Consider the following 54,600-nt stretch of genomic DNA (forward strand, 5'->3'; position numbering starts at 1 on the left):
CGGAACCGAGCACTTCAGCGCCGCTCGCTCGCCCAGCCATCGTCACGCGACCGACGATGCACTAACTTCGAACCTGGGCCACCGCATGGGGGCAGGCCACGCCGAGCGGCAAGGGATAGCCGAGCATCACCAGGAACAACCGCCCGCGGCGCCGTCGACCCCGCCTCCGTGGCGCGAGGTCACAACGGACGAGTATCACCCGCGAATCCACGAGGACAGTCTCGGCGGCTCTGCCTACATCGCCGCCGGCCGCGTGGTGCACCAGATGCTGCAGGATCAGCTCGACGGGAAGTACCGCCTCAGGCTTGTTCTCCGCGAGTCCGTCGACCTCGCTGGCCGGGACAAGAAGCGTCAGAACCCCTACTGGCTATGGGCCTACGATCGCGGCGTGAGCACGATCCTGAGCGCGGCCGAGGTCGTGATCGAGATGCGATCCGGCCAGCGCCACACCGTCCGAATGGTACGCAATCCCGAGGATGCCAAAGACCCCGGCAGTGGATGGGCGGACGGCGTGCAGGGTGGGATCGCGCCGGGGCCTTGGCTGAGACGGCCAGTTCCGATCCGGTGACTGCTCAGTCGCGCTCTTCGTCGGCGGCAAAATCAGTTCGGCGACAGCCAACGCGGCGCAAGCGGGACTGCTACCGCTCAGCTACACCATCACGAAGGTGAGGAGTAATTTAATGGCCAAAAGCAAATTGCTGCGAATGGACAATATCGGCGTCGTGGTGGAATCCCTCGATGAAGCCATTTCCTTTTTTACCGAGCTTGGGCTGACGTTTGAGGGGCGAGCCCTGGTTGAAGGAGAATGGGCCGGACGCATCACTGGGCTGGGTAACCAGCGCGTCGAGATCGCAATGATGGTCACTCCCGACGGCCACAGCCGGCTCGAGCTCTCGCGTTTCCTCGCCCCACCTGTTGTCGCCGATCACCGAAACGCACCAGTGAACGCGCTCGGTTACCTGCGCGCTATGTTCACAGTGAGCGACATCGACGAAACACTCGCAAGACTCCGCAAGCACGGTGCGCAGCTTGTCGGCGAAGTAGTCCAGTACGAGGATTCGTATCGGCTCTGCTATATCCGCGGCCCAGAAGGACTTCTCATCGGACTGGCAGAACCACTCGGGCTTGTCGGTGATGTTTAGGCGATCAGCTGCCGATCCGTCCAGCCGAGCCGGTGCGCCTCGGCGCCGAACTGGTCGAGGAAGGCCAGCGCGTTCGACCGCATCGCCGCCCACTTCGCCGGCAGGAGATACCGGCACGGCGAGGCGTGCTCGGACAGGCGCTCGATCTGGTCGCGCCAGGAGGCGACGGCGGGCGGAAGGTCGGCGGCGGGGTTGGCTGACATGCCGGTGCGGGTACCGGCAGCGCCTTAACAATCCGCTTGGGTACCACCTACCCTGCAGCCGAGAAGAAAGGGAGCTCCAGGGTCTCGTTACGCTTCGGGAAGGCTTGATTGAGAGCGAGCATGAAGCTGTCCCAATCAGCGCTGGCGCGTTGAAGCGCCATAATTGCGAACAGATGCTGCGACAACATCGGATGGCCAACGTCGTCTGTCAGCCACTGATGATGCTTCGATTTGCGGCGCCCCCTTTCATCTTTCGGATTGTGGGCCTCAAGTTCTTCTAGGACCCCGGGTGCCAAACGCTCGTACACGATGTCTTTCGTGTAGTGCGCCACAACGCTGAAGCGGTTTTTGCCCATGCCGGGCCAATTCCAGCCGCGCAACCGATAGATCTGTTTATAAAATTCATCCGGGAAGCGCTTTACCCAAGCCGCCAATTCCTTGCGGATGATCTGTTCAAGATAAGCCTGCAGAGCATCCCGGGGCCTCAGATCCTGGTACCCGGTAGCCTCATCAACTAGTGCAATGATGCCGAGGCGTGAGAACGCTCGAACAAGGATCTCACACTGCTGGGCAACGATGAGCTGCGGGGGCGTAAGGACGTTTCCAGCCTGCCGAGCATCCAAGTAGATTTCACAGACTGCCGGCAAGATTTCGGCTTTGTATCCTTCGCCACGGCCGCCGCGATTTGTTCGAAATTCGATAGGAGCGAGGACCGACTGGTAATCTTCCCGAATAAAGGGGGTGAGATTTTTGGCCTCCAGAAACACGGGGAGCTGGGTACCGCTGTACTTTCTTCCGCGCCATGTCCGCTTCAGTGCCTTCATGACCCCGCGGGTAGAGAGAAGCCGCTCGCCGTTCTCGAGGACATAGCAGTCCATCTCAGCGTCGCCGACCTTTAGCACGCCGACGTGCGTAGCGAGCGGAAGCCCTTCGGTATCCCAGCGGGCCTTGGCCGCATTTCTCGCCTGAGCTTTCCGCTCTTCTGGCGTCAACGAGGCAGCGCGAGCGACGCCTCCCTTGGCTCTGTTGGATTTGAACGTAAAGGTCATCGCGGCCTCAGAATGCCTGCATTAATGGGATAATGCAGGCATAAGGCAGGTGGTTCCGCGCAGAATGCGTGCAAAGCGGGGGAAGCCAAGGAGGGGCCGCGAGACGCAGTGTTCGACACCGATGAAACGATGGCAGGCGCCTTTCCTCGGCAAGAGCCCGAATGCAGCCCAATATTGTGAGGTGACTGGTACCTTGCCCGCTCAGCCCGGCCCGGATCCGCCCACATGAGGGCTGGAGCTGTACCCCTTTGCATGCACCGCGGCCAAACGCATGCCGCTATCTTGCGATCTCGGTTCGGCTTGGTAGAGTGAGCGCGGGTTAGGCACCTGTGACCTGTCGCCGGGTCAAACGTCTTTCGGAACCCTCCTGACGGTCTCGCATCCCCTTAGGGCATGCAGCTAACCGGCGATCTGCGAAGCCCGACCTGGAGATGCTGCCGTGTTCAAGCTGCACGTTGCCGTCACACGCGCGTCCGTCGACGCCATGAAGGCCGACCTCACCAAGACCCTTCCGGACGTGAAGTCTTCTCATCGCTGTGAGGCGCTGGCGCGCGCCTTCGGCTTCCGCACTTACGCAACCATGCGGGCCGCTACCGCGGACGCCTCTGAGGCTTTAGTCCGCGAAGCCGACGCGTGTGTTTTCGCTGCCTACTTGGTCGGGCACGGGTTTGAGGTCGATACGCGCCTTTTCCAGTATGCCGCGGCGCGGGCTGCGATGGAGGCAGTGCTGGCCTCCGAGCCGCAGCTGAACCCCAATGGATTTGGCGCCGGTGGTCCCAAGCGGGTCAATGGGATTTGGGAGACCCAGGCCGCTCGAGCAAAGCGCGTCGAGGATGCCCGAACCAAGTTCATGGACGAGACCAGCGTCGAGGAGTTTCTACTGGCTCTCGCCTTCGTGTCGCGGCTTACACCGATGAAAGTGATCAATTCTCGCGCGGGTAGCTACGGTCTAAAGCATGACGCCGAGAGGCAGCCGTGCACCTTTCCTGATGGCCGGCCTCTCGGGCATGGCTATATCTCGAATGGAGCGTTCATCGTCGCAGCAGTCCATGCCGGCTTCCGGTTCAAGGCCTACGAGGATGCGCGTGGCCTGCCGTCATTGAACGTCGCCTTCAACATGTCGGCACGCTCAATCACCAGGGCGAGGGCCGGTTCGAACGTCTCAAACAAACCGCAGCGTTCAAACGAGGCCACGGGTGGGGCTCAGATGGCGCTGCACTGAACGAGACGCCGGCTGCGTTAGCCGCCCGCTCGGCCCCGCCCCGATCCGCTTACGGGGCAGGGTTGACACCGGCCTCAAAACTCTGTCCCGCGAAAATTGTCGAAAGCAATTGGAGTGGCGATATGAAGACCAGCGACAAGATCAAATTTCGGTTCGAGTCGGACGCCGATCATGAGGGCATCAGCAAAGATGCCGTCGGCCTAGTTCTACGAGCCGAAGATCTGCCAGCGAACCCGAAAATGGTTGAGGTCGAGTTCGGCGGAAAGAAGCTTTGGGGGTATCGTTCCGAGAGCCGCTTTATGCTGGTAGATCCCACTGGTTGAGGCGAGCACGAAAAAGCCCCGCGCGGCGGTGCCGGGCGGGGCTGAAGGTGTCTCGGGAGAAACGGCCGGCCCGACGCGAAGGAAGGTCAGCTTTGCGCACTCGCGGATCCCCGACTACCTGCGTATGCTGATCGTCATGCATCCCGCACCTTTTCGCGTTTGTGCCGTCGACTGCCCGCTTGCATCACTTCTGGCCAGGCCAGCGGCAGACATCGGTGCTGCATCGGCGGAAGCGGTGTGGATGGCGCAGTTCATCGGGCGTGTAGGCAGCAGCGACTACCTGATCAGGATCATGGAAGGCGATCGGGTTGTAGAGGAAGCCTTGGCTTCTTGGTGGCGCCAGCTCACTCCGCTGGAACTGAAGTGCCTGATCGCTGACTTGAGGTGAGGGCCAACGCCGATATTCCGGCGTAACCGCGAACGTCGCCAAGCGGATCACTACGCCGCGGCGCGGCGGTTAACACGAAAAAACCGCCGCGGCCGGAGCCGGGCGGTTCGAGGTGGTTGCGTTCACGGGATGTAGACGGCGGAGGCGCTGCTTAATCCACTGGAGGCCGCTGTCGGTCTGCGACCCACCCGCCGATGAACAGGCCGATTATGAGGCCGACGCCGACTCACATCATGGTCTCGGTGGGGGGGCCTTTCCAGAGGCAGGCGATGTGCCTCAGCCGAATGAGCCCACCGCCGGTAGGTCACGATCTGCCGAAGGCAGGCGCTTGGCAATCCGCGCCCGTGGCAGCTGCGCCATCGTCTCTGCATAGCCGGGTGCAACAGTTTCAGGCACGAGAACGATGCGCGCGGCGGCGCGGTCTTTCATGGTCGACATGGGACGCTCCGTGCAGCACTGGGCAAGGCCCACTTGTGCGATGCAACGGATATAGGGTGCGGCGCGATAGGGCGCTGCTGCACGCGGCGTTCTGTCAGCGCTTGCAGCGCACCGCGTCCGGCAGCCGGTGCGTCCGCCTCACCCGGGCAGAGACGCGCAGGAAGGTCACGAAGTTCTCCGCCTCATCGAGGCTCATCCCGCTGGCCACTGGATCATGGTCCTGCACGACTGTGTGGGTTCCATCACCGGCGAGCTTCACGCTGATCCTCGGCATCACGCCTCTCCCTGCAGAACCTCAGGAGGCGCTCTGGCTCGGAACAGCGCCTTACAAATCAACCGACAGACCATGCGCTTGGTTCTGACCGTCGGTTGGGCGTCCACAGATCGCTGAGGGCGATTGGCCTACGACTGTTCCGACACAAGGCGAGTTGGAGGCTGACGAGCGCTGAAGCGTTGGGCATCACGAGAGCATGAAAGGCAGCAGAGACGCAGTAGCCGAGCCGGCTGCTATGGCGACGTCCAGGAAGGCTTCGACTGGGTCATCAGGCGACAGGAGCACCCAATCCGCGAAGCCTGCGGTCAGTATAATCATGAGAGCCGCGAGGACGAAGCGGGTTCGGAGAGGCGGCTGCGTCATGATCCGGTCTACGCTCGAACCGAGCCGGTGGCCATCCGACACGCTCGGTCCTGAAAGCAGAAAATCCGCCCCAGATTGCCCCCCGGGATGTTCCACAAGTAACCTTTCGCTATGAGACCGACTCCTGCAGGGGCTTCCCCTTGTCGACGACGTAGACCGACAGGACTTTGATGGTCTGGTCGCCGACGACGGTGTAGCCGGAGTGATGGAGCCCTCTGGGAATGACGCCGTGTTCGCCCGGGAAACGCTCCAGCGGCGGTCGACCGGGCTCCAGCACCATGCCGCCCTCCAGCACGTAGAACGTCTCTTCGCCGTGGTGATAGTGGCGCGGCGAGGTCACGCCAGGCGGAAACTCCACCAGTTGGGTGACGATCTCCAGATGATCGAGACCGGTAACCGGCGATCGGCTGAGCTCAGTCCGCTTGATCGCCGGAGCGGGGTTGAAGTCAGCGCTCACCATTTGCTTCTCCTGCTCGACGCCGGCTGGTGCGGTCCCATCGCCGAAAGCCGATCCACCCTGTCTGAGCGGTCAGGGGCTCCTCTCAGTCCCAACTGATTACAATTTGATATCGGCCAGAAATCAATCGCGAAACCGGTAGATATCTATCGCGACTGAACCGTTTCGCCGCGAAAGCCCTTGACGAAATCCTAAATTGATCTCGTTTATCGCGCACGCACATCATGGAGGCGCAAATGGACGAGAACACATCGACCCCGATGGCGGAACAACCTCCCTTCGTCGAGCTAACGACCGAGATCGTTGCGGCCTACGTGGCGAACAACTCCGTGCCGGTGGCTGAGCTGCCGGCGCTTTTGTCGAGTGTTCATGCTGCGATCGCCGGTCTCAACGGTGCTTCTGCTTCAGCCGAGCCCAAGGCGGAGAAGCTGACTTCGGCCCAGATCCGCAAGTCGATCACTCCGGACGCGCTGATCAGCTTCATCGACGGCAAGCCTTACAAGACCCTCAAGCGGCACCTCACCGGCAACGGCCTGACGATGGAAGAGTACCGCCAGCGCTTTGGGCTGCCGGTGGACTATCCGTCCACGGCCGCCAGCTACTCGGCCATGCGCGCTGAGTTCGCCCGGAGCAACGGGCTCGGTCAGAGGCGAAAGGCGGCTGCGAAGGTGGCGGACGTCGCCGAGACCGTTGCCGATGCGCCCAAGCCCCGGGGTCGGAAGAAGGCTGCCGAGGCCGCTGCCGCTCCGGCTGAGAACCCGGCCAGGGCGCGGAAGTCGAAGAAGGCCGCCGCTGCCGAATAGGGTGGAGCGCAAGAAGGAGCCCCGGCCCCCTAATCGGCCGGGGCTCCTTCGTTTCAGACGCTCAGCCAGCGCGCCGGTTGCAGCGGACGTATGCCGAGGAACCCCACGCACTCGTCCACGTCAGGTGGTCGCCGTCGACGACGAGACGGACCTTGGTGGACCAGCGGCGATCGTGATCTCCGCAGTCGGCGGCCATGATCCAGGCATTTCCGGCCCGATGAGCGTCACGGAAGCTGCAGACGGTGTCGCCCGCCTTGGCGCGATCGGGCGTGATCGTCGCTGGCAGATAGCCTTTGCGGCGCCCTCGTGCGCCGCAGGCATCGGCCGTAGGCCCCCAGATCCCAACATAGTCCGCCACAACTGAAGCCGGTTGAGGCGCGACTGCTGGTGCCTGGAGATGGGCTTCGGGCATCGGTTGTGGCGGCTCGATCTCGACGGCGGGCACCTCTGCGGTTGCTGAGATCGAGGAGGTTGCAGGAGGCTCGGGCGTCGCCATCCCGATTACCTGCCGCGGGAAACCCTCGACCTGTTCAATGAGCGGCTCCTCGAAGGCTTGGGCAGATTGGGTCGGAAGCGGCAAATCTTCAGTGAGGTAGGCGGCACAATAAGCGAACAGGCCGATCCAACAGACTGCTAGAAGGATTTGGGGAGCATTATTGCGTCGACGTTCGATCTGGGGCTTGACAGCCGCTTCGGCCAAGAATGTCGCCCCCATCTCTTTCTTCCGCCTCCGCCTTCGACTGGCCTGTATGCCCGGCGAGCATTCACGGTGATCCGGATGACAGTCATCCCGATACAGCTCAGCCGTCGCTCAACTTTGAATTGTTGAGTGATTGGATTACCGTCGGGCGAATGGTTAACGACAGGTTAATGCCAGGCGGTTTCCTCAATCCCAATATGATGCCGCGGCTGCGGCATAGTAGCTACGGCGGCCGATCGCCTGCTGATCGAGCTGCGGGCCGGCATTGAGGCGCTCATCCAGCGCCCGCCGGATCACGCTGGGGTCGGCCGCTTCCGCGTCGCGCAGCTGCCAGATGAGTACGATGCCGCCCAGGAGCGAGGTGAAATCGCTCGCCCCCGCCAGTTGGGCCGACCTCGGCCTGATGCGGAAGGCAATTCACGAGGCCTGGCAGCAGTTCGAACCGGATCCGCCGGCTCCGGAAAGCGCCCCCGCACCAGATGAGTCCGCGCCGGAGCCAAGCAACCCACGATCCTCCGCGTCGTTGCCCCGTTGACTAAGGCAAGGCGGCGCGACCGCCGGAGACCTGGCTATGCGCTGCCGAGCCCCTGTTGTCTTGGCCCTCGCCGTTGGCGTGCATGCCGCACCCGCCTACGCGCAGACCCAGGAAGAGCAAGCCTTGGCCCTGCTTCGCGCATCCAGCGCGCAGTCGGCCATCATCACGTTCTGCGGCAAGCACTACGCGATCGACGGCACGACCGCGCTGCGGATATCTCAGACCGCGCGAGACGTGGCCACCAAGGTGCTCGGCCAGGAGCGGGCGAACGCCGCTTTCAAGGACGAGCTGGCGCGGCGCTACGCCGAGGTGAAAGAGGTCGGTGAACAGCAGTGGTGCACCGACCAGCGCGACGAGCTGTCGGAGGGCGATGTGCGGATCTTCAAGAACTGAGGCACCGTCTTGCACTCGACTCGCTGTCGCACGGCAGGCACCACAGCGACCCTTGCTTGACGCCGGTCGGTTCGGCCCCGCCGCCTGATCCGATCACAGACGGCGGGGGAACCCCGGATCTCACCAGCGGTGAGCCTGACCGTTACGCGACGCGGCTCGACAGCATCATGCTGGAGGCGGGTTAGCGCGCCGTCAGCTGGGCCCGCGGGGCCTTGTGTCGAAACAGGCCGCGCACGAGCCGGAAGGGCAGCCGCACGAGCCTGTAGAGGGCATGGGCGGCCATAACGGCGAGGACGGCGACAAGCGCCAGGATCGTGTTCAACAATGCAGGCACTCCGGACGGCGTGAACTAAGCGGCCGCCTCCCCGTGGCCCTCAGGAGGCGCGCCGATCGCGGCGGGATTGTGGGCCTAGGGCGGCGCGCATGGTCGCCGAGTAGCTCGATACTGGCAGCTGCGGCTGTGGCCCGAACCGTGCACGACGCAACTTCGCCCATGGCGGGCGTTTCCTCCTCGACTCGGCCGGGGCCTACGGGCTCCGGCCTCTTTCGTGAGGATCAAGCATGTCGCCGTGGTTGGCTGCCGTCCTGAGCCTCGAGACCGCGCTGTGCTCCGCGATCCTGGCTGAAGCTGCACACGATCGGCTTGAAGAGGAAGCGCCCTCAACTGGGATCGCCCGCGTCTCAGCGTGGCTCCTGCTGGCCGCCACCGGCTTCCTGCTCTGGTCGAAAGCCACCTGACTGGCCGCGTCGTCGTGTTGATCGGTCGGCGGGGATCGGAACAGGTCGATTAGGGGTGCACTATCAAGGCAACGGGTCTCGCAGCCTGACGCCAGGGCCGCCGCTGTCCTGGGGTATGAACTGAAGGCCCTCAGCCTCGAGAGCGCGCTGGACGGCCTGGACATTCACCGAGCGTCCAGCGATCGGCCCAGCCGCTGCGGCCTCCATGTTGCGGATCGTGTTGACGTTTAACCGAGCGAGCTCGGCGAGCTTGGATTGCTCCATGCCTATGAGCGCGCGCGCCGCCTTAAGCTGGTTGCCAGTGGTAAGCATATAGCCCTCAGATTGGGCAATCTATGTATCACACCTAGAAAAGCGTTGACATGGCGCTCAGCATGGCACATCTAGGTATCAGAACCAAATCTGAGCTTGCCAGATGTCCATCCAGCGCCGCATCTCTTGGAACGCCGCTCTTCGCAACGTCCGCGATGACCGCGGCGTGATTGCGACCGGACTTCTTGCCGCCAGAGCCAGCATCAACCTGACGATCCGCCTCAGCCGCCGCTCTCTGGTCATCGCCGGCAGGTTCGACCGGTCTGCGATCATGCTGGCCGCTGCCAAGGCCGCTCGAGCCCATCAGGAAAGGTTCGGCTGCTCTTGGGCCGAGGCCATGGCGGTGGCTCTCAAGGCCGCCTGGGGCGCCGCCAAACTCGCCCGCCACATGGCTGCCCACTGAAGCTCTGACCGCGCCGGGCAGATCCGCCTGGGCCCTCTTTCACCGCCACCTCGACCACCACGAGCCCCACCGGGAGCCCGATCGATGACGTACGCCCGTATCCCCGATTTCAGCCAGCCAGTTCCAACCCGCAGGCCCGCCGTTATCGACACGGTCCGCGAGCTGCCGCGCGAGCTCAGATCATCCATCCTGCCGAACGAGCCGATGCTTGACGCCATCGAGCTGTGGGATGAAGTCACTCCTGCTCCCCTATACACGGCGCACATCCGCGCCCGTCGCTTCCTGAATCTCGCGGGCGAGGCGCTCGCAGCCGCTCTCATCATCGCCGGAGGCGTGTTCGCCTTCGGCTACCTTCCTCTGACGTGAAGGGGAGGGGGCATGACCAAATCGACCTCAAGGAAACCGCAGGCAACACCGCGTGCGTCCCTGCGAGAGCGAGCGGCCGATGTAGAGGCATCCGCAGCTCGCGTTTTGCGACGGGAGCCCACACCCCACGCAGCGCCTCCTGCGTCACTGGCCCAGGTTCAAGCCAGGGCCGTGGACCTGAGCGGCCTCGGTATCACGCAGCTCAGCAACCTCTTCGACGTGTTCGAAGCGGTTCACCATCAGTGGCTCGCTGTGGGCTGTCAGCCGTTCGCAGAGCACCATGATCCGGTCAAAGGCGTGGCGCCGAATGCTGCGGGCAAATTGGCTGAGCAGGAAGCGACCCGCGCAGCTCTCATCCGAGACCGGATCGCTGATGAAGTTCGCCTTCGCCAACCGCAGGACGACTGGCAGCGCGACGAATCTCTCAGCCTACGCATCAAGGATGAGCTCCTCTGCGAGGGAGGGATCCGGAATCGAGCCCTCTTAATGGAAGCTGTGAAGGCCTGGGGCTGAGCATGAGCAACGTCGTCCCGTTCCCCGCCAGCCGCCGGATCGCGGCCAAAGCGATTCCACGTGAAGAGTTCGAGCAACTCGCCGAGCTCGCCCTCGACGTTGTCCAACGCATCGTCACTTTGCTTGATGGGGAAGACACCCAGGATGCTGCTGAGCACTTGAGAGGCAGGCGGCTGTCTCCTGATCGCGGTGAGCCAGAAGCAGGTGACGCTGGGGACAGCCGGTGATGCTGGGCTGCTAATCCGAGCGTGAAATGGTTGGCGCCGACAGAGCGGCTCAGCCCCAGCCTATTCCTCCCATACGAATTCCAGTCGGCCGCCTAAGATCGTCAAAGCCTTCTCGATCGCGCTTGTTCTCACGTGCCCACTCCGCGATGTGGAGCGGAAATACTGACCTGAAGCAGCCTCAAGATCGAGGAACCGCATTGATAGGCCTTCTGCACGTGCCCGTAGCTTCACGGTGTCGACGATCACGTTGCCAGACAGTTTGAACGGATATGTCGGGCGGTAAAGCCTCAACTTGCATGCCTGGCCGCGAATGGCGTCGCCAGTACGTTTGGGAAATGCCTGTCGCACCTCACTCCAAGCTGCCACAGGATAGAGGCGTCGCAATCTGGATATTTCGGCAGCTGTCCAAGGCCGGATCGAACCCGTCGGCCAGCGGCGATACCATTGCACGGCGCAAGCGTTGAAGGTCCGATGTGGCAAGACGGCCGCCAGCTTTTTACGGTCGGGGTAGTGAGCCCGCACCAGCGCCAGTTCTGGCGCCGTCCAACGCCGATGCCCGCAATGCAATTCCATCCACGCGCTTGACGCAGGCATAAGGCGTCGTCGGATGCTCATGCGCCCACTCCCATTCGACCGGCCAGAGGCGTTCTCGAACTCGAATGGCCCGCACGCTCGCGGTGGCCTGGTCGGCTGGGATCAGGTTGTCGGTAGGTTCAGGGCTGCGAGGTAAAAGGCAGGTGAAGACCTCAGCATCTGCGGCGAGCAGATGCCACAACGCATGGACGGTTACCCGATCGAGAGGCCACGGCGATGGGATGAAGCCCGAACGCAGGCTAAGGAGATCGATACGATCGAAGAGCGCTGCGAAGGCAAGAAGGCCGCCCCTGGTAGCCGCCCGGCGCTTGCTGGCAGAGAACGCACACCGATTGGGTGACAGCATCACGGTCGAAGCCGACGTAGCGACCGAACTGGATTGGGTGCCCAAGAAGGTCCGAGCCGAGCGCGAGGGATGAGGTGGCACGACGCTCTCGCCAGCCATAGCCCGCTCTATGTGTGATCCCGCTGTGACCCAAACGAGAAAATCCGCCCCTTTTCAGGGGCGGCTTTCGCAATCAGATCAACGACTTAGCTGTCGACCAGTTACTTGATCTTGGTTTCCTTGAAGTCGACGTGCTTGCGCGCGACCGGGTCGTACTTGCGCATCGTCAGCTTCTCGGTCTGCGTGCGGGAGTTCTTCTTGGTGACGTAGAAATAGCCCGTGTCGGCGGTGGAGACGAGCTTGATCTTGACGGTGACGGCCTTGGCCATGGCGCGGCGCTCCTGCAGGGTGCGGCATTCCGCGTGAGCGAAACGCAAATGGCCGGGAGGGCCCGGCCGAATACGGGCGGGTGAATGCCCGATCGGGCCCGGCAGGTCAAGAGCGGACGCGCCGGCCCTCCGTCGCGGCGAGCCAGCCCGCGAAGGCCAGGAACAGGGCGAGCAGCGCCAGCGCGAACCCGTTCGGCGGCACGAGGTCGAGCCCGCCGCCGATCACCGGCGGCCCCAGCATCAGCCCGACATTGTAGAGCACCACGAAGGCCGCGTTGGCGCCCGCGAGATCGTTCGGCGGCGTGCGGTCGCCCAGCATCGCGAGGCCGACCGTGTAGAGGGTCCCGGCGATGCCGCCCCAGACGAGGAGCAGCGCGCCGAACGCCGCCGGATGGCCGGCCGCGAGGGGGATCAGGGCCGAGCCCGCCGCCCCCGCGAGGCCCGCGCCGAGGAGCACCGCGCCCCGGTCGAGGCGGTCGGCGAGCCAGCCGAACGGGATCTGGAACAGCACGTTGCCCAGCGCGATCAGGCTGACGAGGCCGGCCGCCCCTTGCGCGTCGTAGCCGAGGCGCAGGCCGTAGAGCGGCAGGATGGCGAAGATGCCGGTCTCCACCGCCCCGTAGGCCAGGGCCGCCGCCAGGGCGCCGGGGGCGAGCCGGACGTAGCCGAGGATGCCGCGGCCGGAGCCCGTCTCGATCGTCGGCGACAGCCCGCGGGCTAGGGCGATGGGCAGGCCGCCGGCCAGCATGAGGGCGGCCCCCGTCGCGTAGGGCGCCAGCCCCTCGGTCCCGACCAGGGCCAGCAGCAGCGGTCCGACCGCGAAGCCCGCCGCCAGCACGGTGGCGTAGATGCCCATCACCAGGCCGCGCCGCTCCGGCGGGGCGGCGGCGTTGATCCAGTACTCGGAGAGGACGAAGAGCGCGCCGAGCGTCGCCGAGAAGACGAAGCGCAGGGGGAACCACAGGGCGATGCCCGGCAGCATCGGGAACAGCGCGAGGCTGATCGCCCCGACGAGGAGCGCCAGGCCGAGCAGCGGGGCGACGCCGACCCGCGCGGCGAGGCGCGGCACGAACGGCACCGTGCAGATGCTGGCGATGCCCGCCACCGCGGTGTTGAGCCCGATCAGCGTGCTCGACGCGCCGCGCCGCTCCATCTCGATCGAGAGGAGCGGGATCGACAGGCTGAGCCCGATGCCGACGACGGTGACGCAGGTCACGGCCGCCGAGATCGCCGCCACGTCCTCCGAACTGATCCCCCGCCGCCCGTCCTGCAATCCGTCCGGACCGCTCACAAGGCCACCCGTTCGCGCCGCCCGTAGCGCTCGTAATGGAAGGGGATCATCCGGTAGGGCGCGAAATCGACGGCGATCTGCGCCTCCAGCTCGTCGAGGATCGCGCGGGTGATGAAGGGGAGGTCGAGCTTACGGGCCGCGTCGAGCTGCACCCAGGCGAGTTCGGTGAACTCGCCATCGGCCTGAACCCGCCCCGGCTCCTCGGCCGCCACCATCCGGCGGTCGACGGTGAAGAAGCGCGTGTCGAAGCGGCGCACGCGCTTCGGTGGGGTGATCGCGCGGGCGACGAGGTGCAGCGCCTCGAGGTCTGGCAGGACGCCGTGCCGGGCGAACCCCTCCCAGCCCGCAGGGACGTCCTCGGGCGCACCGTGCTCGGTCGTGCCGAGGAGCAGACCGGTCTCCTCGTAGGTCTCGCGGATCGCGGCGAGCGCCAGCGCCCGGCCGAGATGGTGCGGGGGCCGGGACACCTGCCGGGTCAGCGCCGCCTCGGCGTAGTCGGGGAGCGCCCCGGCCACCGGCATGTGGCGGTCGCCGAGTTCGATCCGGCCGCCCGGGAAGACGAACTTGCCCGGCATGAAGGCGAGGTTGGGGTTGCGCCGACCCATCAGGACCTTCGGGCCGCCCCGTCCGCGCCGGTCGATCACGATCATGGTCGCGGCGTCGCGCGGCCGCAGGCGCGCCGCGGCGGGCTTCCGCTCAGGAGCTGTGACGATCGGGGGCTCCCGCTGCGGCTCCGGCAAGGCGCGTCTCCTCAAGCCCCGGGGCGGGGCGGCTCCGCGGTAGCGTGGCGAAGCCGTGCATGCCAAGGGCGTATTGCAGCCCGACGACGGCGCCCTTCACGGGCTGGAGCAGGGCCAGCGCGAAGACGAGGGTGAAGACCGGCCACACGCCCATCTCGACCCAGAGCGGCACGTCGTAGGCGCTCTCGGTCTCCAGGATCAGATAGCCGACGATGTGGGCGACGATGAAGATCACCACGTAGGGCGGCAGGTCGTCGGCCCGGTGGTGGTGCAGCTCCAGGCCGCAGACGTCGCATTCCGGCCGCACCTTGAGGAAGCGGCCGAAGATCCGGCCCTGGCCGCAATGCGGGCAGCGGCCGACGAAGCCGCGGGCCATCGCGGGGATCAGGCGGGTGCGCTCGGGAATCGCGTCGGCGGCCATGCCCCGGCTGTACACCGCCCGGGTCAGCGGCGCGAGCCGCGGTGGCGCGCCCCGGTGTTGCGGATGCCGGGGGGACGGCCGGGCGGCGCGGCCTTGAAGGGCCGCCCGCCGGACTTCTTCCCCGGCCCTGCGGACCGGGCGCCGGAGCGGGTCCGGCCCTCGCTGAGCAGCTCGAAGCGCAGCGCCCCGGCCACCGGCGCGGCCTCCACGAGCCGCACCTCGACCCTGTCACCGAGGCGGAACGTCTCGCCGGTGCGCTCGCCCACCAGGGCGTGGCGGCCCTCCTCGTGGCGGAAATAATCGGCGCCGAGCTGCGAGACCGGCACGAAGCCGTCCGCGCCGGTCTCGTCGAGCTTGATGAACAGGCCGGCCCGGGTGACGCCGGCGATCTGGCCCGCGAAGGTCGCGCCGACCTGGTCGGCGAGGTGGTGGGCGATGAGCCGGTCGATCGTCTCGCGCTCCGCCGCCATGGCGCGGCGCTCGGCCGCCGAGATCTGCTCGCCGATCTGCGCCAGCTCGCCGAGGGAGATTTCGCTCGCGAGCCCGTCCGAGCCGAGCCGGCAGGCGGTGATCAGCGCGCGGTGCACGATCAGGTCGGCGTAGCGCCGGATCGGCGAGGTGAAGTGCGCGTAGCGGCGCAGGTTCAGGCCGAAATGCCCGAGATTCTCGGGCGCGTAGACGGCCTGGGCCTGGCTGCGCAGGATCACCTCGTTGAGGAAGACCCCGTGCTCCGTCTCGGCCGCCGTGGCGAGGATCCGGTTGAACAGGGCGGGGCGCAGCGCCCCTTCCTTGGGCAGCTTGATGCCCACCGAGGCCAGGACCTCGCCGAGCGCCCGCATCTTCTCCAGGGCGGGCTCGTCGTGGACGCGGTAGATCAGCGGCTGGCGCGCCTGCTCCAGGGTCTCGGCGGCGGCGACGTTCGCCTGGATCATGAATTCCTCGATCAGCCGGTGGGCGTCGAGGCGCTCCGGCACGATCACCCGGTCGACCGCGCCCTCGGGGCTCAGGAGGACCTTGCGCTCGGGCAGGTCGAGGGCCAGGGGCCCCCGGCGGTCGCGGGCCGCCCGCAGGGCCGCGTAGGCGGCCCAGAGGGGGCGGAGCGCCGTCTCCAAGAGCGGCCCGGTCGCGTCGTCCGGCCGCCCGTCGATGGCGGCCTGCGCCTGCGCGTAGGCGAGCTTGGCGCGGGAGCGCATCATCACCCGGTGGAAGGCGTGGCGGCGCTTCTCGCCGTCGGCGGCGATGACCATCCGCACCGCCAGCGCCGGCCGGTCCTCGCCCTCGCGGAGCGAGCAGAGGTCGTTCGAGATCCGCTCGGGCAGCATCGGCACGACCCGGTCGGGGAAGTAGACCGAGTTGCCCCGTTCCAGCGCCTCGCGGTCGAGGCTGGAGCCCGGCCGGACATAGGCGGCCACGTCCGCGATGGCGACGGTGAGGATGAAGCCGCCGGGGTTGGCCGGGTCGGGATCGGCCTCGGCCATGACGGCGTCGTCGTGGTCCTTGGCGTCCGGCGGGTCGATGGTCAGGAGGGGCCGGTCGCGCCAGTCCTCGCGGCCCTTCAGGGTGGCGGGCTCGGCGGAATCCGCCTCCGCCAGGGTCGCGTCGGCGAAGACGTGCGGGATGTTGTGCAGGTGCAGGGCGATCAGGCTCACCGCCTTCTCGGAGCCGAGTGAGCCGAGCCGCTCCCGCACACGCCCCTTCGGCAGGCCGAACCGGGTCTCGCGCTCCAGCGAGACGCTGACGAGGTCGCCGTCGCGGGCCTGCCCCTCCTCGCCGGGCGGGATCAGGATCTCGCGGCCCTGCGCGCGCTTCTCGACGGGCACGATCCGGCCGCCCTGCGCGCCGGCCCGGTAGACACCGATGATCTCGGCCTTGTTCTTCCCGATGACCTTGACGACCCGGCCGGTGTAGCCGCCCTCCGCGTCGCGCTCGACCCGGATCAGGGCGCGGTCGCCGATGCCCGGGGCCGGACGGTTGCCCTTCCGGGGGCCGCGGGGCTGCGTCAGCACGATGGCGGGCGGCTTGCCGGTGCCGGTCCACTCCACCGGGACCGCCAGGAAATCGCCGTGGCGGTCGCGGGAGCGGATGTCGGCCAGCACGACCGGCGGCAGATGGCCCGCCGGGGCGAGGCCGTCGCGGCCGCGGTCGAGGGCGCCGTCCTCCTCGATCTCCTTGAGGACGCGCTTCAGGTCGATCTTGGCGGCCCCCTTGATGCCGAAGGCCTTGGCGATCTCCCGCTTGCCGACGCGCTCCTTCGACTCGGCCACGAAGGCGAGGATCTGCTCACGGGTGGGGAAGGGCTGCGGAGCGGCGGGCTCGGCCGCCGGGGCGGTGGTGCGTCGTGCCAAAAGGGGGGTGCCGGAGAGTTCTGCGATAGACGGGACCCGCGTGCGGGCGCGGGACCGAGGCGTCGGTCCTGTGACGCTAACATGGGTGTCCGGCCCGCGCGCGGCAACGCCGTGCCGGCACTCCTCAACAGGCGCGATCAGCCGGTCGAGGCGCTCTTGCGGATGCGGGCCACAGCCTGATCCACGTCGAGGCCGGGTGCGAGGAACTCGTCCAGGGTGAAGGGGCAGGCGCGCGGCAGGGTCAGGTTCACCCGTCCCTCCAGCGGCGCGAGCTCCGGGCTCTCCGCCGCCTGGACGGCGAGCGTCCAGGCGCCGTCCATCCGCAGGCTCTCGGGCTCGGGCGGATCGCCCGCGAGGGCGGCGAGCCTGGCGCGGCCGGCCGCGCGGCAGGCGTCGCTCAGGCCGTCGTCCGAGAGGAGGGCGGCCTTGATCAGCTCGGCCAGGGCATCCCTGACCCGTTCGAGGCTCGCGTTCATGGGCATCCGTTCCGGAGATTGCGGGAGGTCGCAGGAGGTCGCGGGTGCGTGGCAAGCCGGATGCCAGCGCGCCCCGTCCCGTCGCCGATGGTCTCCCGCGATCCGCCGGGTGTAGAAGGCGCGGATGATCCCGGTCCTGACCCGCCACACCGAGGCCGTGCCGCTCTACGCCGCGGCCTGCGCCGAGCTGCGCCTGCGCGGCTTCGAGGGCGACCTGACGCTCTCGGACGCCGACCGCACGGTCTTCTCCACCGACAACTCGATCTACCAAGTGGCGCCGGGGGCCGTGGCCTTTCCGCGCACCCGCGACGACCTCGTGCGCGTCGCCAAGCTCCTCGCGGATCCGCGCTTCGCCGAGATCGTGATCCGGCCCCGGGGCGGGGCGACCGGAACCAACGGCCAGTCGCTGGGCCACGGCCTCGTAGTCGACACATCGCGGCACATGAACCGCATCCTGGAGATCGACGTCGCGAACCGCGTCGTCCGGGTCGAGCCGGGGGTGGTGAAGGACCAGCTCAACCGGGAACTCGCCAAGCACGGCCTGTTCTTCGCGCCGGAGCTCTCCACCTCGAACCGCGCCACGATCGGCGGGATGATCTCGACCGATGCCTGCGGGCAGGGCTCGTGCCTCTACGGCAAGACCCGGGACCACGTCCTCGCGCTGACCTGCGTGCTCACCGACGGCACGGTCTGGACCGCCGAGCCGTTGGACCCGGCCGGGCTCGACGCCGCCAAGGGCCGCGACGACCGCGTCGGCGCCATCCACCGCACCGTCGACGCCGTCGTCGCCGAGAACGCCGCGCTCATCGCCGAGCGCTTCCCCAAGCTCAACCGCTGCCTCACCGGCTACGACCTCGCGCATCTGCGCGACGCGGGCGGCCGGTTCGACCTCAAGAGCGTGATCTGCGGCTCCGAGGGCACGCTGGCGCTGATCGCCGAGGCGCGGCTGAACGTGCTGCCGATCCCCAAGGCCGCCGTGCTGGTCGCGCTCTCGTACATCGACTTCGACGCGGCGCTGCGCGACGCGCAGGCGCTGCTGCCGTTCGGCGCCGCCTCCGTTGAGACGATCGACTCCACGGTCCTGGCGCTGGCCCGCAAGGACCCGATCTGGGCCGAGGTGCGGGCCTTCTTCCCCGACGATCCGGCCGGGCGGCCGGTGGACGGCATCAACCTCGTGGAGTTCGTCGGCGACGACGCCGCGACCGTGGAGGCGGCCCTCGCGCGGCTCACCGGGACGCTGGAGGCCGAGCGCGGCACCGACACGAGGCGCCTTGGCTTCACCATCGCCCGGGGCGACGCGATCGAGCGGCTCTGGACCATGCGCAAGAAGGCGGTGGGCCTGCTCGGCGCCGCCAAGGGCGACGCGCGCCCGATCCCGTTCGTCGAGGACACGGCGGTCCCGCCGGAGCGGCTCGCCGACTACATCGCGGAGTTCCGCGCGCTCCTCGACGGCAAGGGGCTGCGCTACGGCATGTTCGGCCACGTCGATGCCGGCGTGCTGCACGTGCGGCCGGCCATCGACCTCAAGGACCCGGCGCAGAACGGCCTGATCCGCGAGGTCACGGAGGGGGTGGTCGCGCTCACCGCCAAGTACGGCGGCCTGCTCTGGGGCGAGCACGGCAAGGGCTTCCGGTCGGAATTCGTGCCGGCGACGTTCGGGCCGCTGATGCCCGCGCTGGAGGCGGTCAAGCGCGCCTTCGACCCGGACGACCGGATGAACCCGGGCAAGATCGCCTCCGCCAGGGGCGCGGGCCTGACCCGGATCGACGGCGTCCCGCGCCGGGGCGAGCGGGACCGCGCCATCCCGGCGCCGGTCCGGGAGGATTTCGACGAAGCGCTCCACTGCAACGGCAACGGCGCCTGCTTCAGCTTCGACGCGGACGAGGCCATGTGCCCGTCCTGGAAGGCGACGCGGGAGCGGCGACACTCGCCCAAGGGCCGCGCCTCGCTGATGCGCGAGTGGCTGCGCCGCGCGGCGGAGGCCGGGGTCGACCCGGCCGCCGAGCTGGCGCGGCAGCGCGCCGGGTGGCTCTCCGACGTGGCGGCGACCCTGCGGAGCCGCCTCCGCGGCCGGTCCGAGGCCGACGACTTCTCCCACGCCGTCAAGGAGGCGATGGACGGCTGCCTCGCCTGCAAGTCCTGCACGGGGTCCTGCCCGATCAAGGTCGACGTGCCGACCTTCCGGGCGAAGTTCCTGGCGCTCTACCACACGCGCTACGCGCGGCCGCTGAAGGACCATCTCGTGGCGGCGCTGGAGCCGCTGCTGCCGCTGGCGGCGCGGGCGCCGCGCCTCTTCAACGCGGTCCTGGCCAACCCGCTGGCCCGGCTGATCCTGGCCCGGGCCGGGCTGGTGGCGATCCCGGCCCTGTCGCCCGTCGCGCTCGCGGCGCAACTGGCGGAACGCGGCGTCGCCGTCGCGACCCCGGACGCCCTGGCCCGGCTGGACCCGCAGGAGCGCGCGCGGTCCGTGCTGGTGGTGCAGGACGCCTTCACCAGCCACTTCGACGCGGAAGTCGTGACCGACAGCTGCGACCTCCTCGCCGCCCTCGGCTTCCGGCCCTGGCTGGTGCCCTACCGGCCGAACGGCAAGCCGCTGCACGTGCACGGCTTCCTGGCGCGGTTCGCCGCCGTCGCCCGCTCGAACGCCGCGATGCTGCGCGACCTCGCCGGGCACGGCGTGCCCCTGGTCGGGATCGACCCGTCGATGACGCTGACCTACCGGTCCGAGTACGCGCAGGCGCTGGGCGGCGATCTCCCGAAGGTCCACCTCCTGCAGGAATGGCTCGCCGCCCGGCTCGACCGGATCGCGCCGGGGCCGGGCGGGCGCACGATGCGGCTGCTGCCCCACTGCACCGAGCGCACCAACGCGCCGGGCGCGGTGCGGGACTGGCAGGCCGTGTTCGCCCATCTCGGCCTGCGGCTCGAGGTGCCGGCCGCCGGCTGCTGCGGCATGGCGGGGACCTACGGTCACGAGGCGCGCCACCGCGCCAGCTCCGAGGCGATCTACGGCCTGAGCTGGGCCAGCCACGTCGCCGAGGCGCCCGGCTGCACCCTGCTGGCGGACGGCTATTCCTGCCGCTCCCAGGCCAAGCTGGTCGACGGTGTGCGGCTGCGGCACCCGGCCCAGGCGCTGCTGGAGCATGTCCGCGCGGCTGAGGCGGGCGCGGCGCCCTTCCATCCCGAGCGCGCCGCGGCGGTGGCGCCGTGAGCCCCGCCGTGAGCTCCGCCATGACCGTCGCCGTCGTGGGGGCCGGCGCGGTCGGCTGCTACTACGGGTTCCTCCTGGCGCGGGCCGGCCACGCGGTGACGCTGATCGGCCGTCCCGCCCTGGTCGAGGCGGTCGAGAAGGACGGTCTCGTGCTGGAGAGCGCGGCCGGGACGGCCTCCGTGCCCGTCCGGGCGACCGATACGGGGGCGGGCGTGTCGGGCGCCGACCTCGTGCTGGTCTGCGTGAAGTCGGGCGACACCGAGGCGGCGGGCGCGATGATCGCCCCCCACCTCGATCCGGCCGCCACGGTCCTCAGCCTCCAGAACGGCGTCGACAACGCCGAGCGGCTCSCCGCCGTGCTGGGCCGGCCGGTCGTGCCGGTGGCGGTCTACGTCGCCACCGCGATGGCCGGCCCCGGCCACGTCCGGCACAACGGGCGCGGCGACCTGATCCTCGGCGCGTCCGAGACGAGCGGGCACGTCGCCGCCGCGTTCGCGGCGGCCGGCATCCCGACCACCGTCTCGGAGACGGCCGTCGACGCGCTCTGGGCGAAGCTGATCATCAACTGCGCCTACAACGCCCTGTCGGCCCTGACGCAGCTGCCCTACGGCCGCCTGGTGGAGGGCGAGGGCGTGGTCGCGGTCATCGCGGACGTCGTCCAGGAATGCGCGCGCGTCGCGGAGGCCGAGGGCGTGTCCGTGTCGCCCGGCATCCTCGACGACGTGATGGCGCTCAGCGCCGCCATGGCCGAACAGCGCTCGTCCACCGCCCAGGACCTGGCCCGCGGCCGGCCGAGCGAGATCGACCACCTCAACGGCACCATCGTGCGCCGGGGCGCGGCGCACGGGATCCCGACGCCGGCGAACCGGCTGCTGCACGCGCTGGTCAAGCTCGCCGAGCGGCGGGACTGAGATCGACCCCGCACCGGCACGGAGGCCGGAGGCCCGGCTCGCGACGGGCGGTCAGGCCCGCGCGGCGGCGTTGGCCTTGCGGGTCGCGGCGGCCTTCTTGGCGAAGGCGGAGCGCTCCGCGGCCGTGCGTCCGGCCGAGGCCTTGCCGCCGGACGCGCCGCCCTTGTGGGCGGCCGGATGGCCGGTGGCCTTGCCGCGGCCCGATCCGCCCGGCTTCTTGCCGCCGCCGTCGTCCTTGTTGACGGTGGCCCAGGCCCGGGCTTCCGCCTCCTTCTCCGGCACGCCGCGGGACTCGTACGAGTCGGCGATGTGCTCGGCCTTGCGCTTCTGCTTGTCGGTGTATTTCGACTTGTCGCCCTGGGACATGGGCCGTCTCCCGAAGCTCAGCCCAACCCGGTCGGACCGTCGAGGATCGCGCGCACGCGGCGGACCAGCTCCGTGCGCCGGTAGGGCTTGTTCAGGAGATCAAACTCCGAGCCGCCGATATCGGTTCGCTCCAGGCTCGCCTCCGCGTAGCCCGTGGCGAGCAGCACCTTGAGCTTGGGCTGGCGGCGCCGGGCCTCGCGGGCCAGGAGCACACCGTTCATGCCCCCCGGCATGATCAGGTCGGTGAAGAGCAGATCGACCTTCCCGCTCGAGTCCAGGATCTCCAGCGCCTCGCGGGCATTGCTCGCGACCAGCGTCGTGTAGCCGAAGTCCCGCAGGATGGTGCGGGCGAGCTCGGCCACGTCCTCGCGGTCGTCGACGATCAGGATCGTCTCGGTGCCTTGGCGGTCCACGGCCCGCAGCGAGACCTTCGCGGGGGCGTTGACGTCGCCGTCGGTCGCGGGGAACGACAGGCGCACCGTCGTGCCGGACCCCACCGCCGACTCGATCTGCGCGGCGCCGCCCGACTGCTTGGCGAAACCGTAGACCATCGACAGGCCGAGACCCGTACCCTTGCCCTCCTCCTTGGTGGTGAAGAACGGGTCCATCACCCGGGCGAGCACGGCGGGCGGGATGCCGGTGCCGCTGTCCTTGATGGCGATGCTGACGTAGCGGCCGTCGCGCAGCGGCCCGATCTCCCGGCCGCGCGCGGCGATCTCGCTGTTCTCGGTGGAGATCCGGACGGTGCCGCCCTCCGGCATCGCGTCGCGGGCGTTGATCAGCACGTTCAGGATCGCGACCTCGGCCTGGGTCGGGTCGACGCGGCAGTTCCAGAGATCGGGCGCGAGGTCGAGTTCGACCTTCACGGCCTCGCCCACCGAGCGGGCGACCATCTCGCCCATCCCCTCGATCAGGGTGTTGAGATTGACCGCGCGGCCGTCCAGCCGCTGCTTGCGGGCGAAGGCCAGCAATTGCTGCGTCAGCGTCGTGGCGCGCTCGGCCGCCTGCCGGATGTTCTCGGTGGCGCGGCCGAGCCGCGCGCGGTCGGCGTCGGGCTTCTCCAGTCCGGCCGCCAGGATGTCGACGTAGCCGACGATCACCTGCAGCAGGTTGTTGAAATCGTGCGCGATGCCGCCGGTGAGCTGGCCGAGCGCCTCCATCTTCTGGGCCTGGCCCAGCGCCTCCTCGGCGTCGCGGCGGCGCGAGACGTCGAGCTGCGAGCCGAAGTAGTACACGAGCTCGCCGTCGGCATTGTAGACCGGCGAGACGAACAGGGCGTTCCAGAAGGTCGAGCCGTTCTTGCGGTAGTTCAGGATCTCGGTGGCGAACTCGCGCTTCTCGGCGATCGCCGCGCGGACCTGCGCGACGCTCTCGCGGTCGGTGTCGGGCCCCTGGAGGAAGCGGCAGTTGCGCCCGATCAGCTCTTCCGGCGTGTAGCCGGTCATCGCCAGGAACGCCCGGTTGGCGAAGATGATCGGGTTGTCGGGCTGGCGCGGATCGGTGACGATCATCGGCATCCGCGTCGTCTCGACGGCCGCGAAGAAGATGTCGCTCTTGCGATCGGTGATGTCGCTCGGGGCGCCGTCCCGGATCGGGGGACTCGGCCCGGAGGGCGGTGTTTCTGGCGTCTCAGACATGCGAGGCGGTCGTCACCTTCCTGGCCGGGAAAGACCTCTGCGCCCGGTCGATCACGCGAGGCGTGCGCGAGACTAGCGGCCGGACGGCCGAAGTCGACCTTGTATCCCCAGCGGCGGTGTCGCGCGAAGGGCTCATGCCGCGGCCGGCCGCGCGGCCTCGGAGGGCGCGCCCACGGGGGCCTGGACGAGCCGGGGCGGCGCGGTCTCGCGGCAGGCGCCCAGCACCGCCGACAGCGCCTCGTTCAGCGACGTCACCAGGAAGTCCGCCGAGGTCGCCCGGCGCAGGCGCTCCAGGGTCGCGGGATCGCGCTCGCGCCAGAAGCCGACCAGGATGCGGACACCCGGCACCGCGGCCCGGGCCTGCCGGACGGTGAACCGGATCTGCGACAGGCTGACCGGCTCCAGGTAGGAGAAGCAGATCAGCGCGAGGCCGTCCGGGTTCTCCGGCCGCTCGCCGGCGCGGATCGCCGCCATGGACAGGATCTGCGAGGCCAGCCCGTGGCGCGCGAGGATCTGGCTCAGCATCAGCGTCGCCGCCTCGTCGAACGGACCGCGGCTCGACACGCACAGGACCGGCGTCTCGCCGCGCCAGTTGGGCGCGAGATCCTCGCGCTCGAGGACGATGCCGGCCACCTGCCGGTCGGGCCCGACGGCGGCGAGTGCGGCCGCGGTCTCGGTGTCGGGGCCGCGGCCGGATCCCCGCCGGGCGCGGCGCCCGACCGGCGCCGTGCCGAGGCGGTCCACCACCGTCCCGATCGCGGCACCGACCTCCGCCTGCCGTTCCCGATCCAGGGTGCCGCGAGACAGATCCTCCTGCGCCAGCAGGAGGCCCGCGAGGGCGACCTCGTCGTAGTAGGTGACGAGGGCGCGCTCCTTCAGGAACTGCCAGCCCTGATCGATCGCCTCGACCGGGTCGCCGGCCAGCATGCGCTGGTAGAAGATCTCGGGCGGCGACAGGGCGGGCTGATCGCCGAGCAGCACGTCGAGGTACCAGAGCCGCTCCACGTGCCGGCCGAGCACCACGAGGCAGACGGTGAGGGGCGTGGCCAGCACGAGGCCGATCGGGCCCCACAGGAACGTCCAGATCGTCGCGGCCAGGATGACGGCGACCGGCGAGAGGCCGGTCGAGTGCCCGTAGAGCAGCGGTTCGATCACGTGGCCGCAGATCGGCTCGACCACGAGGAACAGGGCCGCGGTGGCGATCACCATGCTCCAGCCGGGATCGACGGCGGCCGCGAGGATCAGCGGCAGCAGGGCGCTGATCGCCGCGCCGATATAGGGCACGAACCGCAGGATCGCGGCGAGCACGCCGAAGAGGGTCGGGCTCGGCACGCCGATCAGCCAGAGGCCGATGCCGATCACCAGCCCGAAGGCGATGTTGAGGGCGAGCTGGGCCAGGAAGAACCGGCTCAGCCGGCTCGTGGCGTCGTCGATCGCCGCCGTCGTGCGCCGCAGGTCGCCCGAGCCGCCGGCGAGCCGGATCGCCCGGTTCCGCAGGTCCTCGCGCTGGAGCAGGATGAAGATCGTGAAGATCAGGATCAGGCCGGTCGTCGCCAGCGGGTGCAGGATCGGGCCCGCGAAGGTCTGGAGCGTGTCGACGACGCTGGCGCGGGCGGGGGTGAGCTCGACCGTGAGCGGGTGCGTGCGCGATCCCGGCTCGCCGCGGACCTCCGCGGCCGGCGGCGGCTGCAGGGTGGCGCTGAGATCCTGCACCATGTCGACGATCCGCGACAGCGTGCCGGTCCCGGCCGTCGCCCCGCGCAGATCCTTGATCTTCGTGCGCATCACCTGGGTGTAGCGCGGCAGGTCGGAGGCGAGCTGGGACGCCTCGCTGGCGATCAGGCTGCCGATGCCGAACAGGGCGCCGAAGACGATCACCACCACCAGCAGGACCGCGGGCGCGCGGGGGACGCGCAGCCGCCGCAGCATCCGCACCGCCGGCACGAGGACGAAGCTCAGGAGGATCGCCAGCGTCACCGGCACGAGGATCTCGCGCCCCAGATAGAGGGCCGCCATCGTGGCGACCACGAGGAGGATCGATGCCAGCGCCACGAAGACCGGCAGGCCCTGCCGCAGGCGCTGGGCAGTGACGGGATCCTCGCTCACGGACACGCTCCACTCACATCAGGTCTCGGGGCCACAGGTCGCGCGTCCGCTGCCGGGTCAGCTCGCCTGCGCGGTCTCGCCGAGGGCGGCGCTGATCTGGCTGAGCAGCTTCGAGAAATCGACGGGCTTCGGGTGATAGTCGTCGCAGCCGGCCTGGATGGCCTTGTCGCGGTCGCCCGACATGGCGTGGGCCGTGAGCGCGATGATCGGGATCGCCCGGGTGTCGGTGCCGGATTTCAGCGTCCGGGCGACCGACCAGCCGTCGAGGACCGGCAGGTTCATGTCGAGGAGGATCACGTCGGGCTGGCCCGAGCGCGCCTGCCGGACGCCGGCCTCGCCGTCATGCGCGAGCATCACCTCGTAGCCGCGCCGCTTGAGGCGGCGCGAGAGGAAGTCCCAGATCTCTTCGTGGTCCTCGACCAGCAGAATCTTCGCCATCAGAACTCGTAACCCCCGGCTCGCGTCGTGCCGGTCGGAGGCCCAACGCGCGGCAACGCACAATCGCCCAACGTTCCTGCCGCGATTCCGGTCCCTGGAGAAGTGGCCTCCGGTCCGCGGTTGACCCGTCGGTCCGCGGGTAAGAGCGTGGACGCCAACGAATCGACAATCCTCGGACGGGGCGGAATGGCCAGTATGCCTGACATCGAGTTCTATCATTCGCCCAATACCCGCTCGTCGGGCGTCCGCGTGCTGCTCGAGGAACTCGGGGTCCCGTACCGGCTGCACGCGCTCAACATGCGCGCCGGCGAGCACCTCCAGGACGCCTATCGCGCCGTGAACCCGATGGCGAAGGTGCCGGCGATCCGCCACGGCGACGCCGTGGTGACCGAGCAGGCGGCCGTCTACCTCTACCTGGCCGACCTGTTCCCCGAGGCGGGGCTCGCCCCGGCACCGACCGAGCCCGACCGGGCCACCTACCTGCGCTGGATGGTGTTCTACGGCTCCTGCTTCGAGCCCGCGGTGGTCGACCGGTACCTGAAGCGGGAGCCGGGCCCGCGCGCCATGTCGGCCTACGCCGATTACGACAGCGTCATCGCCCGGGTGAAGGAGGCCCTGACGCCCGGCCCGTACCTGCTCGGCGCGCGCTTCAGCGCCGCCGACGTGCTGTGGGGCGGCGCCCTCGGCTGGACGACGGGCTTCGGCCTCGTCGCGCCCGACCCGGTGCTGGCGGCCTACGTGGAGCGCATCCGGTCCCGCCCGGCCTCGCGGAAGGTCGCGGCCGCGGACGCGCAGCTCGCCGAGGCGCACCAGGCGGCGGCGTCGACCTGACCGCGGCCGGACTCTTGCTGGGGCTCGCGCCGGGGGCCGGCCCCGGCGCGCGGTCCGGTCTCCCGCCGCCGGCGCACCCCGCGGGCGGCCCCTCGCGCGACCGGAACCCGTCGGCCCATGCGTCTGCTCGCTCCCCTCATCGCCGCGCTCCTCCTCGGCCTCGGCGCCCCCGCGGGCGCCGCGCGGGCCGCCGAGCTCACCGGCACCCTCAGGAAGATCCACGACAGCAACAGGCTGGTCCTCGGCGTGCGCGATACCGCCACGCCGTTCAGCTACCTGGACCAGAACCAGAAGGTCGTCGGCTTCGCGGTCGACATCTGCCTGAAGATCGCCGACGCGGTGAAGCGCGAACTGAAGATGCCGGGCCTCGAGGTCGGGATGGAGTTCGTCAACTCCTCGTCCCGCATCCCGCTGATGACCAACGGCACGATCGATCTGGAGTGCGGGACGACCACCAACAACGCCGAGCGCAAGAAGCAGGTGGACTTCACCAACACGCACTTCCTCACGGCGACCCGCTTCGTGTCCCGGAAGGACCAGAACATCGCCAGCCTGGACGACCTGCGCGGCAAGACGGTCTCGTCGGTCGCCGGCTCGACCAATATCCTGATGCTGATCAAGGCCAACAACGAGCGCAAGCTCGGCATCACGGTGATCGCCGCCAAGGACGTCCCGGAGGGGTTCCTCATGGTCGAGACCGGCCGGGCCTCGGCCTTCGTCATGGACGACGTGCAGCTCAGCGTGGTCGCGGCCCAGTCCAAGGAGCCCGCCGCCTACGTGGTCAGCGAGGAGACCCTGTCCAATCCGGAGCCCTACGGGATCATGCTGCGCAAGGACGACCCGGCCTTCAAGGCGGTGGTCGACCGGGCGACGGCCGATCTCTACCGGAGCCCCGAGATCACGGCGCTCTACGACCGCTGGTTCCTGAAGCCCGTGCCGCCGCGCGGCCTGACCTACAACGTGCCGCTGTCGTCGGCCCTGCGCTGGGCCTTCGCGCACCCGACCGACAATCCGGATCCCGCGTTCTACGCGCACTGATCTGTCGCGCGGCGGGGTTCCGCTCCGGCGAGGGAGATGCGATGCCGCGGGTCTGATCCCGCCCGCGTCGCGAAGCGTGCCATGACCGACAGCACAGAGCCGGCTCTCCCGTCCAGCGCGGCCGTCGCCGCGGCGCCGGCCACGTCGATACCGCGCCTGATCGTCGTGCTGGCCTGCGCGGGGTTCGGCAGCACCTTCGCGCTCCGCTCGGTCGAGCCCCTCGTCGGCGTGCTCGCCCGGGATCTCGCGAGCGACGCCCACACGGTGGCGCTCCTCTCCACCGCCTTCGCGCTGCCCTACGCGTTCATCCAGCCGGTGCTCGGCCCGATCGGCGACGCGCTCGGCAAGGAGCGGGTGATGAGCACCTGCCTCGCGGTGCTCGCCGTCGCGCTGACCCTGTGCAGCGTCGCGCCGGACATCGGCAGCCTGTTCGGCCTGCGCATGCTCGCGGGGGCTGCCGCGGGCGGCTGCATCCCGCTCTCGCTGGCCCTCCTGGGCGACCGCGTGCCGATGGAGGGTCGCCAGGTGGCGATCGGGCGCTTCCTCGTGGCCGTGATCCTCGGCCAGCTCTCGGGCTCGACCTTCGCGGGCCTGATCGAGGCGGCGATCGGCTGGCGCGGCGTCTTCGCGGTCACCGCCGCGGTGGCGGCCCTGGCCTGCGCGGCGACCGTCTTCGGCTTCGACCGGGCCGGCCGGGCCCCGGCCCGCCGCCCCGCCTTCGGCGAGGCGGTGACGCGCTACCGCACGATCCTGGGCAATCCCCGGGCGCGGGTGCTGTTCTCGGCGGTGTTCATCGAGGCCATCGCGATCTTCGGCGTGTTCCCGCACCTCGCCCCGCTGATCGAGGCGCGGGGGGAGGGCGGCCCGCGCGAGGCCGGGCTGGTGCTGGCGGGGTTCGCGGTCGGCGGCCTGCTCTACTCGGCCCTGGTCGGGCTGCTCGTCCGGCTGCTCGGCCTGCCGCGGATGCTGATCGGCGGCGGCCTGATCTGCGGCGCGTCGCTCACCGTGGTCGGGCTCGCGGGCTCCTGGCAGGTCGACTGCGCCGCGCTCACCGCCATGGGCCTCGGCTTCTACATGCTGCACAACACCTACCAGACGCAGGTCACCGAGGTCGCGCCCAAGGCCCGCGCCTCCGCGGTGGCACTCCACGCCTTCTCGTTCTTCTGCGGCCAGGCGCTCGGCGTCGCGGTGATCGGGCAGGCGCTGCTCCGGTTCGGGCAGCTCGGGGCGCTGCTCGGATGCGCCGTCACCATCCTGGCGCTCGGGATCGCCACCGCCATCGCCCTGCGGCAGAAGCCGGGACCAGTCCCGTTTACCGGCTGAGCGCGCCTTTTCCCGGACGCCCGCAACGCAGTGGAAGGCGATCCGGGAACCAGCACACGAAGCGCCGCGAAAGCGGCACCGCATATCGACGCTTCGCGACGTTTCGCGCTGGATCCCGGGTCGCATTCCGCTGGTGCTCCATGCGCCCGGGAAAGGGCATGGTGCTCGGACGATTCAAAGCGGCGTCCAGCCGTTCCATGGTTTTCCGAGAGTTAGTCTGAACCGCGCGAGGTCGTCCTTGCAAGCGCAGCGAAGCAATCCAGTGTCGCGCCACGCCTCCCGATGTCGCGCTGCTCTGGGTCGCTTCGCTACGCTCGCGATGACGCGTAGCAGCTCTCAGACCCGCCCCATCGCCAGCGCCTTGAGGTCGAAGCCTAGATCTTCCGCCTGGTCGGGCGTCAGCGGCGTCCCGGCCGCGAGCAGGCGGCGCGCGATCATGTGGTCGCCCGCGCGGTCGACGGATTCCACCGCGCTCAGCTGCCCCTCGCGGAAGCGGAAGACCGAGAAGGCGTCGCCGGTCCCGCGGACGACGCCGGCATCGCCGGGTCCCGACAGGCCCGCGATCTGCAGCTTGTGCGGACCCTGGTCGCTCCAGAACCACGGCAGCGCTCCGTAGGCGGCGGGCTTGCCGGTGAGGCGGGCCGCGAGGCAGCGGCCCTGGTCGATGGCGTTCTGCACGGACTCGATCCGCACCGTCCCGTCCGGCGTCAGCCCGTGGGCGAAGGGGATCGGGAATCGGGCGCAGTCGCCGATCGCCGAGATGGCCGGGTCGGGCGTCGCCAGGAACGCGTCGACCCGCACGCCGTCCTCGGCCGGGAGGCCGGCCTCCGCGGCGAGCTCCCGGTTCGGCAGGACGCCGATCCCCACGAGGACCAGGTCGGCCGCGCGTTCGCTGCCGTCCGCCAGGGCGACGCCGGTGGCGCGGCCGTCCCGCCCGACGATCGCCGTCACGCCGGCCCCGAAGGCGAAGCGCACGCCCATCGCGGCGTGGGCGCGGCGGAAGAATTCGCCCATCTCGGACGAGACCGCCCGGGCCATGGGCCGCTCGGCCGCCTCGATCACCGTCACCGGGAGGCCGCGCGCGGCCGCGACGGCGGCGAATTCGAGCCCGATGAAGCCGGCCCCGATGACGACGACCGCCCGGGCCTCGGCGACCGCCGCCTTCAGGACGTCGGCATCGGCGAGACCGCGCAGCTGGCGCACGCCCGCGAGTTCGACGCCCGGGACCGGCAGGGGGCGGTTGCGCGCGCCGGTGGCGAGCACGAGGTGGTCGTAGGGGAGGGCGGTGCCGTCCGAGAGCTGCAGGCGGCGCGCGTCCCGGTCGACCGCGACGGCGCGGAGCCCCGGGCGGTGCGCGATGGCGTGCTCGGCGAAGAAGCCGGGCGGGCGCAGGAACAGGCCCTCCCGGTCGGTCTTCCCGGCGAGGTAGGCCTTCGAGAGGGGCGGCCGCTGGTAGGGCAGGGCGGTCTCGTCGCCCACCAGGGTGATCGGGTCGCGGAACCCGCCCTCCCGCAGGGACGCGGCGAGCTGGAAGCCGGCCTGCCCGGCCCCGGCCACGACGACGCCGGCAGCGGCGCTCACGCCTTGGCTCCGGCCAGCACCAGACCGCTCTGGGCGACGCCCGGCAGGCAGCGCGCGCCCTCCGACATCAGGTAGGACCAGACCGCCGAGGCGGCCGGACCCAGCACCTTGTCGGCGCGCCGGACCGCGTACCAGTCGCGCCGGATCGGCAGGCCCCTGACGTTGAGGAGGACGAGGCGCCCGCTCTCCAGCTCGGCCGCCACGGAATGCACCGAGAGCAGCGCGATCCCGAGCCCGGCCATCACCGCCTGCTTGATGGTCTCGTTCGACCCGGTGTCGATGTCCAGGGGCGCCCGCTTGACCAGGACGCCGCTCATGAACTCCTCGAAGACCATGCGGGTGCCCGAGCCCTCTTCGCGGAGGAAGAACGGCTGGTCCGCGAGGTCCTCGCGGTTCAGGTCGGTCCGGCCCGCCAGCGGGTGGCCGGGCGGCGCGATCAGCACGATCGGGTGCGGCCCGAAGGTGGCGGCCTCGATCGGGAAGTCCCGCGGCGGGCGGCCCATCAGGGCGAAGTCGATCTCGTAGCCGCGCAGCGCCTCCACGGTCTGGCCGCGGTTGCGCACCGACAGGCTGATCTCGACGCCGGGATGCTTCTTGACGAAGCCCGCGATCACCTGCGGGGCGAAGTACTTGGCGGTGGAGACGACCCCGAGCGCCACGCGGCCGCCCTCCGCGCCGCGCAGGGTGCGCAGGCGGTCGGTGCAGGTCTCCAGCACCGTGTTGATGCTGTCGATCGCCCAGAGCATCTCGCGGCCGGCATCCGTCGGCTTGAGGCCCCCCGGCGTCCGGTCGAACAGCAGCAGCCCGGCCTCCTCCTCCAGCTGGCGGATGCGCGCGTAGAGGGCGGCCGAGGTGACGTTCAGCTCCTGCGCAGCCCGGGTCATGGTGCCGAGGCGGGCCACGGCAGCGACCGCCTGAAGCTGCTTGAGGGAGAGGTTGCGCATGGCGGACATCTCGTTTTTTTCGTCCTATGGCACAAGATCGCACAGAAATCTTGAAGGCCCCGCCGCGGGTTCCTGTCGATCCGGAGACAGAGACCGCTATCTTGGCAGCCAAGCGGCCGCTACAGAGCCGGCGCGGAACGCGCGATCCCCGCGGACGGGATCCGAGCAGGAGGAGTAGGCCGATGGCAATTTCAGCGGCGATCGGGACGCCCCTCGAGACCTGCCTGGCGCAGGCCGTGGACGCCAATCCGGCGCTGAAGGACGCCGCCGCGGTGGTCGCGGCCGTGGCGCGGTCGGCGGTGGAGATCAGCGAGCGGATCGGGCGCGGCGCGCTCGGTGGCGACCTCGCGGCGGCCGGCGATCACAACAGCGACGGCGACGTCCAGAAGGCCCTCGATGTCATCGCTCACGAGAGCGTGACCGCGGCGCTGCGGGGCGCGCCGGTCGCCGAGGTCGCCTCCGAGGAGGCCGAGGAGGTGATGCGTCTGAACCTGGACGCCCCGCTCGCCGTCGCCATCGACCCCCTCGACGGCTCCTCCAACATCGGCGTGAACATGGCCGTCGGCATGATCTTCGGCATCCGGCCGTCGATCAAGGATCCGGCGAACCCGCTGGCCTCGTTCACCACCCCCGGCTCGACGCAGATCGCCGCGGGCTTCGTCACCTACGGCCCGGCCACGGCGCTGATCCTGACGCTGGGCGACGGCACCCAGTCCTACGTGCTCGACCGCGCCGAGGGCCGGTTCAAGCTGACGAACCCGGCGATGTCGGTGCCGGCCTCCACCAAGGAATTCGCCATCAACGCCTCCAACGCTCGGCACTGGGACGCGCCGGTGAAGGCCTATATCGAGGATTGCCAGCGCGGCACCGAGGGGCCGCGCGACAAGGACTACAATATGCGCTGGCTCGCCTCGCTGGTGGCCGACATCCAGCGCGTGCTGACCCGCGGCGGCGTGTTCCTCTACCCGGGCGACGCCCGGAAGAACTACGCCCGCGGCCGCCTGCGGCTGCTCTACGAGGTCGCGCCCGTGGCCATGCTGGTTGAGCAGGCCGGCGGCGCGGCGACCGACGGCCAGACGCGGATCCTCGACCTCGTGGCCACCGGGATCCACGAGCGGGCGCCGCTGGTCTGCGGCTCCACCGAGGAAGTGGCGTGCGTCGCCACCTACTATGCCGGCGGCAAGCCCGATGCCGGCCGCTCGCCGCTCTTCGGCCAGCGCGGCCTGATGCGGTCATAGCCGCACCGTGAAGTCGTAAAGGCATGTCGGCGCGGCACCCCATCATCTCGGTGACCGGCTCCTCCGGGGCCGGGACCACCTCGGTGCGCAACACCTTCGAGCAGATCTTCCGCCGCGAGGACGTGCGGGCGGTCTTCATCGAGGGTGACGGCTTCCACGCCTTCGACCGCGACACGATGCGGGCGATGATGGCGAACGAGCCGACGCTGTCCCACTTCGCGCCGCGGGCCAACCTCCTGCCGGAGCTGGAGGCGGTGTTCCGCAGCTACGCCGAGTCCGGCACCGGCCGGACCCGTCACTACGCCCACGACCAGCACGACGCGCAGGCCTACGGCATCCCGGAGGGCAGCTTCTCGGATTGGGAGACGTTCCCGCCCGATTCCGACCTCCTGTTCTACGAGGGCCTGCACGGCTGCGTGGCCGACCAGGACGTCGACATCGCCCGCTACGCCGACCTGAAGATCGGCGTCGTGCCGGTGATCAACCTCGAATGGATCCAGAAGCTGCACCGGGACCGCTCGTTCCGCGGCTACTCCACCGAGGCGGTGACCGACGTGATCCTGCGGCGCATGCCCGACTACGTGCAGACTATCTGCCCGCAATTCTCGTTCACCGACATCAACTTCCAGCGGGTGCCGACGGTCGACACGTCGAACCCGTTCATCGCCCGCTGGATTCCCACCGCCGACGAATCGATGGTCGTGATCCGCTTCAAGGACCCGAAGGGGATCGACTTCTCGTATCTCGTCTCCATGATTCACGACAGTTTCATGAGCCGGGCCAACTCCATCGTGATCCCCGGCGGCAAGCTCGACTTGGCGATGCAGCTGATCCTGACGCCGATGATCATGCAGCTCGTCGAGCGCCGCCGCCGGCTGGCCTGAGCCGACCCCGAAAGCCTCCCATGCTCGCACCCGTCATCGCCCCGTCGATCCTGTCCGCCGACTTCTCGAAGCTGGCCGAGGAGACCCGCGCCGTGGACGCGGCCGGGGCCGACTGGATCCATCTCGACGTGATGGACGGGCATTTCGTGCCCAACATCACCTTCGGGCCGCCGGTGGTGAAAGCGCTCCGGCCGCACACGCAGAAGTACTTCGACGTGCACCTGATGATCGCGCCGGCCGATCCGTACCTCGCGGCCTTCGCGCAGGCGGGGGCCGACGGCATCACGGTCCATGCCGAGGCCGGGCCGCACATCCACCGCTCGCTCCAGACCATCCGCGACCTCGGCAAGCGCGCCGGCGTGGCGATCAACCCGGGCACGCCGGCCGCCATGGTCGAGCCGGTGCTCGACCTCGTGGATCTCGTGCTGGTGATGACCGTCAATCCCGGCTTCGGCGGCCAGAGCTTCATCAAGGGCGCCATGGAATCGGTGGCGCGGGTGCGCGCCATGGTGGCGGGCCGGGACATCCGCATCCAGGTCGACGGCGGGATCGACCCCGAGACGGTCAAGGTCGCGAGCCGCGCCGGCGCCGACACGTTCGTGGCCGGCAACGCGGTGTTCAGCGGCGGCCCGGACGCCTACGCCGAGCGCATCGCGGCGATCCGCGAGGGCGCGGAGGGCGCCTCCGGTCGCGACCTGTCGTGCTGAAGGCGCTGATCTTCGACGTCGACGGGACCCTCGCCGAGACCGAGGACCTGCACCGGCAGGCGTTCAACCGCGCCTTCGCGGAGCTCGGCCTGCCCTGGCGGTGGGACGAGGCGCTCTACGCCGACCTGCTGGCCGTCATGGGCGGGAAGGAGCGGCTCGCCCACTACATCGACACCGAGCACCCGGCGGAAGCCGCCGCACTCCACGCCCGCGCGCCGGAGATCCACGCCATCAAGACGCGCGCCTACGGCGACCTCGTCGCGCGGAACGGCCTGCCGCTGCGCCCCGGGATCGCCCGGCTGATCGCCGAGGCCCGGGCCGCGGGAATCCGGCTCGCGGTGGCCACCACGACGAGCCGCCCGAACGTCGACCGGCTCCTCGCCGCCAATTTCCCGCCGGACGCAGCGCCCTTCGACGTGATCGCGGCCGGCGACGAGGCGAGCCGCAAGAAGCCCGCCCCCGACGTGTTCCTGCTGGCGCTCGCCGGCCTGGAGATCCCGGCCTCCGAGGCGGTGGCCTTCGAGGATTCGGCCGCCGGCATCAGCTCGGCCCGGGCCGCCGGGCTGCCGGTCCTGGCGACCCGGAGCCGCTACACCGAGAGCCACCGGCTCGACGGCGCCTTCTCGGCCGTCTCGGATCTCGGCGAGCCGGACCGGCCGCACCGGCATCTCGCGGGCGTCGAATGGCCGGGCGGGGTCGTGGATCTGGCCTCCCTGATCCGGTGGCACGAATCCCGGGACGGTCAGAGCGTGCCAGCCCAGGCGATGGGCACGAGCCGGTAGCCCGGTCCGTCCCGTTCCACGTGGCCGAGCGACGGGAAGGGGAAGTGGTAGCCGACCACGAGGGCCCTCTCGGACGCGGCCATGTCGTAGAAGCGGTGGCGCGTCGCCTGCGCCTGATCGGCGTCGTGATCGTACATCACGTGCCAGTCCGGGTGCTGCAGGAAGAAGGCCGGGATGTTGGTCACATCGGACTGAATCAACAGACGGTCCGCGCCCGAGGCGACCGCGAAGGCCGTGTGGCCCGGCGTGTGTCCGGGGGCGGCGAGGGCGGTGATCCCGGGTACGATCTCCTCGTCCCACGCGAAGCTGCCGATCCGGTCCGTCAGGTCGCCGAGCACCCGGCGGGTGTTGGCGAAGTAGCCCTGCGTCACCGGGTCGGCGGCGCGGGCCATGTTGGCGTCGCTCATCCAGAACGCCCAGTCGGGTGCGGCGGCCCGGATCTCGGCGTTCGCGAAGGCGAGGGACCCGTCCGCCCGCTTGAGGCCGTTCGTGTGGTCGGGATGGAGGTGCGAGAGCAGGACGAGGTCGATGTCCTCGGGCCTGATCCCGGCCGCCGCGAGGTTCGCCGCGAGGCGGCCGACGGGCGCGCCCGGCACCGAGCCGTTGCCGGTATCGATCAGGACGAGCTTCGCGCCCGTGTTGATCAGCGTCGGGTTGAACGGCACCGTCACTTGGCCGGGGGGCATGTAGGCCGCCCGCGCGGCGCCGAGCGCCTCGTCCCGGGGAACGTTGCGCACGAAGCGGTCCGGCATCGGGAAGCTGCGCGCCCCGTCGTTGAGGATCGTGACCTCGCAACTGCCGATACGTGTCCGGTAGAAGCCCGGCGCCTGCGCTCCGCCGAAGGGTGCGGTGGCGCGGGCGCGGCCGCCGAGACCCAGGACGGCCCCTCCGGCGAGCGCGGCCCGCACCTGATCGCGACGGTTCGTGCCCGGCATCGGATCCTCCTTGAAACCCGCGTTGGCCCGTGTCCTAGCGTCGGCCCGGCCGGCGATCGGCGCGGGCGTCCGCCCGCCCGTGCGCCTCGGTGGCGAACAGCATCGTGCCGGCCACGAGGCCGAGCGCGGCCGCGATCCCGAGCTTGACCCAGCGCGGGTCGGCCGCCGCGACGTCGCTGGTCGCGCGGGAGTCGAAGCGGCCGTGGGCGCCGGGATCGGTGTCCACCGGGTCGTAGAGGTTGTCGGGTCGGTTCTTCTGCGCCTGCACGCCGGTCATCTCCCCGCGATAGCCATGCCGGGCGAGGTAGCCGTCGATCCAGCCCGGGATCAGCATGTTTCCGATGATCGCCTTCCAGGCCGAGGCCCCGATCCACATTTCCCGGGGCGCGTCGTGCGCCGCCCGGAAGACGTGCCGGGCGATGGCCTCCGGCTGGTAGATCGGCGGCACCGGCTCGAGCTTGCGCGGCAGCCGCGAGCGCGCCCAGTCGAATTGCGGCGTGTTCACGGCCGGAAGCTGTACCATCGTCAGGCGGACTCGGCTGCGGTCGTGGAGCAGCTCGCTGCGCAGGGAATCGACGAAGCCCCGCACGGCGGCCTTGGCGGCGCAGTAGCTCGCCTGGAGCGGGATCGACCGGTAGGCGAGCGCCGAGCCGACATGCACGATCGTGCCCCGGTCGCGCGGGACCATGTGGCGGAGGGCCGCCAGCGTGCCGTGCACCTGCCCCAGATAGGTCACCGCGGTGGCGCGGTGGAACTCGTCCGGGCTCGTCTCCTGAACGGGCGCGTAGACCGTCACCATCGCGTTGTTGACCCAGACGTCGATGCCGCCGAACGCCTCGGCCAGCGCGTCGGCAGCCTGGGCGACGGCCTCCGCGTCGGCGACGTCGGCCGCAAAGGCCAGGGCCCGGCCGCCGGCCCGCTCGACATCGCGGATCGTGCCCCTCAGCCCCGCCGGGCCGCGCGCGATCAGCCCCACGTTCCAGCCGTGCCGGGCGAATTCGTGGGCGACAGCCCGGCCGACGCCGGCGCTCGCGCCCGTGACCATGACCGTGCTGCGTCCGTTCCGGCTCGACATCGAGTTCCCAGCTGCGCGTGAAGTCCAGCGCCAACGCCCGAGACGGCGACTTTTTCCGCGGTCACGGGATTGCGAAGCCCGCGGGGCCGTGTCGGCCCGTGTCGCGCCGACCGGCAGCGGCCGCGTTGCTTCGTCCGAAGGCGGCGGCCTATATACGGCGCGACCTCACAGCCGCGACGGCGGGGTCCCGCACGCCCGCCCGCGCCAACGAACAAAAGTCCGAACCGTCATGGCAGGCCATTCGCAGTTCAAGAACATCATGCACCGGAAGGGCCGGGTGGACGCGGTCCGCTCGAAGGTGTTCGGCAAGCTCGCCCGCGAGATCACGGTGGCGGCCAAGCTCGGCACGCCCGACCCGGCGATGAACCCGCGCCTGCGCGCCGCGATCCTGGCGGCCCGCGCCGAGAACATGCCCAAGGACAATATCGAGCGCGCCATCAAGAAGGCCGCCGGCGCCGACGGCGAGAACTACGAGGACATCCGCTACGAGGGCTACGGGCCCGGCGGCGCCGCGCTGATCGTCGAGGCACAGACCGACAACCGCAACCGCACCGCCTCGGACGTGCGCTCGGCCTTCACCAAGTCCGGCGGCAGCCTCGCCGAGACCGGGGCCGTCGCCTTCATGTTCGACCGCGTCGGCGTGATCGCCTACCCGGCCTCCGTGGCCGACGCCGACACGATGCTGGAGGCGGCGATCGAGGCCGGCGCCGACGACGTCAGCTCTGGCGAGGACGGACACGAGGTCATCTGCGCCCAGGATTCCTACGGCGAGGTCACCAAGGCCCTCGAGGCGCGCTTCGGCGAGCCCGCGCGCACGGGCCTGATCTGGAAGGCGCAGAACACCATCAACGTCGACGACGAGACCGGCGAGAAGCTCATCCGCCTCGTCGAGGTGATCGAGGATCAGGACGACGTCCAGAACGTCTACGTGAACTTCGCCCTGTCGGACGCGCTGGTGGCCAAGCTGCAGGCGTGAGGGGCACGGCTGGCGAGCCGGGAACGGACAGTTCCGGTCGCAGCCATGCCGGGCGCGCTTGCGCTCCGGATCCCGCTCGGCAATCCCGGACTGGCGAAGTCGGGGGTGGCGGCGTGTTCGCCCTCCGGAGTTCCGGGCTCGCCCGTCAGGCGCCCGCGGCCGCGAGTTCGGCCCCGAAGCGGTCCTGCGCGTAGCGCTCCACCGAGAAGGTGTCGTCGGGCAGCTGCACCATGAAGCGCTCGGCCACCTCGGTCAGCACGATGTCGGGCCGGACGCGCTCGATATACGGCCAGTCCAGCGAGGTGCTCCAGACGAAGTGCACCTCGCGGAACGTCTCGGCCAGCATGATCGTCAGCATGTACGGCATGACGTGCGAGAAGGAATCGCCGAACAAGACCAGCCGGCGCGGGTCGGTGGCCTTGGCGTTCCCGTAGATCACGTGCGCGCCGACATGCAGCGTGTGCAGCAGGCCGGCCTTCTCCCGGGCCTCGACGATCGGGCTGCCGTAGGTCCGGACCGCGTCCTGCTGCATCAGGACGGTGCGCGAGCGCGCCCGGCGGGGCGGATCGAAGGCGCTTCCCAGATCCCCGTCGTGGTCGGTCTCGAAGGACGGCCGGTCCCGCAGGTCCTGCCGCGGCTCGGCGCCCAGCGCCCGGCAGATCTCCGCGTAGGCGAGATAGCAGCCGTCGGCGGACCAGTGGGTGTCGGTCCGGCAGTAGAGGTCGGCCGCGTCGCGCTGCGCCCGCATCGGCGTCACCAGATCGACGCAGGTCTGCCGCCAGCGCTTCCGCCGGCGCCAGGCCGCGTACAGCCCGACCGGACCCGGGAAGCGGCCCGCCGGCGGCTCGCTGTGGAGGAGGCGGTAGGCCGGCGACGCGCCCGGCCGGATGGTGAGCCCGTCGAGCCGGTGATCGTAGATCATCAGCTTCTCCGGGGCGACGACGTGGCGGTACAGGATCCCCTGGGCGCGCAGGCGCCGCTCCCGCGTCGTCACGAGGCTGCGCCACTGCCAGATCAGCTCGGTCGTCTCCTCCGGCCGCTCGTACTGGCCGAGCACGTCGTTCGTTCCCGTCTTCAGGAACAGCCAGCCGTCCTGGCCGACATGGATGTGATCGGGCGTGCTCGAAGCCATGGCGCACTCGTGAGGCGGGTCGCCCGTTTCGGCGGCCGCCGATGTCGAATTCGGCCGCAAGGCGCGGGATGCCGGAGCGGCGGCGGACCGGCAGAGTGCCGCACGCGTCATCCACCACCCGGCAGGCCCCGTCATGCCCCTCCTCAACGCCCGCGCCAAGCCGCATAGTACGGCTGCCATGAGCCCCGTTCCCGTGACAGCCCCCGGCGATGCCGAGCGCTGGGCCGCCCTCGCCGCCCGCGACCCGCGGGCCGACGGCACCTTCGTGTACGCGGTCCGCACCACGGGCGTGTACTGCCGCCCGAGCTGCGCCGCGCGCGCGGCGCGGCCCGAGAATGTCAGCTTCCACCGGACCTGCGCCGAGGCCGAGGCTGCCGGCTTCCGGCCGTGCCGCCGCTGCCGCCCGGACGAGCCCGCCCTCGCCGAGCGCCGGGCCGAGGCGGTCGCCCGCGCCTGCCGCCTGATCGAGACGGCGGAGACGGTTCCGTCCCTCGCCGTGCTCGCCCGCGCCGCCGGCCTGAGCGCCTACCACTTCCACCGGGTGTTCAAGGACGCCACCGGCGTGACCCCCAGAGCCTACGCGTCAGCCCACCGCGCCGCCGCCGTGGCGCGGCGGCTGCCCGGGGCCGCCTCGGTGACGGAGGCGCTGTACGAGGCCGGCTACGGTGCCGCGAGCCGGTTCTACGCGGCGGGCGCGCCGCGCCTCGGCATGGCGCCCGCCGCCTACCGGACGGGCGGCGCGGGCCTGCGCATCCGGTTCGGCATCGGCGCCTGCAGCCTCGGCGCGATCCTCGTCGCCGCCACCGAGGCGGGCGTCTGCGCGATCCTCCTCGGGGACGCGCCCGAGCCGCTCCTGCACGATCTCCAAGACCGCTTCCCCGCCGCGGAGATCGAGGGCGGCGACCCGGCCTTCGAGGGCTGGATGGCGCGGGTCATCGGGCTCGTGGAGGCGCCGGGCACCGGCCTCGACCTGCCCCTCGACATCCGCGGGACGGCGTTCCAGCAGCGGGTCTGGACGGCGCTGCGCAAGATCCCGGTGGGATCCACCGCGACCTACGCGGAGATCGCCCGGGCGATCGGCCTGCCGACGGCGACGCGCGCGGTCGCGCAGGCCTGCGGGGCGAACCCGGTCGCGGTGGCCATCCCCTGCCACCGCGTCGTGCGCTCGGACGGTGCCCTGTCGGGCTATCGCTGGGGCGTCGCGCGCAAGCGCGCGCTGCTCGACCGGGAGGCGGAGGCCTGAAGTCCCGCGCCTCCGGTGCTCCGTGCGGTCTGCCCCAGGGCCGTTCCCTTTCGTAGTGCGACGGTCCGGAGGAAAGGTGCCTCCGGTCGAGACAGCCGCGACTTGCCCCGCTCCCGCGCGGGAGAGGGGAACCGCGCCTCGCTCAAGACGGGCTCGGCGATCGTCACTGTCCCGACGTGGCCGGGGGGCGGCGCTAGCGTCGACCGCCGCCAGGGCCGCCGAAACCGCCGCCGCCGAAACCGCCCCCGCCCGGGCCCGGGCCGGGGCCCCCGGGCGGACCGCCGAAGCCCCCGGGGCCGCCCGGGAACGCCCCGGGGCCTGCCGGCGGCGTGCCGCCGAAGCCGCCGCGCGGCGCTCCGAATCCGCCGGTGCCCTCCGATCCGGGGACGACCGCGCCCCCCGGCCGGGTGTCGATCGCGGGGCCGCGCGGTTCGCCGATGCCGCCCAGGCCGCCCTGGCGGCCTCCGGGCTCGGCGCCGAAGCGGCCGGGCGCCTCGTCGGGGAGGTTGCGGAGGTCGAGCCGGTCGCGCTCCCGCTCGAACCGCGGGGCGTCCGGCCGCTGCGGCTCGGGCGCGATGCGGTCCTCGATCCGCAGCCGCTCCACCGTCAGGTCCCCGTCCCGCGCGATAGCCGCGGTCAGCACCGCCCGCACGCTCCCGGTGCGCGGAACCTGCGCGCCGGGGCGGCCCGCGACGGCGTAGCCCGCGCCGACGTCGAGCCTGCCGCTATCCCGGCCGATATAGGCCTCGATCGAGACCTGTTTCAGACCCGGCGGGAAGGGCAGGCCGACCTGCGCGGCGTTGGTCACGGTGAGCACGCCGTTCGCCGCACGGCCCGTCACCAGCGCGCGCCGGCCCGGCGGCAGGGCGTCGGCGCCCGCGAGGCGGAGGCCGCCGATCCCGAGGCCGCCCGCGACCCGCCGCACCGGGCCGGCGACGCGGTCGGGCCCGGTGTCCCGCGGCTCGATCAGGCTCGCCACGATCACGCCGTCGGGCCGGCGCAGCCCGCTCACTGCGACCCGCGCGCCCGGCTGCCACGCGCCGCCGAGACCTGTGGTCGAGACCCGCTGGCCGAGCACTACGAGCCGCCCAGGCGCGACCGATTCCACCAGTCCGACCACTTCGCTCGTGACGTCGATCCGTCCGGTGGCGAGTCCGCCGCCCTCGGGCCGCGCCACCACGTGGACGACCTGACCGATCTTCAGGTCGGCGGCCTTCGCGGCCGTGCCGTCGATATGCACCTCCACCTCGGGCGGATAGGCGATGCGCAGGTCGTTGACGACGATCGAGCCGAAGCGTCGGATCGTGCCGATCACGCCGGTGCCGCCGATGCCGCGGTCGCCCTCGCCGAGGGGCCCGCTCTTCGGCGCGTCGGTCCGCATCATGCCGGTCCCGCCGATGCCCTGATCGCGCGGGGATTCCTGCGACCGGACGGTGCCGGGCAGCACGGTCGCGGCGCCCGCGAGCAGGCGCAGGACGAACCGGCGGTTGAGCGTGGCGCGCACCGGCCGGCCTCTCACCGCTCGTCCGCTCGCCGCGCCGGCGGCGCCGCTTCGGTGTAGACGTACAGGCCGAAGTTCCAGCGATGCGTGCCGCCGGGATCGGTCTGGCAGGCCGCGTGCGCTTCCCGGTTGGCCTGCTGCAGGGCCTCCATGGCGATCTCGCGGGCGCGCGCCTCGAGCCGGGTCGCGAGGTCCTTGGACAGCCCGTCGTAGTGGACCGCCCGCTCGAGGAAGCGCGGCGCGTCTCCGAAGATGTTGGCGACGGCGGCCGCGATATGGTCGTGCAGGTTGCGGCCGAAATAGTAGAGCTGGGGCCCCTCGGCGCCGTCGCCCCTCGGTACGTAGGCGGCCTCGGCCAGCACGATCCGGTCCTGCAGATCGGTGAAGGCCAGCCCGCGATCAAGCCACTCGTCGAGGACGGCGCGCGGCCGCAGGTCCCGCGTCACGCCCGCGACCAGCGACTCGAACGAGGGTGCGCCGCCCTCGGCCGTGCGCGGAAGTTTCAGGGGCTGGCCCTGCGCGTCGGTGAAGACCGGGTCGGCGATCCAGCGGGCGATGATCCGGCTGGTGCGGGAGACGACCGCCGGGACGGCGCTGACCGGAGCACCGGCGCCTCGCAGACGCCGAACCTCCTTGCGGTGGATGCCGGTGAGCAGGGAGACACGGCTGTCGGTCTGCTCCTTTCCGGTGAGGGCGAAGTCGTACTCGGCGACGTTCACGTAGAGCTCGCGCAGCAGGTCGGTGAGCGCCGGGAAGGTGATGCCGCGGGCGACGAGCAGGCGCACGAGGGGACGCAGCAGCCGCGCCAGCGGCGCGTGCAGGCTGGCGCCCTCCCGCGGTGTATCGGCAGTGTCAGACATGGCCGCATCGTGACGGCTCATGCTGTGGGACACAATCCCACCGCGTGCGAAGGCGCACGCTGGTCCCTCGATTTCGCGTTGACGTGGGATTTTTGCACACGTAAAACGGCTCGTGGTCAAATTTCCCACGAAGTGCGGGCCGGCCGATGAAGACTGATACGCGAACGCTCGTGGCGAGGCCCCTGCCGCCGCTCACGCTTCCCACCGCCCAGGCGCGACGGGCAAGCCTGAGTGATCCCCTTCCGCGGCTCCGACGCCTCGTCTGCGTCGTCGCCGCGCTCACACTGCCCGTCCTCGGGGTCGCCGTCGCGGAAACGGTCCACCGCGCCGGTTCACCGAGGGCGCCGCAGGCCGCCGCTCCCGCCACCCCCTCAGGCGGGGCGGCGGCACCCTCGGGCGCCGTCGGGCCCCGACGCGCCGCGAGAACCGTGAGGGTCGCGGCACGCACGGAAGAGAACCGCGAGGTCCGCTCTTGATCGCCCTGTCCGGTATCGACCGCGCACGAACCGCGCCGACCTGCGGTGGAGCGGCCATTCTCGATCTCGCCCTCTGCCTGATCCTGTCCGTGACCGTCGTCGGGCTGCTCCTCCTGGCCCTCTGATCCCGCGGCTCCGCCGCGCGCCGAACGAGATTTCCATGAACGCACGAACCTCCGCAGCCCTCGCGGGCGCCGCATGCGGCTGCCTGGCCCTCGCCGCCCAGGCGGCCGACCTGCCCCGCCGCGCGCCGCCGCCGCCACTGCCGTCGCTCCCGGTCTTCACCTGGACGGGCATCTATGCCGGCGTGAATGCGGGCTACGCGTTCCCGACCGGGAGCGGCGGCTTCACCGACCCGACCTACGGCACCGTCACGGGCGGCGGGCGGTCAGGCGGCTTCGCCGGCGGCGGCCAGATCGGCTACAATTACCAATTCACGCCGGGCTCCGGCGCCGTCGTCGGCGTCGAGGCCGACATCCAGGGCGCGGCCTTCGCTAAGGCGGACGCCGCCTATCTCGGCACCACGCCGTATTACAGTGTCCGACCGAGCCTCGACTATTTCGGCACGGTCCGCGCCCGGCTCGGCTACGCGTTCGACCGGGTCCTCGTCTACGGGACCGGCGGTTTCGCTTACGGCGGCGGGGCGCGCGCGACCGACGCGGGCGCCTACCCCTACACCCTGCCGTCGACCGACCGGACCGGATACGCGGCCGGCGGCGGCATCGAGTACGCTTTCACCGAGAAGCTCTCCGCCAAGGTGGAGGCGCTCTACCTCCATCTCGGCCGCGGAACGACCGCCACCACGTACTACAACGCCAGTGTTCCGGCGCTTTATGGTGCCGGCAAACAGGACTCCGGGTTTGCGGTGGTTCGGGCCGGTGTGAATTACCGATTCTGAGCAATATTCGTTGGGCGATATCTTGACGGAGCGGTCAAGCTGGGTCGCAATGCCCTGCATTCGGCTTCGCGAATCTGTCGGCCGCGCGAGCCTGTCCATGGCCGAGGGATGTCGGTGAGGCCGGATACCGCGCGGGTGCAGCCCCGCGGGACCGCGGATTCTCTCCGACAGGATCGGCCGTGAGCATGCCCAGCTCGACCTCCCTCACGACAATGCTGCTCGCCGTCGCGCTCGCGGCCTGCACCGTCCCGGCGCGGGCGCAGGAGATCGTGCCACCCGGGCCCGACGGGCGCGGCGCCATCCTGATCTACGGGAATTTCTGCGGCCCCGGCAGCCGCGGGCCCGGCTACCCGCCGATCGACGCGCTGGATCTCGCCTGCGCGCACCACGACGCGTGCTCGCCCGAGCCGGCCGCGGGAACGCTGCCGACCTGCGCCTGCAACGGCCGCCTCCGCGTCGAGGCGGGGCTCGTCGCCCGCGATCCGGCCGCGCCGGCCCAGACCCGCCAGACCGCGCAGTTCATCTCGGATTTCGCCGCGGCGCTGCCCTGCCAGTAGGGCGCACCGCGGGACCGCTCAGGCGGCGTCGGCCGGGTTGGCGGCTGCCTTCGGGCCGCCCTTGGCGACGCCCACCAGGGCCGGGCGCAGCACGCGCTCGCCGATGACGTAGCCCGCCTGCACGACCTGCACGACGGTGCCGGCCGGAACCTCCGCGTTCGGCACCTCGAACATCGCCTGATGGCGGTTCGGGTCGAACTTCTGGCCCTGCGGCTCGACGATCTTCACGCCGTGGCGCTCGAGGGTCTTGCCGAGGTCGCGCTCGGTGAGCTCGATCCCGTCGATCAGCCCCTTCAGGGCGCCGTCGGCCGTGGCCTTCGCGTCGGCCGGAACGCTGTCGAGGGCGCGGCGGATGTTGTCGGCGACGTTGAGCACGTCCCGGGCGAAGTTGGTCACCGCGTAGGCGCGCGCGTCGGCGACCTCGCGCTCCGTCCGGCGGCGCAGGTTCTCCATCTCGGCGAGGGTGCGCAGCGTCCGGTCCTTGAGCTCGTCGCGCTCGGCGGTCAGCAGGGCCAGGGCCTCCGCGACCGGATCGACGGTGGCCGACTCGCTGCCCTGACCCGCGGGCGCGGGATCCTGGGCCGCGCCGGCACCGGCTTCGACCGTGGTCTGGCGCTGGTCATCCTGGGGCATGTCGTTGCTCGTCATCACGTTTCAGTCGTGGGCGGGAATCGGTGAGGGATGGTGGAATCGGCGCTGATATCTGGCCACGGGGCCGCGAAATCAACCCGTACGCTCACGCCTCGCGCGGCGGCGGCGCCGCCACCAGCGCCTCCAGACCCTCGGCCTTGAGCGTCGCGACGTCGTGGGCGAACACGTCCATCACGGCGGCCCGGATCGCGGCCTGCCGGTCGGGCTGCGTCACCCGCGTGCCGGTGAGGTCGGTGACGTAGAAGACGTCCACGGCGCGCTCGCCGAACGTCGCCACATGCGCCGACGTGATGTTGAGCGACAGCCGGCTGAAGGCCGTGGTGAGCTCGTAGAGCAGGCCCGGCCGGTCGAGGCCAGTGATCTCCACCACGGTCTCCCGGCTCGACAAGGCGTTGTCGATGATGACGTCCGGCGGCACCGGGAAGGTCTTAGCGCGGGTGCTGGTCGGCGGGTGCTTGTCGGCCACGAGGTCGGCGATCTTGATCTCGCCCTTCAGCGCCCGCTCGATCGCCGCGGTGATGCGCTTGGTCCGACGCAGCTCGTCGTCGTCCCGCTCGAAGGCGCGCGAGATGAAGATCGTGTCGAGGGCGAACCCGTCCGTGGTGGTGAAGATCTGCGCGTCGACGATGTTGCTGCCGGCCGCCGCGCAGGCGCCGGTGACGATGGCGAGCAGGCGGGGATGGTCCGGCGAATAGACCGTGATCTCGGTCACGCCCCGGACGGGATCGAGGGCGACGTCGGTCGCGCTGGTCCGCCCGTCGCGCACGACGTCGCGCAGGAAGATCGCGTTCTTGAGCTGGCGCGTGCCGTCGACCTTGAGCCAGTAGGCCTGGCTGTGGCGGGCCGCGTAGGCGTCGAACTCCTCCGAGCCCCAGCCGGGCAGCTGTTCCCGCAGGCCCATCTGCACGAGGCGCACCCGGTCGGTGCGGGCGATCTCGGAATGGCCGCCCGAGAGGTAGACCTCGGTCTCGTCGTACAGGGTGCGGACCAGGGTGCCCTTCCAGGCGGTCCAGACGCCGGGGCCGACGGCGGTGATGTCGGCCACCGTCAGGATGGTCAGGAGCTTCAGCCGCTCCAGGCTCTGCACGCTCGCGGCGAAGCGCTCGATCGTCTTGGCATCCGAGAGGTCGCGGCTCTGCGCGGTCATCGACATCAGCAGGTGGTGCTCCACGAGCCAGCGCACCGTCTCGGTCTCGGCTTGGTTCAGGCCGAAGCGCGGGCAGAGCTTCTCGGCGATGGCGGCGCCGGCGATCGAGTGGTCCTCCGGGCGGCCCTTGGCGATGTCGTGCAGCAGGATCGCCACGTAGAGCGCGGTGCGGTTGTGGATCGAGTGCACGAGGCGCGAGACCAGCGGGTAGGTCTCCTGGGCCCGGCCCGATTCGATGTCCGCCAGCACGCCGACCGTGCGCAGCAGGTGCTCGTCCACCGTGAAGTGGTGGTACATGTTGAACTGCATCATCGCGACGATGCGGCCGAAATCCGGGATGAAGCGGCCGAGCACGCCCGCCTCGTTCATCTCGCGCAGCGCCTCCTCCGGCGCGTTCCGCGAGGTCAGGATCTCGACGAACAGCCGGTTCGCCTCGGGGTCCACGCGCAGCGACGGGTTGACGAGGCGCAGGGACCGGTTGGCCAGCCGCTTCGCGTCCGGATGGATCGCGAGGTTGTGCCGGTCGGCGAGCCAGAACAGCCGGATGAGGTTGACCGGGTCGCGCTCGAAGGCGTCCTCCGCGCGCAGGTTCACCCGGCCGTGGTCGATCCAGAAATCCTCCGCCTCCATGGCGGTCGCCCGGAACCGGTCGCGGAACCGGCCGATCCAGCGGTCGAGAACCGGCGTGCGCTTGGCGTGGCGCGCCTCCAGCTCCGCGCAGACGATGGCGGTGAGATCGCCCACATCCTTGGCGATGCGGAAATAGGCCTTCATGAAGCGCTCGACGCCGGAGAGGCCGCCCCGGGCCTCGTAGCCGAAGCGCTCGGCGATCCGCGGCTGCAGACCGAAGGACAGGCGCTCCTCGGCGCGCTTCGTGGCGAAGTGCATGTGGCAGCGCACCCGCCACAGGAACTCCTCGCAGCGCTCGAACAGCGCGTACTCTTCCGGGGTGAACAGGCCGGCGCTGACGAGCTCGATCTGGTCGCGGACCCGGTAGGTGTACTTGGCGATCCAGAACAGCGTGTTGAGGTCGCGCAGGCCGCCCTTGCCGTCCTTGACGTTGGGCTCGACGAGGTAGCGCGAGGTGCCGGCCTTGGAGACGCGCAGGTCGCGCTCGCGCAGCTTCGCCTCGACGAACTCGGCGGCGGACCCGACCACCAGCTCGGCGTCGAAGCGCGTCACGAGCTCCTCGTAGAGCACCCGGGTGCCGAACAGGTACCGCGCCTCCAGGAGGGCCGTCCGGATCGTCATGTCGGCCCGCGCCTCGCGCAGGCACTCCTCGACCGAGCGGGTGGCGTGGCCGACCTTCAGTTTCAGGTCCCACAGGACGTAGAGCATTCCCTCGACGACGCTCTCGGACCACGCGGTCTGCTTGTAGGGCAGCAGGAACAGCAGATCGATGTCCGATCCCGGCGCCATCGTGCCCCGGCCGTAGCCGCCGGTGGCGACCACCGCGAGCTGCTCGCCGGTCGACGGGTTGTCGTTGGGATAGAGCCGCCAGACCACGGCGTCGTGGATCGCCCGGACCACCGCGTCGGTGAGATTCGACAGGGTCTGCGCGCACAGCAGCCCGTTGCGGTCCTCGAGGAGCTGCGCCTCGGCGGCCCGGTGGCCCTCCTCGATCACCCGGCGCAGCTGCGGCACCAGCGCGGCCCGGAGCTTCGTGGGCTCGCGGGCCTCGCGGTCGAGGTTCTCGAGAACCGTGTCGAGGGCGGCGACGGGATCGAACATGGTTCCCGTTAGCATGATATCCCTAAGCCGCCAGCCATGCGGCGCCCGCCGCTACTCCGCGGCCGGCAGATCGAGGGCGAGCAGCCGGGCCGTGCGGTTGCGGGTCGCCGCGCGCGGCTCGGTATCGCTCGTCTGCCGCCGCGCGTCGGCGATGGCCGCGTGGACGCCGTCGACCGCCAGGATCAGCGCGCTGACCGTCCGCGCGTCGATGCTGCGCTCGCGGGCGTAGCAGACCACGTCCGCCACCAGCCCGTCGGTCTCGATCGCGATCGCGTCGAGTTCGGCGGCGCTGGTCGCCGCGCGCACCTCGCGCATGATGTCGAGGAGCCGGTCGAGGACGAAGTCGACCCGCTCCCGGCGCTTGCGGGCGAGGCGCTGGCCGAGCCACGCGAAGCCGGAGCCGATCGTGCCGCCGAAGAAGGCGAACAGGTAGATGTAATCCTCGTAGCGGTCGAGGAAGGTCTGCTGCTCGCGCTCGAAATAGTCGACGGCGCCGGGGTGGTTCGGCAGGCGCGCCGAGGTCGCCGCCACCGTCGTGTCGAAGTCCGGCGCCTTCATCAGCTTGGCCACCGGCGCGGTCGAGGCGAGCCGCGAGCGCCACTCGAACAGGTGCTGCGTCGCCGAGGCGACCGCGACGCGGCTCACCGTGCCGCGGGCCATCAGGCGATAGGAGGCGCCGACGGTCTTGACCTCCTCGTCGGGCCGCTTCGGGCGGCCGCCGAAGGTGCCGGCCGGGATCGTCACCGACTGCAGCTCGGGGAAGCGCTGCAGGATCGCATCGCCGTCCGGGATCGAGACGAAGCCGATCTTGCGGTCCGGCGCGCCCAGCTCGACGGCGCGGACGACCGCGGCCGCCGGCTTGGAGGCCGGGCTCGCGATCACCGCCACCGCGTCGACCCGCTTCTCGGTGAGCGCGGCCGTGACGTCGCCGACCTTCAGCGGCACCACGACCACGTGGCCGGGCTCCGCCTCGGCGGCGTGGCCGGCCTCCGGCGCGTCCTCGCCCACGATGTCCGGCACGAGGTCGTAGAAGGAGAGGAGGTTCGTGAGGAACGACAGGTCGGCGCTGTGGCGGACCACGATGCCGAGCCGCTTGCGCGCCAGGGCCGGCACGTCGTCGAGATCGGCCGCCTCCGGCGCCGCGATGACCAGGGCCTCGTCGTGCAGGATCGCCAGGGTCAGCCCGTTCTCGGGCAGAAACACGTCCGGCCGCACCACCGCGAGGTCGGCCTTGTTGCGCTGGAGTGCCAGGGCGCTGTCGCGCACGTCGCCGTAGCGCACCACCTTGAGACGGACGTCCTCCCGCGCCCGGTCGAGGGCGCCGGCATAGGCCTCGATCAGCGCGGCCTCGGGCCCGTCCTGGGGGCCGACCGCCACCGTCAGGGTGTTCGGGCGCGACAGGTAGACGATCGCGGCCGCGGCCGCGGCGAGCCCCAGGGCCACGAGGACCAGGAGCCACTCGCGCCGCATCAGTACGGCCGCCGCGTCGTGCAGCCGCAGGCGCCATCGGCCCTGCGGAGTGCCGGGCGAAGAACGGTGGTTCGGGCCATGGCCGAGCCTGTCGCGTTGCGCGCGTTCCATACCCGAGTCATGGAACGCAAACCTGTCGAGATCGTGAAGAACCGGTGAAATCTCCATTCGTTGCAGGATCCGCGCCAGAAGGTCGCGACCGCGAGATCAAGCCGCCCGGCCCCGTGAGCCCGGCCTGGCTGGAGCGTGCGGCGCTCCACTATCTGGAGCGCTACAGCGCCTCGACCGAGATGCTGCGCCGGACGCTCGCGCGCCGCGTCCAGAAGCGCGCGCGGGCCCGGGGCGAGGATCCCGAACGCTTCGCCGACCTCGTGACGGCGACCGTCGCGCGGGCGGTGTCGGCCGGCCTCGTGGACGACGCGCGCTTCGCCGACACCCGGCTCGCCACCCTGCGGCGTCGCGGCACCTCGACCCGCGGCGTCTCGGCCAAGCTCGCCGCCAAGGGGGTCCCGCGCGACGTCGTGGAGGCCGCCATGCTGGCGGAGCGCGACGCCCTGCCGGACGGGGAGGCGGACGCGATCGAGGAGCAGGCCGCCCAGGCCTACGCCAAGCGGCGACGCCTGGGACCGTATCGCCGCCCGGACCAGCGGGCGACGCACCGCGACCGGGACCTCGCCGCCCTGGCCCGGGCCGGCTTCGCCTACGGCCTCGCCCGCCGTGTGGTCGACCGGGAGCCCGACGAATCCGGCGAGCCCGACGCGCCCGCGTGACGGGTGCGGCATCGCGGCCCGGGGTGAACGCCGCGCCGGCCTTGCACCTTCGGCCGCGTTGTTCATTGTCTGTTCGATGGACGAGACCCTGGCCAAGAAGCTGCGCATCCTCGCGGACGCCGCCAAGTACGACGCCTCCTGCGCCTCCTCGGCCGCGCCGAAGCGGGCGGCCGGCAAGGACGGGCTCGGGTCGACCACCGGGGCCGGGATCTGCCACGCCTACACGCCGGACGGGCGGTGCGTCTCGCTCCTCAAGATCCTGCTGACGAACTGGTGCCTGTTCGACTGCGCCTACTGCGTGAACCGGCGCTCCTCGAACGTGCGGCGGGCGAAGTTCACCGTGGAAGAGGTCGTGAACCTCACCCTGAACTTCTACCGGCGCAACTACATCGAGGGGCTGTTCCTCTCCTCCGGCATCATCAAGTCGCCCGACCACACGATGGAGCTGCTGACCCGCGTGGCGAAGTCGCTCCGGCGCGACCACGGTTTCGCCGGCTACATCCATCTCAAGTCGATCCCGGAGGCGAGCCCCTGGCTGATCGAGGAGGCCGGCCTCTACGCCGACCGGCTCTCGATCAACGTCGAGCTGCCCACCGAGGCGAGCCTGGAGCGCCTCGCTCCCGAGAAGGACGGCGCCGCGATCCAGGGCGCCATGGCGCAGATCGGCGAGCGGATCGTGCAGGCCAGGGCCGAGAAGCGCCGCTTCTCGCCGGCCGGCCACTCGACGCAGGTGATAGTCGGGGCGGACACCACCACCGACGAGGCGCTGATCCGCAAGAGCGCGCTCCTCTACGGCAGCGTCGGCCTGAAGCGGGTCTACTACTCTGCCTACAGTCCGATCCCGGACGGCTCAGCGATCCTGCCGCCGAAGCCGCCGCCGCTCCAGCGCGAGCACCGCCTGTACCAGGCCGACTGGCTGCTCCGGTATTACGAGTTCACCCCCGACGAGGTGGCCGACGCGTCGGAAGGTGGGATGCTCGCCCTCGACATCGACCCGAAGCTCGCCTGGGCGCTGAAGCACCGGGACAAGTTCCCGGTGGACGTGAACCGGGCGGACCGGGAATGGCTGCTGCGGGTGCCGGGGCTCGGGGCGCGGGCGGTCGACAAGATCGTCAGGGCGCGCCGCCACGCGACCCTGCGCCTCGACGACGTCGCCCGGCTGACCTCCGGATTGAAGCGGGCGCGGCCGTTCCTGGTGGCTGCCGACCATCGGCCGGTCGGGTTGACCGACCGGCTCGACCTGCGGACGCGGCTGGTCGAGCCCGCGGCGCAGCTGAGCCTGTTCTGATGGGGGCGGGGCACGCGCCGAGTCCTTCTCCCTCCCTGGAGAGAGAGGACTCGCTGTCGCCGCGCGCCGTCGCGCTGCGCCCCGGCGCCGATCTCGACGGTTTCCGCAACGCCGCCCGGAGCCTCGTCGCGCGGGGCGTCGCCCCCGAAGCCGTGACGTGGTCGGTGTCGGACGCGCCCGGCCTGTTCGGCAGCGACGCCGAGCCAGCGAGCGGCACGCCGCTCGTCCTGCCGAAGGCCGTCGCCGGCCTGATCCCGCAGGTCATTCCCCACCGCGATCCGGAGCGCTACGGCCTGCTCTACGCGCTGATCTGGCGGGTCTGCCGCGGCGAGCGGCACCTGATGGAGGTCGGCAGCGACCCGCTGGTCCACCGCCTGCACCGGATGGCGAAGGCGATCGGGCGCGACCTCCACAAGATGCACGCCTTCCTGCGATTCCGTCGGGCGGAGGGACCGGACGGCGAGCGCTACGTCGCGTGGTTCGAGCCGGACCACCACATCCTCGAGGCGGCGGCGCCGTTCTTCGTCGACCGCTTCCGCGGGATGCGCTGGTCGATCCTGACGCCCGAGGGCTCGGCCCACTGGGACACCGAGACCCTGACTTTCGGGCCGCCCGGCGACCGTGCCCAACTTCCGGAGGGCGACGGCTTCGAGGCCGGCTGGCAGACCTATTACGAGAGCACCTTCAACCCGGCCCGCACCAACCTGAAGGCGATGCGGGCGGAGATGCCCAAGAAGTACTGGCACAACATGCCCGAGACGGCCGCGATCCCGGCCCTGGTCCGGGCGGCGGCCGGGCGAACCGAAGCCATGATCGAGAGGGAGCCGACCTTGCCCACACGCCGCGAACCCGCCCGGGCCGTCGCCGCCATGGCCGACCAGGATCCCAAGAGCCTCGAAGAGCTGAACGCGATCATCCGCCGGACCGAGCCGCTGGTGTCGGGGGCCACCCAGGCCGTGCTCGGCGAGGGGTCGGTCGGGGCGACGGTGGCCTTCGTGGGCGAGCAGCCCGGCGACCAGGAGGACCGGCAGGGCCGGCCCTTCGTCGGGCCCGCCGGCCAGCTGCTCTCCCGCGCCATGGCGGAGGCCGGGATCGACCGGGGCGCGAGCTACCTGACGAACGCGGTCAAGCACTTCAAGTTCGAGGAGCGCGGCAAGCGCCGCATCCACCAGAAGCCGACAGCCGGCGAGGTCAGCCACTACCGGTGGTGGCTCGACCGGGAGCTCGAATTCGTCGGCCCGAAGCTCGTCGTGGCGCTCGGCGCGACCGCCGTGCTGGCGCTGACCGGCAAGGCGATCCCGATCACCCGGGCGCGCGGCCCGTTCCGCTTCGACCGGCACGACAACCGATTCCAGGGCTTCATCACGGTCCACCCGTCCTACCTGCTCCGGCTGCCGGACGAGGCGAAGGCGGAGGCCTACGCGGCCTTCGTGGACGACCTGCGCCGGGTGGAGGCGCTCGGGCGCGAGCTGGCGGCCTGATCCTCCTCTGCCGCGCTTCTGCTATGCTGGCGGCCGCCGATTCCCTCCTGTCCCGCCGCCATGGACAAGCTCGCCGCCCTCGACATCCTGCGCGCCAACGAGGCCGAACTGCGCCGCCGCGGCGTGCTGCACGCGGCCTTGTTCGGTTCGGTTGCCCGGGGGGAGGCGCGGGCCGACAGCGATCTCGACGTGATGATCGAGATCGATGTGTCCGTCGTGGGCGGTCTCTTCGGCTATGTCGGCCTGTGCCACTTCATCGATGATCTCTTTCCGATCCGGGTCGACGTGGCGGATCGGGCGGCCCTGAAGGATCGGGTTCGCACGCACGCGGAGCGCGATGCCATTTCCGCCTTCTGAACGCGAGCGGGCCGCCTGCGCCGACATGATCGCCAACGCGGAGCGCGTTGCCCGCTTCGTGGCGGGATTCACGCTCGAGACGTTCGAGGCAGACGAACGCACCCAATTCGCGGTCGTGCGCTGCCTGAAGATCATCTCGGAGGCGAGCCGCCGATTGAGCGCCGAGACGAGAGCCCGATATCCCGCCGTGCCGTGGCGTCAGATCGCGGATGCGGGGAACTTTTATCGCCACAGCTATCATCGGGTGACGCTGGACATCGTCTGGCTCACCGTCCACCACGAATTGCCCGTTCTCGTCGCGGCCTGCCGCGCCGAAATCGCCCGCGCGCCCGACTCCTGATCGCCCCGAGCCGCCTGAGCCCATGACCGACTCGAAGCCCGACTCGAGCCCCGAGACCAAGCCCGTCGGACCCGGCGATCAGGTGATCCTGGTCGACGGCTCGTCCTTCATCTTCCGGGCCTATTTCCAGTCGATCAACCAGGACCAGAAGTACAATTCGCGCCCCTCCGACGGGCTGCCCACCGGCGCCGTGCGGCTGTTCTGCACCAAGATCGCGCAGTTCCTGCAGGACGGCGCCGCCGGCACCATGCCGAGCCATCTCGGGATCGTCTTCGACAAGTCGGAGGG

At 70.4% G+C, this 54,600-nt stretch carries 59 protein-coding genes (1 of these 59 only partly in view); 31 read left to right on the forward strand and 28 right to left on the reverse strand.

What is annotated here, in order from left to right; genetic code table 11:
- Both ASG32_RS13390 and ASG32_RS13395 read left to right on the forward strand, forming a co-directional pair.
- Positions 1 to 568, forward strand: a 568-nt coding sequence (locus tag ASG32_RS13390; RefSeq protein ID WP_157861961.1) for a hypothetical protein, incomplete at its 5' end; no start/stop codon positions are given.
- A gap of 112 nt (positions 569 to 680) precedes the next feature.
- Positions 681 to 1,142, forward strand: a complete 462-nt coding sequence (locus tag ASG32_RS13395; protein WP_056526745.1) for a VOC family protein — start codon at positions 681 to 683, stop codon at positions 1,140 to 1,142.
- On the opposite strand, the gene ASG32_RS13400 is transcribed toward ASG32_RS13395, so the two are convergent.
- Together ASG32_RS13400 and ASG32_RS13405 are read right to left on the reverse strand one after the other, a co-directional pair.
- Positions 1,139 to 1,345 (reverse strand): hypothetical protein, encoded by a 207-nt coding sequence (locus ASG32_RS13400; protein WP_056526748.1) that lies wholly within the window; start codon positions 1,343 to 1,345, stop codon positions 1,139 to 1,141. The two genes, ASG32_RS13395 and ASG32_RS13400, sit on opposite strands and share 4 nt — an antisense overlap.
- A 47-nt stretch (positions 1,346 to 1,392) precedes the next feature.
- Positions 1,393 to 2,394, reverse strand: coding sequence for a P63C domain-containing protein (locus ASG32_RS13405; RefSeq protein WP_056526751.1), 1,002 nt, complete (start codon positions 2,392 to 2,394; stop codon positions 1,393 to 1,395).
- A 439-nt stretch (positions 2,395 to 2,833) separates the two neighbouring features.
- On the opposite strand from ASG32_RS13405, the gene ASG32_RS13410 reads away from it, so the two are divergent.
- From ASG32_RS13410 to ASG32_RS33860, 3 genes are all read left to right on the forward strand, one after another.
- A complete protein-coding gene (locus ASG32_RS13410) occupies positions 2,834 to 3,616 on the forward strand; it encodes a hypothetical protein (RefSeq protein ID WP_056526754.1) in 783 nt (260 codons plus the stop codon).
- Positions 3,617 to 3,738: 122 nt separating this feature from the next.
- A complete protein-coding gene (locus ASG32_RS33855; RefSeq protein ID WP_157861962.1) occupies positions 3,739 to 3,939 on the forward strand; it encodes a hypothetical protein in 201 nt (66 codons plus the stop codon).
- A 124-nt stretch (positions 3,940 to 4,063) separates the two neighbouring features.
- A complete protein-coding gene (locus ASG32_RS33860) occupies positions 4,064 to 4,327 on the forward strand; it encodes a hypothetical protein (protein WP_157861963.1) in 264 nt (87 codons plus the stop codon).
- A gap of 276 nt (positions 4,328 to 4,603) precedes the next feature.
- On the opposite strand, the gene ASG32_RS33865 is transcribed toward ASG32_RS33860, so the two are convergent.
- From ASG32_RS33865 to ASG32_RS13420, 3 genes are all read right to left on the reverse strand, one after another.
- Positions 4,604 to 4,765, reverse strand: coding sequence for a hypothetical protein (locus ASG32_RS33865; protein ID WP_157861964.1), 162 nt, complete (start codon positions 4,763 to 4,765; stop codon positions 4,604 to 4,606).
- A gap of 94 nt (positions 4,766 to 4,859) precedes the next feature.
- Complete coding sequence (locus ASG32_RS13415) at positions 4,860 to 5,039, reverse strand: hypothetical protein (RefSeq protein WP_056526759.1); 180 nt, start codon at positions 5,037 to 5,039, stop codon at positions 4,860 to 4,862.
- Between the two features lie 472 nt (positions 5,040 to 5,511).
- On the reverse strand, positions 5,512 to 5,862 hold the full coding sequence (locus ASG32_RS13420; protein WP_056526764.1) for a cupin domain-containing protein: 351 nt from the start codon (positions 5,860 to 5,862) through the stop codon (positions 5,512 to 5,514).
- A gap of 233 nt (positions 5,863 to 6,095) precedes the next feature.
- On the opposite strand from ASG32_RS13420, the gene ASG32_RS13425 reads away from it, so the two are divergent.
- Complete coding sequence (locus ASG32_RS13425) at positions 6,096 to 6,662, forward strand: MucR family transcriptional regulator (RefSeq protein WP_056526767.1); 567 nt, start codon at positions 6,096 to 6,098, stop codon at positions 6,660 to 6,662.
- Positions 6,663 to 6,723: 61 nt separating this feature from the next.
- On the opposite strand, the gene ASG32_RS32525 is transcribed toward ASG32_RS13425, so the two are convergent.
- A complete protein-coding gene (locus ASG32_RS32525) occupies positions 6,724 to 7,377 on the reverse strand; it encodes a hypothetical protein (RefSeq protein WP_082557866.1) in 654 nt (217 codons plus the stop codon).
- A 580-nt stretch (positions 7,378 to 7,957) separates the two neighbouring features.
- Between ASG32_RS32525 and ASG32_RS13430 the strand changes: the two genes are divergently transcribed.
- A complete protein-coding gene (locus ASG32_RS13430) occupies positions 7,958 to 8,290 on the forward strand; it encodes a hypothetical protein (protein WP_244491935.1) in 333 nt (110 codons plus the stop codon).
- Between the two features lie 181 nt (positions 8,291 to 8,471).
- On the opposite strand, the gene ASG32_RS34490 is transcribed toward ASG32_RS13430, so the two are convergent.
- Entirely contained in the window at positions 8,472 to 8,615 is a 144-nt protein-coding gene (locus ASG32_RS34490) for a hypothetical protein (RefSeq protein ID WP_199866113.1), read from the reverse strand.
- 236 nt (positions 8,616 to 8,851) lie between these two features.
- On the opposite strand from ASG32_RS34490, the gene ASG32_RS33870 reads away from it, so the two are divergent.
- The 3 genes from ASG32_RS33870 (at position 8,852) to ASG32_RS13445 (ending at position 10,109) form a co-directional block, all read left to right on the forward strand.
- Entirely contained in the window at positions 8,852 to 9,028 is a 177-nt protein-coding gene (locus tag ASG32_RS33870) for a hypothetical protein (RefSeq protein WP_157861965.1), read from the forward strand.
- Between the two features lie 415 nt (positions 9,029 to 9,443).
- Positions 9,444 to 9,743, forward strand: coding sequence for a hypothetical protein (locus tag ASG32_RS13440; protein WP_056526777.1), 300 nt, complete (start codon positions 9,444 to 9,446; stop codon positions 9,741 to 9,743).
- A gap of 84 nt (positions 9,744 to 9,827) precedes the next feature.
- Positions 9,828 to 10,109, forward strand: a complete 282-nt coding sequence (locus ASG32_RS13445; protein WP_056526781.1) for a hypothetical protein — start codon at positions 9,828 to 9,830, stop codon at positions 10,107 to 10,109.
- Positions 10,110 to 10,253: 144 nt separating this feature from the next.
- Here ASG32_RS13445 and ASG32_RS13450 read toward each other — a convergent pair whose 3' ends face one another.
- Positions 10,254 to 10,502 carry a hypothetical protein gene (locus ASG32_RS13450; protein ID WP_056526784.1) on the reverse strand — a complete coding sequence of 83 codons (249 nt, stop codon included), beginning with the start codon at positions 10,500 to 10,502 and terminating at the stop codon, positions 10,254 to 10,256.
- Between the two features lie 122 nt (positions 10,503 to 10,624).
- Between ASG32_RS13450 and ASG32_RS33875 the strand changes: the two genes are divergently transcribed.
- On the forward strand, positions 10,625 to 10,849 hold the full coding sequence (locus tag ASG32_RS33875) for a hypothetical protein (RefSeq protein ID WP_157861966.1): 225 nt from the start codon (positions 10,625 to 10,627) through the stop codon (positions 10,847 to 10,849).
- 1,140 nt (positions 10,850 to 11,989) lie between these two features.
- Here the strand turns inward: ASG32_RS33875 and rpmG are convergent.
- From rpmG to ASG32_RS13480, 6 genes are all read right to left on the reverse strand, one after another.
- A complete protein-coding gene (gene rpmG, locus ASG32_RS13455) occupies positions 11,990 to 12,157 on the reverse strand; it encodes a 50S ribosomal protein L33 (RefSeq protein ID WP_020092568.1) in 168 nt (55 codons plus the stop codon).
- 106 nt (positions 12,158 to 12,263) lie between these two features.
- Positions 12,264 to 13,448, reverse strand: a complete 1,185-nt coding sequence (locus tag ASG32_RS13460) for an MFS transporter (RefSeq protein ID WP_244491936.1) — start codon at positions 13,446 to 13,448, stop codon at positions 12,264 to 12,266.
- Entirely contained in the window at positions 13,445 to 14,188 is a 744-nt protein-coding gene (locus ASG32_RS13465) for an NUDIX domain-containing protein (protein ID WP_056526787.1), read from the reverse strand. The genes ASG32_RS13460 and ASG32_RS13465 overlap by 4 nt, the downstream gene beginning before the upstream one ends.
- Positions 14,145 to 14,609, reverse strand: coding sequence for a DUF983 domain-containing protein (locus ASG32_RS13470; protein WP_020092565.1), 465 nt, complete (start codon positions 14,607 to 14,609; stop codon positions 14,145 to 14,147). Before ASG32_RS13470 ends, ASG32_RS13465 begins: the two co-directional genes overlap by 44 nt.
- A gap of 23 nt (positions 14,610 to 14,632) precedes the next feature.
- A complete protein-coding gene (rnr, locus tag ASG32_RS13475; RefSeq protein WP_056526790.1) occupies positions 14,633 to 16,954 on the reverse strand; it encodes a ribonuclease R in 2,322 nt (773 codons plus the stop codon).
- A 137-nt stretch (positions 16,955 to 17,091) separates the two neighbouring features.
- Positions 17,092 to 17,430 carry a hypothetical protein gene (locus ASG32_RS13480; protein WP_056526793.1) on the reverse strand — a complete coding sequence of 113 codons (339 nt, stop codon included), beginning with the start codon at positions 17,428 to 17,430 and terminating at the stop codon, positions 17,092 to 17,094.
- A gap of 124 nt (positions 17,431 to 17,554) precedes the next feature.
- On the opposite strand from ASG32_RS13480, the gene ASG32_RS13485 reads away from it, so the two are divergent.
- Together ASG32_RS13485 and ASG32_RS13490 are read left to right on the forward strand one after the other, a co-directional pair.
- Positions 17,555 to 20,638, forward strand: coding sequence for an FAD-binding and (Fe-S)-binding domain-containing protein (locus tag ASG32_RS13485; RefSeq protein WP_056526796.1), 3,084 nt, complete (start codon positions 17,555 to 17,557; stop codon positions 20,636 to 20,638).
- A 20-nt stretch (positions 20,639 to 20,658) separates the two neighbouring features.
- On the forward strand, positions 20,659 to 21,549 hold the full coding sequence (locus ASG32_RS13490) for a 2-dehydropantoate 2-reductase (RefSeq protein WP_056526808.1): 891 nt from the start codon (positions 20,659 to 20,661) through the stop codon (positions 21,547 to 21,549).
- A 51-nt stretch (positions 21,550 to 21,600) separates the two neighbouring features.
- On the opposite strand, the gene ASG32_RS13495 is transcribed toward ASG32_RS13490, so the two are convergent.
- From ASG32_RS13495 to ASG32_RS13510, 4 genes are all read right to left on the reverse strand, one after another.
- Positions 21,601 to 21,915, reverse strand: coding sequence for a hypothetical protein (locus tag ASG32_RS13495; protein ID WP_056526811.1), 315 nt, complete (start codon positions 21,913 to 21,915; stop codon positions 21,601 to 21,603).
- Positions 21,916 to 21,932: 17 nt separating this feature from the next.
- Positions 21,933 to 23,552: a hybrid sensor histidine kinase/response regulator gene (locus ASG32_RS13500; protein ID WP_056526814.1), complete on the reverse strand. Its 1,620-nt coding sequence runs from the start codon at positions 23,550 to 23,552 to the stop codon at positions 21,933 to 21,935.
- A 132-nt stretch (positions 23,553 to 23,684) separates the two neighbouring features.
- Positions 23,685 to 25,658, reverse strand: coding sequence for an AI-2E family transporter (locus tag ASG32_RS13505; protein ID WP_056526817.1), 1,974 nt, complete (start codon positions 25,656 to 25,658; stop codon positions 23,685 to 23,687).
- Positions 25,659 to 25,715: 57 nt separating this feature from the next.
- A complete protein-coding gene (locus tag ASG32_RS13510) occupies positions 25,716 to 26,096 on the reverse strand; it encodes a response regulator (protein ID WP_020092557.1) in 381 nt (126 codons plus the stop codon).
- Positions 26,097 to 26,291: 195 nt separating this feature from the next.
- Between ASG32_RS13510 and ASG32_RS13515 the strand changes: the two genes are divergently transcribed.
- The 3 genes from ASG32_RS13515 (at position 26,292) to ASG32_RS13525 (ending at position 29,288) form a co-directional block, all read left to right on the forward strand.
- Positions 26,292 to 26,927: a glutathione S-transferase family protein gene (locus tag ASG32_RS13515; RefSeq protein WP_082557867.1), complete on the forward strand. Its 636-nt coding sequence runs from the start codon at positions 26,292 to 26,294 to the stop codon at positions 26,925 to 26,927.
- 117 nt (positions 26,928 to 27,044) lie between these two features.
- The gene (locus tag ASG32_RS13520) at positions 27,045 to 27,965 is read left to right on the forward strand and encodes an amino acid ABC transporter substrate-binding protein (RefSeq protein WP_056526829.1); all 921 of its coding nucleotides are present in this window, start codon (positions 27,045 to 27,047) and stop codon (positions 27,963 to 27,965) included.
- An 81-nt stretch (positions 27,966 to 28,046) separates the two neighbouring features.
- Positions 28,047 to 29,288: an MFS transporter gene (locus ASG32_RS13525; protein ID WP_199866114.1), complete on the forward strand. Its 1,242-nt coding sequence runs from the start codon at positions 28,047 to 28,049 to the stop codon at positions 29,286 to 29,288.
- Positions 29,289 to 29,624: 336 nt separating this feature from the next.
- Here ASG32_RS13525 and ASG32_RS13530 read toward each other — a convergent pair whose 3' ends face one another.
- Together ASG32_RS13530 and ASG32_RS13535 are read right to left on the reverse strand one after the other, a co-directional pair.
- Positions 29,625 to 30,869 (reverse strand): FAD-dependent oxidoreductase, encoded by a 1,245-nt coding sequence (locus ASG32_RS13530; protein WP_056526831.1) that lies wholly within the window; start codon positions 30,867 to 30,869, stop codon positions 29,625 to 29,627.
- Positions 30,866 to 31,813, reverse strand: a complete 948-nt coding sequence (locus ASG32_RS13535; protein WP_026604832.1) for a LysR family transcriptional regulator — start codon at positions 31,811 to 31,813, stop codon at positions 30,866 to 30,868. Before ASG32_RS13535 ends, ASG32_RS13530 begins: the two co-directional genes overlap by 4 nt.
- A 182-nt stretch (positions 31,814 to 31,995) precedes the next feature.
- Between ASG32_RS13535 and ASG32_RS13540 the strand changes: the two genes are divergently transcribed.
- Genes ASG32_RS13540 through ASG32_RS13555 form a run of 4 tightly spaced genes read left to right on the forward strand, consistent with a single transcriptional unit; the run spans position 31,996 to position 35,424 of the window.
- Positions 31,996 to 33,051, forward strand: coding sequence for a class 1 fructose-bisphosphatase (locus ASG32_RS13540; protein WP_056526834.1), 1,056 nt, complete (start codon positions 31,996 to 31,998; stop codon positions 33,049 to 33,051).
- A 23-nt stretch (positions 33,052 to 33,074) separates the two neighbouring features.
- Complete coding sequence (locus ASG32_RS13545; protein WP_012320495.1) at positions 33,075 to 33,935, forward strand: phosphoribulokinase; 861 nt, start codon at positions 33,075 to 33,077, stop codon at positions 33,933 to 33,935.
- A 20-nt stretch (positions 33,936 to 33,955) separates the two neighbouring features.
- Positions 33,956 to 34,642, forward strand: a complete 687-nt coding sequence (rpe, locus tag ASG32_RS13550; RefSeq protein WP_020092550.1) for a ribulose-phosphate 3-epimerase — start codon at positions 33,956 to 33,958, stop codon at positions 34,640 to 34,642.
- Positions 34,636 to 35,424, forward strand: coding sequence for an HAD-IA family hydrolase (locus ASG32_RS13555; protein WP_056526838.1), 789 nt, complete (start codon positions 34,636 to 34,638; stop codon positions 35,422 to 35,424). Before rpe ends, ASG32_RS13555 begins: the two co-directional genes overlap by 7 nt.
- Here the strand turns inward: ASG32_RS13555 and ASG32_RS13560 are convergent.
- Entirely contained in the window at positions 35,385 to 36,359 is a 975-nt protein-coding gene (locus ASG32_RS13560) for an MBL fold metallo-hydrolase (protein ID WP_056526841.1), read from the reverse strand. The genes ASG32_RS13555 and ASG32_RS13560 overlap by 40 nt on opposite strands.
- A 34-nt stretch (positions 36,360 to 36,393) precedes the next feature.
- Positions 36,394 to 37,434: an SDR family oxidoreductase gene (locus ASG32_RS13565; protein WP_056526845.1), complete on the reverse strand. Its 1,041-nt coding sequence runs from the start codon at positions 37,432 to 37,434 to the stop codon at positions 36,394 to 36,396.
- A 229-nt stretch (positions 37,435 to 37,663) separates the two neighbouring features.
- Between ASG32_RS13565 and ASG32_RS13570 the strand changes: the two genes are divergently transcribed.
- Positions 37,664 to 38,410: a YebC/PmpR family DNA-binding transcriptional regulator gene (locus tag ASG32_RS13570; RefSeq protein ID WP_056526849.1), complete on the forward strand. Its 747-nt coding sequence runs from the start codon at positions 37,664 to 37,666 to the stop codon at positions 38,408 to 38,410.
- A gap of 145 nt (positions 38,411 to 38,555) precedes the next feature.
- Here ASG32_RS13570 and ASG32_RS13575 read toward each other — a convergent pair whose 3' ends face one another.
- Positions 38,556 to 39,542: a hypothetical protein gene (locus tag ASG32_RS13575; RefSeq protein WP_056526854.1), complete on the reverse strand. Its 987-nt coding sequence runs from the start codon at positions 39,540 to 39,542 to the stop codon at positions 38,556 to 38,558.
- 178 nt (positions 39,543 to 39,720) lie between these two features.
- Here ASG32_RS13575 and ada point away from each other — a divergent pair, with 178 nt between their 5' ends.
- Entirely contained in the window at positions 39,721 to 40,785 is a 1,065-nt protein-coding gene (gene ada, locus ASG32_RS13580; RefSeq protein ID WP_056526857.1) for a bifunctional DNA-binding transcriptional regulator/O6-methylguanine-DNA methyltransferase Ada, read from the forward strand.
- Between the two features lie 193 nt (positions 40,786 to 40,978).
- On the opposite strand, the gene ASG32_RS33880 is transcribed toward ada, so the two are convergent.
- A complete protein-coding gene (locus ASG32_RS33880) occupies positions 40,979 to 42,289 on the reverse strand; it encodes a DUF5666 domain-containing protein (protein WP_056526860.1) in 1,311 nt (436 codons plus the stop codon).
- Between the two features lie 11 nt (positions 42,290 to 42,300).
- Positions 42,301 to 43,146, reverse strand: a complete 846-nt coding sequence (locus ASG32_RS13590; protein WP_056526863.1) for a DUF6502 family protein — start codon at positions 43,144 to 43,146, stop codon at positions 42,301 to 42,303.
- Positions 43,147 to 43,618: 472 nt separating this feature from the next.
- Here ASG32_RS13590 and ASG32_RS35600 point away from each other — a divergent pair, with 472 nt between their 5' ends.
- From ASG32_RS35600 to ASG32_RS13600, 3 genes are all read left to right on the forward strand, one after another.
- Entirely contained in the window at positions 43,619 to 43,747 is a 129-nt protein-coding gene (locus ASG32_RS35600; protein ID WP_020092541.1) for a hypothetical protein, read from the forward strand.
- Positions 43,748 to 43,782: 35 nt separating this feature from the next.
- Positions 43,783 to 44,520: an outer membrane beta-barrel protein gene (locus ASG32_RS13595; protein ID WP_056526867.1), complete on the forward strand. Its 738-nt coding sequence runs from the start codon at positions 43,783 to 43,785 to the stop codon at positions 44,518 to 44,520.
- Between the two features lie 185 nt (positions 44,521 to 44,705).
- Complete coding sequence (locus ASG32_RS13600; protein ID WP_056526870.1) at positions 44,706 to 45,077, forward strand: hypothetical protein; 372 nt, start codon at positions 44,706 to 44,708, stop codon at positions 45,075 to 45,077.
- Between the two features lie 18 nt (positions 45,078 to 45,095).
- On the opposite strand, the gene grpE is transcribed toward ASG32_RS13600, so the two are convergent.
- The 3 genes from grpE to ASG32_RS13615 form a co-directional block, all read right to left on the reverse strand.
- Positions 45,096 to 45,710, reverse strand: coding sequence for a nucleotide exchange factor GrpE (gene grpE / locus ASG32_RS13605; protein WP_026604829.1), 615 nt, complete (start codon positions 45,708 to 45,710; stop codon positions 45,096 to 45,098).
- A gap of 103 nt (positions 45,711 to 45,813) precedes the next feature.
- Positions 45,814 to 48,606: a [protein-PII] uridylyltransferase gene (locus tag ASG32_RS13610; protein WP_020092537.1), complete on the reverse strand. Its 2,793-nt coding sequence runs from the start codon at positions 48,604 to 48,606 to the stop codon at positions 45,814 to 45,816.
- A 51-nt stretch (positions 48,607 to 48,657) separates the two neighbouring features.
- The gene (locus ASG32_RS13615; RefSeq protein WP_056526874.1) at positions 48,658 to 50,076 is read right to left on the reverse strand and encodes a TAXI family TRAP transporter solute-binding subunit; all 1,419 of its coding nucleotides are present in this window, start codon (positions 50,074 to 50,076) and stop codon (positions 48,658 to 48,660) included.
- A gap of 224 nt (positions 50,077 to 50,300) precedes the next feature.
- Here ASG32_RS13615 and ASG32_RS13620 point away from each other — a divergent pair, with 224 nt between their 5' ends.
- The 6 genes from ASG32_RS13620 to polA all read left to right on the forward strand — a co-directional run.
- On the forward strand, positions 50,301 to 50,846 hold the full coding sequence (locus ASG32_RS13620; RefSeq protein WP_091976870.1) for a RecX family transcriptional regulator: 546 nt from the start codon (positions 50,301 to 50,303) through the stop codon (positions 50,844 to 50,846).
- A gap of 76 nt (positions 50,847 to 50,922) precedes the next feature.
- Positions 50,923 to 52,134, forward strand: coding sequence for a putative DNA modification/repair radical SAM protein (locus ASG32_RS13625; protein ID WP_056526879.1), 1,212 nt, complete (start codon positions 50,923 to 50,925; stop codon positions 52,132 to 52,134).
- Entirely contained in the window at positions 52,134 to 53,615 is a 1,482-nt protein-coding gene (locus tag ASG32_RS13630) for a UdgX family uracil-DNA binding protein (RefSeq protein ID WP_199866115.1), read from the forward strand. Before ASG32_RS13625 ends, ASG32_RS13630 begins: the two co-directional genes overlap by 1 nt.
- Before the next feature lie 60 nt (positions 53,616 to 53,675).
- Complete coding sequence (locus ASG32_RS13635) at positions 53,676 to 53,972, forward strand: nucleotidyltransferase (RefSeq protein ID WP_020092532.1); 297 nt, start codon at positions 53,676 to 53,678, stop codon at positions 53,970 to 53,972.
- Complete coding sequence (locus ASG32_RS13640; RefSeq protein WP_056526882.1) at positions 53,953 to 54,312, forward strand: HepT-like ribonuclease domain-containing protein; 360 nt, start codon at positions 53,953 to 53,955, stop codon at positions 54,310 to 54,312. Before ASG32_RS13635 ends, ASG32_RS13640 begins: the two co-directional genes overlap by 20 nt.
- 22 nt (positions 54,313 to 54,334) lie before the next feature.
- Positions 54,335 to 54,600 carry the 5' portion of a DNA polymerase I gene (polA, locus tag ASG32_RS13645; protein ID WP_056526885.1) on the forward strand. It continues 2,893 nt past the right edge of the window, so 266 of the gene's 3,159 nt are visible here — the first part of the coding sequence; it begins with the start codon at positions 54,335 to 54,337; the stop codon falls past the right edge of the window.

Origin of the sequence: Methylobacterium sp. Leaf361 (assembly GCF_001424445.1) — a bacterium.
In the GTDB taxonomy this organism is placed as follows: Bacteria; Pseudomonadota; Alphaproteobacteria; order Rhizobiales; family Beijerinckiaceae; genus Methylobacterium.

Coding starts and splice junctions, on each gene's coding strand:
- ASG32_RS13395 (WP_056526745.1), top strand. CDS start 681: ATGGCCAAAAGCAAATTGCTGCGAATGGACAATATCGGCGTCGTGGTG.
- ASG32_RS13400 (WP_056526748.1), bottom strand. CDS start 1,345: ATGTCAGCCAACCCCGCCGCCGACCTTCCGCCCGCCGTCGCCTCCTGG.
- ASG32_RS13405 (WP_056526751.1), bottom strand. CDS start 2,394: ATGACCTTTACGTTCAAATCCAACAGAGCCAAGGGAGGCGTCGCTCGC.
- ASG32_RS33855 (WP_157861962.1), top strand. CDS start 3,739: ATGAAGACCAGCGACAAGATCAAATTTCGGTTCGAGTCGGACGCCGAT.
- ASG32_RS33860 (WP_157861963.1), top strand. CDS start 4,064: ATGCTGATCGTCATGCATCCCGCACCTTTTCGCGTTTGTGCCGTCGAC.
- ASG32_RS33865 (WP_157861964.1), bottom strand. CDS start 4,765: ATGTCGACCATGAAAGACCGCGCCGCCGCGCGCATCGTTCTCGTGCCT.
- ASG32_RS13415 (WP_056526759.1), bottom strand. CDS start 5,039: ATGCCGAGGATCAGCGTGAAGCTCGCCGGTGATGGAACCCACACAGTC.
- ASG32_RS13420 (WP_056526764.1), bottom strand. CDS start 5,862: ATGGTGAGCGCTGACTTCAACCCCGCTCCGGCGATCAAGCGGACTGAG.
- ASG32_RS13425 (WP_056526767.1), top strand. CDS start 6,096: ATGGACGAGAACACATCGACCCCGATGGCGGAACAACCTCCCTTCGTC.
- ASG32_RS32525 (WP_082557866.1), bottom strand. CDS start 7,377: ATGGGGGCGACATTCTTGGCCGAAGCGGCTGTCAAGCCCCAGATCGAA.
- ASG32_RS33870 (WP_157861965.1), top strand. CDS start 8,852: ATGTCGCCGTGGTTGGCTGCCGTCCTGAGCCTCGAGACCGCGCTGTGC.
- ASG32_RS13440 (WP_056526777.1), top strand. CDS start 9,444: ATGTCCATCCAGCGCCGCATCTCTTGGAACGCCGCTCTTCGCAACGTC.
- ASG32_RS13445 (WP_056526781.1), top strand. CDS start 9,828: ATGACGTACGCCCGTATCCCCGATTTCAGCCAGCCAGTTCCAACCCGC.
- ASG32_RS33875 (WP_157861966.1), top strand. CDS start 10,625: ATGAGCAACGTCGTCCCGTTCCCCGCCAGCCGCCGGATCGCGGCCAAA.
- rpmG (WP_020092568.1), bottom strand. CDS start 12,157: ATGGCCAAGGCCGTCACCGTCAAGATCAAGCTCGTCTCCACCGCCGAC.
- ASG32_RS13470 (WP_020092565.1), bottom strand. CDS start 14,609: ATGGCCGCCGACGCGATTCCCGAGCGCACCCGCCTGATCCCCGCGATG.
- ASG32_RS13480 (WP_056526793.1), bottom strand. CDS start 17,430: ATGAACGCGAGCCTCGAACGGGTCAGGGATGCCCTGGCCGAGCTGATC.
- ASG32_RS13485 (WP_056526796.1), top strand. CDS start 17,555: ATGATCCCGGTCCTGACCCGCCACACCGAGGCCGTGCCGCTCTACGCC.
- ASG32_RS13495 (WP_056526811.1), bottom strand. CDS start 21,915: ATGTCCCAGGGCGACAAGTCGAAATACACCGACAAGCAGAAGCGCAAG.
- ASG32_RS13500 (WP_056526814.1), bottom strand. CDS start 23,552: ATGTCTGAGACGCCAGAAACACCGCCCTCCGGGCCGAGTCCCCCGATC.
- ASG32_RS13510 (WP_020092557.1), bottom strand. CDS start 26,096: ATGGCGAAGATTCTGCTGGTCGAGGACCACGAAGAGATCTGGGACTTC.
- ASG32_RS13515 (WP_082557867.1), top strand. CDS start 26,292: ATGCCTGACATCGAGTTCTATCATTCGCCCAATACCCGCTCGTCGGGC.
- ASG32_RS13520 (WP_056526829.1), top strand. CDS start 27,045: ATGCGTCTGCTCGCTCCCCTCATCGCCGCGCTCCTCCTCGGCCTCGGC.
- ASG32_RS13525 (WP_199866114.1), top strand. CDS start 28,047: ATGACCGACAGCACAGAGCCGGCTCTCCCGTCCAGCGCGGCCGTCGCC.
- ASG32_RS13535 (WP_026604832.1), bottom strand. CDS start 31,813: ATGCGCAACCTCTCCCTCAAGCAGCTTCAGGCGGTCGCTGCCGTGGCC.
- ASG32_RS13540 (WP_056526834.1), top strand. CDS start 31,996: ATGGCAATTTCAGCGGCGATCGGGACGCCCCTCGAGACCTGCCTGGCG.
- ASG32_RS13545 (WP_012320495.1), top strand. CDS start 33,075: ATGTCGGCGCGGCACCCCATCATCTCGGTGACCGGCTCCTCCGGGGCC.
- rpe (WP_020092550.1), top strand. CDS start 33,956: ATGCTCGCACCCGTCATCGCCCCGTCGATCCTGTCCGCCGACTTCTCG.
- ASG32_RS13560 (WP_056526841.1), bottom strand. CDS start 36,359: ATGCCGGGCACGAACCGTCGCGATCAGGTGCGGGCCGCGCTCGCCGGA.
- ASG32_RS13565 (WP_056526845.1), bottom strand. CDS start 37,434: ATGTCGAGCCGGAACGGACGCAGCACGGTCATGGTCACGGGCGCGAGC.
- ASG32_RS13570 (WP_056526849.1), top strand. CDS start 37,664: ATGGCAGGCCATTCGCAGTTCAAGAACATCATGCACCGGAAGGGCCGG.
- ASG32_RS13575 (WP_056526854.1), bottom strand. CDS start 39,542: ATGGCTTCGAGCACGCCCGATCACATCCATGTCGGCCAGGACGGCTGG.
- ada (WP_056526857.1), top strand. CDS start 39,721: ATGAGCCCCGTTCCCGTGACAGCCCCCGGCGATGCCGAGCGCTGGGCC.
- ASG32_RS13590 (WP_056526863.1), bottom strand. CDS start 43,146: ATGTCTGACACTGCCGATACACCGCGGGAGGGCGCCAGCCTGCACGCG.
- ASG32_RS13595 (WP_056526867.1), top strand. CDS start 43,783: ATGAACGCACGAACCTCCGCAGCCCTCGCGGGCGCCGCATGCGGCTGC.
- ASG32_RS13600 (WP_056526870.1), top strand. CDS start 44,706: ATGCCCAGCTCGACCTCCCTCACGACAATGCTGCTCGCCGTCGCGCTC.
- grpE (WP_026604829.1), bottom strand. CDS start 45,710: ATGCCCCAGGATGACCAGCGCCAGACCACGGTCGAAGCCGGTGCCGGC.
- ASG32_RS13610 (WP_020092537.1), bottom strand. CDS start 48,606: ATGTTCGATCCCGTCGCCGCCCTCGACACGGTTCTCGAGAACCTCGAC.
- ASG32_RS13615 (WP_056526874.1), bottom strand. CDS start 50,076: ATGCGGCGCGAGTGGCTCCTGGTCCTCGTGGCCCTGGGGCTCGCCGCG.
- ASG32_RS13625 (WP_056526879.1), top strand. CDS start 50,923: ATGGACGAGACCCTGGCCAAGAAGCTGCGCATCCTCGCGGACGCCGCC.
- ASG32_RS13630 (WP_199866115.1), top strand. CDS start 52,134: ATGGGGGCGGGGCACGCGCCGAGTCCTTCTCCCTCCCTGGAGAGAGAG.
- ASG32_RS13635 (WP_020092532.1), top strand. CDS start 53,676: ATGGACAAGCTCGCCGCCCTCGACATCCTGCGCGCCAACGAGGCCGAA.
- ASG32_RS13640 (WP_056526882.1), top strand. CDS start 53,953: ATGCCATTTCCGCCTTCTGAACGCGAGCGGGCCGCCTGCGCCGACATG.